Source organism: Bradyrhizobium daqingense (assembly GCF_021044685.1).
Lineage (GTDB): Bacteria > Pseudomonadota > Alphaproteobacteria > Rhizobiales > Xanthobacteraceae > Bradyrhizobium > Bradyrhizobium daqingense.
In genome coordinates this window covers 4172120-4228562 of the sequence record NZ_CP088014.1, presented here as the reverse complement: position 1 = coordinate 4228562, position 56443 = coordinate 4172120, and the positions used below count along the sequence as shown (strand labels likewise).

Below are 56443 nucleotides of genomic sequence, written 5' to 3'. Positions count from 1 at the left end.
ATCTGCTTATTCTTTTGCAGCCGTCTAAGCAGCATTCGTGCCAGACCTCGAAGACGCCTAACTATCGCGCACATGCCCTTAATTTTACTCAGGATTGTCGGTCAGCCGCCCGACGGCGCCGCCATGATCGGCCGGCATTCGTCTGAAGCTCCGGAAAACGGGCCACTGGTTCCGCCCGAAAGATCGGACCCGTTGAGCTGGCCGGCAAATGCGGGCGTTGCCGGTAGGAGCGGCCGCGAACGCGAGCCATGGGGCGGGACAGCAGCCGGCGCGTGCGTGCATGACGATTTGACTAACGCAGCACGAACAACGAATGTCTGCAGCCGGACAGTCTTTGCATTTTCGCGCACGTCAATTCGCCAGCGTTGAATCCTCCGCGCCTTTCTTGCGCAACACGAGGTTGCCCAAATGACCGTCGTACTCGATCTCCTCGACAAGGATCCGCGCGCGAAGCTGCGACCGGACGCGCCGCGCCATCCGGAGAAGGTGAACCGTCCGGAGACGCCCCTGCAGCGCAAGCCGGCGTGGATCCGCGTGAAGGCGCCGGGCTCAGACGCCTGGGCCGAGACCCGACGCATCGTGCGCGAGAACAAACTCGTAACCGTGTGCGAGGAAGCGTCCAGCCCGAATATCGGCGAGTGCTGGGCGAAGAAGCACGCGACCTTCATGATCATGGGGGACACCTGCACGCGCGCCTGCGCATTCTGCAACGTGCGGACCGGCCTGCCCGGCCCGCTCGACGCTGATGAACCCGCCAAGATCGCCGAAGCCGTTGCCAAGCTTGGGCTCGAGCATGTCGTCGTCACGTCGGTCGATCGCGACGATCTTGCCGATGGCGGGGCGGCACACTTCGCTGCGACCATCGCCGCGATCCGCGCGGCGAGCCCGGCAACCTCGATCGAGATTCTGACGCCGGACTTTCTGCGCAAGCAAGGCGCGCTCGAGACGGTCGTGGCGGCGAAACCGGACGTGTTCAATCACAATATGGAAACGGTGCCGTCAAAATATCTGGCGGTGCGCCCGGGGGCGCGCTACTTCCATTCGGTCCGACTGCTGCAACGCGTAAAGGAGCTCGATCCGCAGATCTTCACCAAGTCCGGCATCATGGTTGGCCTCGGCGAGATCAGGAGCGAGGTGCTGCAATTGATGGACGATTTGCGCTCCGCAGACGTCGACTTCCTGACCATCGGCCAGTATCTGCAGCCCACGCGAAAGCATCACCCCGTGGTCAGCTTCGTGACGCCCGACGAATTCGACGCTTATGAGAAGACCGCCTATGCCAAGGGCTTCTTGCTCGTATCTGCAACACCGTTGACGCGCTCTTCCCATCACGCCGGCGATGATTTCCGCAAACTGCGCGCCTCAAGTCGACATCAGCAAACGCCGACATAGTAAACATGGATTAGTGTTGCTTGATAATCGACAGACCCTGGCCTTCCGAGTCAAGACTTCGCCGACGATGCTCAAGCCGCAGAACAGGCTTAAACGTCTCAAGCCTTTCTAGGTCGTCGACGCCCTTCGCCGCGCGCTCGAGAATTCATCGCCGGACGAGGCTTGCTTGTCTCGACAGGTATCAGGTGTCCTAACGGCAACCGAGCGGTTTGCTTCAGGCAATCGAGAACGATGGATGAGCGCACGTGCGCGACGCTGTCGTGCGGCAGAAATACGTCGTTGAGGAGTCGCGAGAGCGCCTTGAGGTCGGTGATCGTGATCTTGATCAGATAGTCTGCTTCGCCGGTGAGCGCGTACGCCTCCTGCACCTCCTCCAGGCTCTCGATCAACTTGGAGAAGCGCCTCGAATTGTCCGGCGAGTGGGTCGCAAGCGTCACCTGCACGAAGACGACGATGCCGAGCCCGAGCGCCCCGCGGTCGAGGTGAGCGTGGTAGCTTGCGATCGTCCCAGCATCTTCGAGCGCGGCCCGGCGCCGCGAGCACTGGGAGGACGACAGGCCCACGACATCGGCCAGTTCAAAATTCGACAGGCGTCCATTGGACTGAAGCGCTTGTAGCAGTTTTACATCAAACTGATCCATGCATGATCCTTGCGAGAATTCGTCAATCTCCGCATGTTTCACGCATCAGCCGCGTCTGTCGAGCGGATTTTGCGGAGATCGTGCAGCGGATCGGCAGTATATTTCTTCCGATCACATTCCATGCCAGGAGCGCGACATTGGGTCCCTTCCCTCACGATGCCCCACCCGCCACGATTTCGGCTGCCAACCCGGCCGGTACCGACGGCTTCGAGTTCGTCGAGTTCGCCCATCCCGAGCCTCAGAAGCTCGCCAGGCTCTTCGAGCAAATGGGCTATACCGAGGTCGCCCGGCACAAGACCAAGGACATTTCCATCTGGCGCCAGGGCAAGATCAATTACGTCTTGAACCGCGAACCGAATTCCCATGCCGCCCGCTTCGTGGCCGAGCACGGCCCTTGCGCTCCGGCCATGGCCTGGCGCGTCGTCGATGCCAAACATGCCCTGAAGCGCGTCCTCGACCTCGGCGGCACCGAATACACCGGCAGTGACAAATCACTCGGCGTACCTGCCGTTGTCGGGATCGGTGGCTCCCTCCTGTATCTGGTCGAGACTTATGGCGCGAAGGGCTCACCCTATTCCGCCGAGTACGACTGGACCGGCGAGGTCGATCCCACGCCGAAAGGCGTCGGCTTCTATTATCTCGATCACCTCACGCACAACGTGATGCGCGGCAATATGGACACCTGGTACAAGTTCTACAGCCAGACGTTCAATTTCCGAGAGATCCGTTACTTCGACATCTCGGGCAAGCTTACGGGCTTGACGTCGCGCGCGCTGACCTCTCCCTGCGGCAAGATCCGCATCCCGATCAACGAGAGCGCCGACGACAAAAGCCAGATCGAGGAATATCTGCGCCAATACAAGGGCGAAGGCATCCAGCACATCGCCGTCGGCACGGACGACATCTATTCGGCAACCGATGCGATTGCCACTCGCGGGCTCGAGTTCATGCCGGGGCCGCCAGCGATCTACTACGACAAGTCGTTCGATCGCGTTAAGGGGCACACCGAGCCGCTCGAGCGCATGCGTAAGTACGGGATACTCATCGACGGCGAAGGTGTCGTCGATGGCGGACAGACTCGCATCCTGCTCCAGATCTTCTCGAAGACCGTGATCGGGCCAATCTTCTTCGAATTCATCCAGAGAAAGGGGGACGATGGCTTCGGCGAGGGCAACTTCAAGGCCCTGTTCGAGAGCATCGAGGCGGATCAGATCCAGCGCGGCGTGCTCAAGGCGTCTTGAGCTAATCGCAGGCAACAACGGGGACAATAGATTGGGTTCAGCTGGAAAGCGTCCGGCACGGGAAAGTGCGCCTTCAATCGCCAAGGGCAATGAAGGATATATATCGGGATTTGGCAATGGCTTCGAGAGGGAGGCGCTGGCCGGCGCGCTACCGGTCGGGCGCAAAGGCCCGTAAAAGTACCCGCACGGCCTCTCTGCCGAGCAACTCGGGAACGCCGAGCCTCATCTTCGTCATCGTTCACTCGGTGCTGTGGCCGGTAGCCCTCGCCTGCTATGGCGGCTTCCTCGCGGTGCCGCCGACTTTGCGGATGGCCGGCCGCAATCTCGGCCTCTCCGGCGGCCGGTTCGTCGCGGAGATCCTGGTGCCTGCGGCCTTTCCCCAGATCCTATCGGGCTTGCGGATCGGCTGGGCATTCGCCTGGCGCACGCTGATCGCGGCCGAGCTGGTGTTCGGGGTCAGTGCCCGCTCCGGCGGCATCGGCTGGTTCATCTGCACCAGCCGCGCGCAACTGGAGACCGCGAGCGTCTTCGCCGGGCTGCTCACGGTGATCCTGATCGGTCTGCTCGTGGAAGGCGTAATCTTTTCGGAGCCTGACACGGATCACTGTGCAACGCTGGGGCCAGGTTCAAACCTAGGTGTGGCTGGTCGTTCCGATCGGTCCTAACGGTGAAGATGCGGGAACGCAGAGCGGTCGGCCAGATACCGCAGTATCCGCTTCGACGAAGCGCCGGTCGTCGATCGCGTTACAGTGCGGGCAGACGAAGGACCGGGTACCCAGGGTCTTCAAATCCCGGCTTCAACAGGAACAGGCGGTCTCCACTCCTGGCGCGCTCCGCAAGACGACATGATCTTCAATGGCCGAACAGCCGGTAGCTGCGATCTGCATCGCGCAGGTGTCGGCTCTCGGCGGTCCAGCCCACCGCGCGCCGATAGCTGCCAAGCAGAGCCGCCTCCTTGACGGCTTCCACATCGACCGCTTGCGGGACGTCAGCAAACGGCGAGACGAACAGCGCGTCCTCCGGACAGTAGAGCTCGCACAGGAAGCAGGTCTGGCAATCGCCTTGGCGCGCGATCCTGGGAATGCCGTCGGTCTTGTCGAACACGTTGGTCGGGCACACGTTGACGCAGATGTCGCAAGCCGTGCACCGCTCAGTATCGATGATCTCGATCATTCGGCAGCCTCGGCGTAGTGGGCGGAAGGCAGCGGCTGCGCCGAGGTCCACACCTCGTCGAGACCTCCCGTCGTCACATAATGGCGATAGCGATTGTCCAGATCGGGATAATCATCGCGGCGATGCATTCCCCAGCTCTCCTGACGCGCCAGCGTGCTGCGATACATCCAGCGCGCGGTCGCAAGCATAGCGGCGGCCTGACGCGCGCGCAGCAGCTCCTGCTCGTCCGGCGCAAACGTCCGGCCTCGCGGAAGTAATTCAGCTCATAGGGAAACACCTCGCCCTGGACGCTTGGGGCGAGCGCACCGCCCTGCAACGGCCGCCCGTTACGGGAGCGCAAACCGACAGTGCCCCGTCGGAACACCTGACGCCCGGCCGTGGCGCCCAGCTGGCGCGCGAATTCGGCGGCGCCCTGCCCGGCCCAATACCCCGAAGACATCGCCCAGGCGGCATTGTGGCTACCGCCGCCGGTAAAGCCACCGCAGATCAGCTCGCGCGTCGCGGCATCGCCTGCGGCATAGAGGCCTGGAACCGTCGTCGCGCAACTGTCGTCAATGATCCGCAAGCCCCCGTGCCGCGAACCGTGCCTTCGAGACGCAGCGTGATCGGGAATCACTGCGTGAAGGGGTCGATGCCGGTCCGGTCGAACGGGAGGAAGAAATCCGGCTGCGATACCCGCATGTGTCGCTGCGTCTCGGCATCGGCCTCGTCGAGCTGAGCGTAGACCGCGCCCTTGCGCAGCGCCCGTGCAATCACCGAGCGTTCTTCCTGTTCGGGCCCCACGGCTGAAAACCCAACCCAAGCGGCGCCCCCCGAGCTTCCACTGACACAAAGGTAATCAGACAATGACCGACGCTGCGTTGCAGCTCGCCGAAACCGGCCGCCGTCTCGACGCCATCGACCGCAAGATCCTGACGGTGCTTCAGGAGGATGCCTCGCTCTCGGTGGCTGAAATCGGCGACCGCGTCGGCCTGTCGTCAACGCCGTGCTGGAAGCGCATCCAGCGGCTGGAAGCCGACGGCGTGATCCTGAAGTGCGTCGCCCTGGTCGACCAGAACAAGATCGGCCTCGGCCTTTCGATATTCGCCTCCGTGGAGAGCTCCGATCACTCCGATGCCTGGCTGAAGCGTTTTGCCGCGGCGGTCAGCGCCATGCCCGAGGTCATGGAATTCTACCGGATGGCCGGCGATGTCGACTACATGCTGCGTGTCGTCATTCCGGACATGCCGAGCTACGATGTGTTCTACAAGAAGCTGATCCACACCGTGCCACTGAAGAACGTCACCTCGCGCTTTGCGTTGGAGAAGATCAAGTCGATCACCGCGCTGCCGATTCCGCCGGTAGCGGTGGATTGAAACGGTTTTGCTTCCATGGCACCAACACGGGGCAGTCGAGAGTACGCTCGGCAGCACGTCGCGAGAGACGAGGATGCCTTCAGGGCCGCATCGGAGCGATTATGGTTGAGAATGCTCATTCGACAGGTCTGCCGCTCGATCCCCGCTCCGCATGGTCGGGGCTGTCCCGGGCAGAACGCGACGCCGCCTATGACAACAACGCGGCCGTCAAGAACAGCGCGGCCCTGATCGCCGAACGGAACGAGGCCTCCGGCCGGCTGCGAGGCACGCTGAAATCCCATCTCGATCTGGCCTACGGTCAGCGGGCGAACAACAAGATCGATCTCTACCCGGCTGCCAGGCCTGAGGCGCCATGCCTGGTGTTCCTGCATGGCGGCTATTGGCAGCGCAATTCGCGCGAATTGTTCGCCATGCTCGTCGAAGGCGTCGCCGCCCATGGCTGGTCGGTTGCGATTCCCGGCTATTCGCTGGCGCCGGAGGTGTCGCTCACCGACATCGTCGCCGAAGTCCCGCGCGCGCTCGACTGGCTCGCCGCCAATGGCCCGTCCTATGGCGTTGCCGGACCGGTCGTCTTGTCGGGATGGTCTGCCGGCGGCCATCTCGCAGCGATGGCGCTGGACCATCCGAGTGTCCATGCGGGACTGGCGATCTCAGGCGTGTACGAGCTCGCGCCCATCCGCGATACCGGCCTCAACAACGCGCTGAAGCTGACCGATGAGGAAATCGCCGCGCTGTCGCCGCTGCGCCTGCCCGTCACGCCGAAGCGGCTCGACATCGCCTATGGCAGCGACGAGCTGCCGGCGCTCGTGTGCGATTCCATCAATCTCCACGACAAACGCGTGGCGGCGAAGGCGCCCGGCAAGCTCATTCCGGTCGAGGGCGCCGACCATTTCACCATTCTCGAGGCCCTGCGGCGACCAGACGGGGTCCTCGTCGACGCCGTCCGCCGGTTGCTGGACTAGCTTACGAAAACAACCCCATGCACAGTAGGGATGCCTTTGTTTTCAAAGACGATTTTTACAGTCAGGTCGACACCATCGATCCTTTGACACGTCGGGCAAAACAGGAGCAGGATGCCATCATCGCGGCGCTTGCTGCTCCCGCGCGTCCACGCAGATTTGTCCGCCCGTGATCCGTATCGGGTAAAGCCGCAGCGGCGGGCTCGGCCATCCCCGATCGATCGCTCCGTCGCGCAAATCGAACGATGCCGCGTGACGCGGACAGAACAGCCGGCCGGCTCTCACCTCTCCGAGAGCCAGATCTGCCTGTTCATGCGGACAAGCGCGGTCGCATGCGACGACATTGCCGTCGTTCCAGATCACCAGCAGGTCGAGGCTTGCGACGTTCACGCGAATGATGGTGTCGGCTCTCAGCCGGTCGAGATTGCAGACCGGCGTCCAGCCGACACCGGCTGAAGCGGCGGCATCCTCATCCACCGAGGTAGGCCTTGCGCACATGCTCGTTCGCGATCAACTCGGCGCCGGCGCCGGACAGCACGATACGGCCACTCTCCAACAGGTAGGCATAGTCGCACATCTCCAGCGCGGCAAACGCATTCTGCTCCACCAGCAACACCGTGGTGCCGGCGTCGCGGATGCCGCGGATGATCGCGAAGGTGCGCTCGACGATGTTGGGCGCGAGCCCGAGCGACGGCTCGTCGAACATGATCAGCCGCGGCCGCGACATCAGCGCCCGGCCGATCGCGAGCATCTGCTGCTCGCCGCCCGACAGCGTGCCCGCGGCCTGCCGGCGCCGCTCGGCGAGTCGCGGAAACTCCGCGTAGATGCGGTCGCGGTCGGCTGCGATCTCGCCTGAACCACGACGGAGGTAGGCCCCCATGTCGAGATTTTCCTCGACGCTCATGTGCGGAAACACGCGCCGCCCCTCCGGACAATGCGCGATGCCGCTCGCCAGCACGCGCGGCGGCCTTGCCCCAGTGATGTCGATGCCCTCGAAGCGCATTTGTCCTGCGCGCGGCGGCACGAGGCCGGAAATCGCGCGCAGCGTCGTGCTCTTGCCGGCGCCGTTGGCGCCGATCAGGGCAACCAGCTGGCCGGCCTTCACGTCGAGCGAGATGCCGCGCAATGCGGTGACGCCGCCGTACCCACACACCATGTCCCGGATCTCAAGCACGTCCCGCTCCATGTCCGAGATAGGCTTCGATGACTGCCGGATCGTTGCGGATCACGTCGGGGGGCCCTTCCGCGATGATGCGGCCGTAGTTGAGCACCACGATACGGTCGGAGACGGTCATCACCATCGGCATGTCGTGCTCGACCAGGAGGATGGTGATGCCCCGGTCGCGGATGCTGCGGATCAGCTCGACGAAGCGGTGGGTTTCCGAGGCGTTCATGCCCGAGACGGGCTCGTCGAGCAGCAGCATCGATGGCTCTGCCGCCAGTGCCAGCGCGACGCCGACGAGGCGCTGCTCCCCATAGGACAGCGAGCCGGCCGCGTCATGGGCACGGCGTTCGAGCCCGACCCATTCGAGCAACTCGCCCGCGCGTTGCCGCAGTCTGCGCTCGGAGGCGCGCGCGCCCGGCAGACCGAGGATGGAGTCGAGCAGCCGAACCCGGCCTTGTCGATGCAGGCCAATCAGGATGTTGTCGTAGACGGTGTCATTCGGGAAGACGCTGGTGCGCTGGAAGGTGCGGATCAGGCCGAGATCCGCGATCTCATGCGGCTTCAGGCCGGCGAGCGCAGTGTTGCGATAGGTCACGCGGCCCGCGCTCGGCGTCAGAAAGCCGGTCATGACGTTGAAGGCGGTGGTCTTGCCAGCGCCGTTCGGCCCGATCAGACTGACGATCTCGCCCTCGCCCACGGTGAAGCTCATGTCGGAGATCGCGACCAGACCCCCGAAGCGGACCGCGACCTGGTCGATGGTCATGGCAACGCTGCGCGCCGTCATCACGCCGGCTCCTTGGCAGCGGTTTCCGACAGAGCGACCGGCGCCAGGGCTCCCCCTCGGCTCCGTCGCCGGCCAAGTCGCAGCGCCAGCGAGGGAACGATGCCGCGCGGCAACACGAACAGGATCGCGATGAGCACGCCACCATAGGCGATCCATTGCGCCTCCGGCGCCATGACGGGACGCAGTGCGACCGGCAGCAGCCCAAAGATAAGACCGCCGATGACAGGACCAGCGAGCGAACCCTTGCCGCCGCTGATGACCATGATCACCATGGTGACAGTGTTGATGAAGGCAAACACTTCAGGATCGATGATCCGGATGTAGTGCGCATAGAGGCTGCCGGCCGCACCCGCGATCGCCGCCGAGATGACCGCTGCAATCGTCAGCGTCCTGGTCACGTCGATGCCGACGGAAACGGCGAGCGTCTCGTTCTCCATCAGCCCGCGCATTGCACGGCCGAAATGGGAATGAACGAGGCGCGCGATCAGAAGATAGGCGATGAGTGCCACCACCAGCACGAGGTAGTAGTTGTGCATTTTGGTGCGAAGGGTCAATTCACCGAAGCCGGGCAAAGGCAACGCGATAGACGGGATGTTGGTCAGCGCCAGCGGCCCTTGCGTCAGCTCGACCCAATTCAGCGCAACCAAACGGACGACCTCTGCAAAGGAGATCGTCACAATGACGAAATAGGCGCCGCGGACGCGGAACGAGAGAAGGCCGACGAAATAGCCGCACAATCCGGCAATCAGGATCGCCAGCACGAAGCCCGCGATCGGAGGCCAGGGGGCGTGGACCAGACGGAAATCCCCGGGCAGGCCGATATCGAAGCCGAGCGATGTCAGCGCGCTGACATAGGCGCCGATGCCGAAGAAGGCGATGTGACCGAGGCTGAGCTGGCCGGTGAAGCCGAGCAGCAGATTAAGGCTCATCGCGCCGATGACGAAGATGCCGGTCGTGATCAGCGCGTTGAGGAGATAGGGATCGCGCAGCCAGAGCGGCACCGAGGCGAGCGCTGCGACCGCGAGGACGGTGACGGCTATCCTCATCCGACGCGCTCCGCGCGTGCGAACAGGCCGGTCGGCCGGAAGATCAGGACCGCAATGATGATCAGGAAGCCCATGGCATCGCGATAGCCTGATGAGACGTAGCCGGCGCCGAGCTCCTCGGCGAGCGCCAGGATGAAGCCGCCGATCACCGCGCCGGTAATGTTGCCGAGCCCCCCGAGTATGACGATGGCGAAGGCCTTGACGGCGGCGAGATCGCCCATCTGCGGGAAGATCACGTAGACCGGTCCGAGCAGCGCGCCCGCCGCCGCGGCAAGGCTGGAGCCGATCGCGAAGGTCGAGGTGTAGATCATGTCAACATTGACCCCCATCAGCGAGGCCGTGTCGTGGTCCTGGAACGTCGCCCGCATCGCCCGGCCGAGACTGGTCTTGTTGATCAGGAGATACGTCACGAGGATCAAGAGCGCCGCGGCGGCAAGAACGAACAGCCGCAACCAGGAAACCGACACTGGTCCGAGCACCAGCGGCGCCTCGGGAAATGGCGCCGTCACCGATTTGGCGACGCCACCCCAAATCCACAGCGTGCCCGATTGCATCGCGATCCAGGCGCCGATCATGACCAGCATCGTGGTGTCGATGTCGGAGCCACGCAGCGGCCGCAGCAAGGTCAGCTCGATCGCCGCTCCCAACAGCCACCCGGCCAGCACGGCCACGGGCAAGGCCAGGAAGAAATTCAGGCCGAGCTGCTGCACCACGATGAACATGATGTAGGCGCCGAACGTGTAGAGCATGCCATGCGTGAAGTTCACGACGTTCATGATGCCGAAGATCAAGGTCAGCCCGATGCCCAGCAGGGCATAGGTGCCGCCGAGCACGAGCATGTTGATCAGATGCTGGAGAAATTCGCTCAAAGCCGTTCCCGCATGATTGGCAATGCGGCGAGAGCGGCGAATGTGCCGCCCTCGCGCTGATGACTCAGAGGGTCTTCATTTCGATCTTGCCGTCGTTGATCTCGATGAGATAGACGTTCGGCTGGCTCTGCCCGCTCTCCTTGCCCGCAGGGCCGGACTTGCGGAACACGATGTCGCCGTTCAGCCCCTTGATGTTGATGTCCCAGAGCGCAGCCTTGATTGCCGCAGGCTCGGCCTTCCCCGCCTTCTCGATCGCGGCCGCCGCCGTGCGGATACCGTCATAGCCGCGGAAGCTTTCGGTGCAGCCGGCAAAGTCGAAGCCGCGCTTCTTCCATTCCGTAATGAAATAATTGGTGGCCTCGGGGTTCGGCGTCTTCTCCGGAAACCAGGGCAGGAAGGTGGTCAGGTGCATGGTGCCGTTGGCGGCAGCTCCGGCCTGGGCGATGATCTGGTCCGGATTCTGCGAGCCGCCGGTGGTGATGATGCGCTTCTTCAGGCCGAGCGCCGCAGCCTGCTTGAAGATCAGGGTGAGCTGATCGACCGCGCTGGTGACGATCACCGTTTCGGATTCGGAGCTCTTGATCTTGGAGAGCTGCGCGCTCATGTCCTGTGCGCCCTGGTCCATGGTCTCGACCAGGCCGACGGCGATTCCCTTCTCCTTCATCATCTTGCTGAAATCCTCGGCGGTGCCGCGACCCCAATCATTGTTGATGACGAGGAAGTCGACCTTCTTCAGCGCGAGCTTGTCGACGATGCCCTTGAACGCCGCAGCCTCGATCGCCGAGGGCGGCGAGATGCGGAAGATGAAGGGATTTCCCGTCGTCGTGATCTTGCCGGAGGACGAGGTCTCCACCACCATCGGCGTTTCGTATTCCATCAGCTTCGGCATCACGGCGAGCGTCAGGCTCGAGCCCCAGGCGCCCATCAGCACCGGCACCTTGTCGCTGGTGATGAGCTTTTCGGCGACGGCGGCCGCTTCCGTCGGGTTGCTCTTGTTGTCCTCGATCACCAATTCGATCTTCTTGCCGAGGATGCCGCCCTTGGCGTTGATCTCGTCGGCGGCGATCTTGGCGCCGTTGACGACGTAGGTGCCAGACGCTGCAAAAGCACCAGTGAGCGGCTCGTTGACGCCGATCTTGATGGTCTGCGCTCCTGCCGTTGCGCCGAACAAGGCCGTCGCCAGTGCGATGGCCGGAACCAGTCCGAGTGTTCGTGTCATATCATCTCTCCAAATCCAACGCTGTTGATCGTAATGGCAGTCCAGGCTTCGTCACTCCGCGGCGCCCGGGGGGCGCCGATCACTCCGGCCACTTTTTCCGGTGACACGGCTAACCATGCGCGCGAACCGGGCTTGCAAGACATCCGATGCAACCGACCAGAAGCTGAGCTCCGCCGGAGCTGTCCGTCCCGACGGCGCGCCGGACATGTGGCGGTCGAGATTTGCGGCGAACTCCGCAACCAGACGCTTGGCGAGATCCCGCACCAGGCCGGGTCGGCCGACCTGCGCCAGCATTCCCGTCAGCGTGTAACCGATCGACAGTTCGACTGCGGTCGCCACGCCGCCTTCGAGCGGAAGCAGGCGATAACGGATCTCGCCCTGCGTCGCCGATCGGCTACGCCGGTCGGCGCCGATGCCGATGATGCGGCCGGAGAGCGTCGCAGGATCACGTTCGACGCGTGCCGCCCCCTCGAACGCCGCTGCGATCGGGCCGAGCTTGACGCGGATCTCGCCTTCGACGCGCTCAGGGGTCGGTGCTCCCTTCAGCGACACACCGGGAAGACAGGCTGCAATGCCAGCGATGTCATCGAACACCGCGAACACCTCGGCCGGCGGATGCGCCAATGAGAAGCTCTGGTCGAGAACAGCCGAGGGGGTGAAATCGGGAATGCTGAGGTGGGCAGCGCTGGCAAATTGCCGATCCAGCGCCGTCCGCCCGAGCTGCAACGGCTCGCTTGGGCCAGATCCAGCCCGACCCGAGCCGGCGGGACCAAGAATGCTGCGGCCGCCGTCCGCCAACGGCGCGACGTTGCGCATGCGCCTCGCCTCGATCACGGACTGGACCGCCCGCACGATGCCGACATAGCCGGTGCAGCGGCAGAGATTACCACTGAGACCGACGCGAACCTGGCGCTCGTCGGCATCGGGCAGACGTAGCACCAGGTCGCGCGCAGAGATCAGCATCCCCGGGGTACAATAGCCACATTGCAGGGCATGTTCCCGGGTGAACGCCGCGCGCAGCTCGGCCGTGACCTCGTCCTCCTCGAGCCCTTCGATCGTGGTGACGTCCGCGCCTTCGCAGGCTGCCGCATAGGTGATGCAGGAGCGCGCCGGAACGCCGTCGAGCAGCACGGTGCAGGCGCCGCAGACGCCGTGCTCGCAGCCCAGATGCGTGCCGGTCAGGTCGAGCTTGTCGCGCACGAAATCTGCAAGGCTGGTGCGCGGCTCGGCTGATGCCGCCACCGCACGTCGATTGACCTGAAGCGCGATCGTATTCATGCCGCGGCCTCCAGAACCGCGCGCTTCAATACGCTGACATGGATGTGTCGCTGCGCAGCGTCATCGATGCCGGCCTTCGCAAGAAGCGCATCGGCCATGCGCACATCGAAGCGCCGCTTGTAGTCGGCGGCGATCCGGCCGCCGAATAGCTCCCGGGCGTCGGCGATGACGATGGGTGCCGTGTCGATCGCTCCGATTACGATGCGCGCCGACGTGGCTGTCGGATCGACCAGGACCGCCCCGATCGCATCGGCAAACTCGCCGGTCTTGCGGCAGCTCTTGGCGTAGCCCCAATGCGCCGAAGCCGGTCGCGCCGGCACATGGATCGCCTCGACGATTTCGCCGGCCTGAAGCGCCGATTCCAGGGCGCTGACGACGAAGGCTTCGACGGCCATCGTCCGCGCGCCGCCGAGGCTGCGCAGCGTGACGCGCGCGCCCAAAGCCGAGAGCGCCGAGATCCAATCCGCGGCGGGATCGGCATGGCTGAGCGAGCCGCCGATGGTCCCGCGGTTGCGTACGGCGCGATAGGCGATGTTGGCGGCGACACTGCGCATGGCGCCGCGCGTCACATCGGTGATGCGACCGTCCTCGACGTCGGAATGGGTGACCAGCGCGCCGAGTACGAGTTCGCTGCCGGTGACCTCCGCCCGCTTGAGCTCGGCAAGGCCGGAGATGTCGACGATCAGCTCCGGCTGCACCAGCCGCAAATTGAGCATGGGCCCGAGCGACTGGCCGCCGGCGATGATCTTCGCCGAGCCATGGCTGGATGCCAACATCGAGAGCGCCGCATCGATATCGCGCGGACGTTCATAGGCGAACGGTGCCGGTTTCATGCCGCGCTCCTTTCGGCCGCACGCGCAGCCAGCACGGCCTCGACGATCCGATGCGGCGTGATCGGCGACTGCATCAACTCGACGCCGAGCGGGCGCAGGGCGTCGTTGACGGCATTGGCGATCGCCGCGGGCGGCGCAATTGCTCCGCCCTCGCCGATGCCCTTGACGCCGAACTGCGTGTAAGGCGACGGCGTCTCCATGTGGTCGAGGCGCGCGGCCGGAACTTCCGTCGGCCCGGGCAGCAGATAGTCGGCAAGCGTCGTCGAGAGCGGCTGGCCGGAGGCATCGAAGGGCATTTCTTCGTAAAGCGCGGTGCCGATCCCTTGCGCGAGCCCGCCATAAATCTGGCCGTCGACGACGAGCGGATTGACCAGCACGCCGCCGTCCTCGACGATCACATAGTCGAGGATCTCGACTTCGCCGAGATCAGGATCGACCGCAACGACGGCTGCATGCGCAGCGTAACTGAAGGTGCCGCTGTCGCGCACGGGCTTGTAGCCTTGCGTGACTTCCAGCCCACCCGGATCGACATCGGCCGGCAAATCCTGCGGGCGGCGATACCAGGTGTAGGCGATCGCCTTCAGTCCGACGCTGCCATTGACGCCGCGTACCTCGCCATTTTGCAGGACCACAGAGGCCGGGTCGTGCTGCAGGAGTTTGGCGCCGATGCGCCGGGCGCGTTCGCCGAGCTCGCGGCAGGCGGTGGCCACGGCACCCCCCGCCATCACCATGGAGCGCGAGCCCCAGGTGCCGGTCGAATACGGGGTCATCGCGGTGTCGCCGAGGATGATACGGATCTTCGCGACGTCGATGCCGAGGATCTCATGGGCGACCTGAGCGAGCGTCGTCTCCATGCCCTGCCCGTGCGAATGCACGCCGACGCGCAGTTCGAGGCCGCCGTCCGGCGTGAGGCGCGCCGATGCCTGCTCGTGGCCCGGCACCATCGGGATACCCCAGCCGGAATAGACCGAGGTGCCGTGTGCCGCCTGTTCGCAATAGATCGAAACGCCGACACCGATGCGACGACCGTCGGCCTCATCCTGCCCCTGCCTGGCGCGAATGCCATCGATGTCGATCATAGTCAACGCGCGACGCAGTGCTTCCGGATAGTCGCCGCTGTCGAAATGCTTCCTGGTGATGTTGTCGAACGGCATCTGCTCAGGCCGCACCAGGTTACGCAACCGCACCTCGCCTGGTTCGAGCCCTGCTTCGGCCGCCACGAGGTCAAGCATCAGCTCCAGTGCAAAGCAAACGCCGGTGCGCGCCACGCCGCGGTACGGCAGGATCGGGCATTTGTTCGTCGCGACCGAAAAGGTGCGGCAGCGATAGGCCGGCATCTTGTAGGGACCAGGCAAGATGCTCGCGACCTGCGCGGCCTCGAGGCAGGCCGAGAACGGATAGGACGAGTAGGCGCCGGAATCGACCGTCGCCTCGCAATCGATACCGCGCAACGTGCCGTCGCTGTTAGCATAGACCGTGATCTTGTAGTGGTGCTCGCGGCAATTGGAGCTGGCGACGAGATGTTCGCGGCGATCCTCGATCCAGCGCACGGGATGGCCGCAGCGCATCGTCAGCCAGGACAGACAGACCTCTTCGGGCAGCAGGATGCCCTTGTGACCAAACCCCCCGCCGACGTCGGGCGAGATGACGCGGACCTGGCCTTCCTCCATGCCGAGACATTCGGCAAGACCGCTGCGGGTGATGTGCGGCATCTGGGCCGCCGAATGCAGCGTCAGCTGATCGGCCCGACGATCAAAGGTCGCGACGACCCCGCGGCCTTCGAGCGGTGACATGCACTGCCGCGCGGTCGATATCTCGCGCGTCACCTTGATCGGCGCATCCAGCGCGATGGAAATGTCGACCTCGTAATTGGTCTCCAGGAAGACGTTGTCGCCCCAATGCTCATGCACCAGGGCCGAGCCCGGCTCGCGCGCCTTCAGCATGTCGTAGACAGCCGGCAGCTCCTCCAGATCCAGCGTCACCGACGCCGCGATGTCCTCCGCCTCGGCGCGCGTCGGCGCGAGGCACATCGCGACGAGCTCGCCGACCTGACGCACCTTGCCGGTTGCGAGCACCGGCTGCTCGGAGATTTTGAAACCCGGAAGTCCCGACACCGCGCGGATCGGCTTGACGCCGACGAGATCGGCGGCCGTGAACACGCTGCCGCGATGACGTTCGGGCACGTGGATGCCGCGGATCCGCGCATGCGCCAGCGGGCTGCGTACGAAGGCAACATCCTGAAGGCCGGCGAGACGGATGTCGGCAACGTACTGGCCGCGGCCGCGCATCAGGCGGTCATCCTCCTTCCGCGGCAGCCGTGCGCCGACGCCCTGCCCGGGCTTACCAGAAGGAAACTCTCGCTCACTGCGCACGCCGCCGTTCTCCTTCACCACCTGGCCTAGGCCGCAACGGCATGCGGCAGGATCGGCGCGACCGCCTCGAAGCGCCTGCCGGCGCGCAAGCAGAAGGCCGGCTGCAGCAGGCGCTCGGCGATCACCTCGTTCTTCTCGTTGTCCTTGAGCACGAAACGGCCGTCCTGCTCCGTGAGCACGGAGACGTCAGCGTCCATGCCGACCTTGAGTGCGCCAATCTCCTCGCTGCGACCGAGCATCTTTGCGGGATTGGCGGTGACCATCGGCACCACCTGCTCCAGCGTCAGGCCGAGCGCCATCATCGAGCTCATCGCCTGGACCAGGCTGAACTTGGCCTGTCCGGCGAATGGATGGTTCTCCTCGTCCTCATGCTGGTCGGGCGTTCCGGCCGGCGCAGGCACATGGGTGTTGTAACCGTGGATGTCGGCGCCCAGCGTGGTCGGAATGATGCCGGCGGCGATCGCCTTCCTGGCAAGCCGATAGGAGAAATGGCTGCCGTGGCCGACGTCGACCTTCAAGCCACGGTCGAGCGCAGCCTGGATGACCGGATGAACCTCGCCCTCGCGGTTGACGAAACCGCCGGGATGCCGTGTGAAGGGATGAGCGAGGATGTCGCCCTCGCGCAGCAGTGGAATGACGCGCGTGAGGATCGTGTCGGCATCCTCGCCATTGGCACCGCTCTCGGGAAGACCCCAGAGCTGGCCGAAATGCACATAGACGGGCAGATCGGCTCGCTTGCCGATCTCCGCCGCCATCTCGATAACGCGAATGCCCCAGCGCGCGAAACCACCGATCTCGGCATGTGCCTTGATGCCGCGCACGATGTCGGGATTGGCCGTCGCCGATTTCACGGTCGCATCGATATCGACACCATCGGGACTGTAGAGCTGCGGATAGAAGTGTCCTTCGAGACCGCCGACGAGGTAGGCGGATAGAAAGGCATAAACCCGCGAGGCCGCGGACTCCGCGATGAAATGACGAAAGCCGGGCAACGTCATGCAGGACGGGCCGCCCTGGTCGACCAGCGTCGTCACGCCCGACTGCACGCCGACCATGTCCGGATTCATGCCGAAGCGGCCGGAGACGTATTGATAGACATGCGCATGGGTGTCGATCAGCCCGGGCAGCACCAGCTTGCCGCTGACATCGACGACCTCCCTGGCGCTGGTCGGCAGGATGTCGGACGCGACAGCTGCAATCCTGCCGTTACGAACGGCGACGTCCTTGATGCCATCGACGCCGGAGGCCGGACAGATCACGCGACCGCCTCGCAGCAGAAGGTCGAAGCTGGCAGTAACTGACATGGCGCGCTCTCCTCTCCTTGGACGAGCGATGGCTTCGCTCGAATTACGAAGCATGCTTCGTATTTTGACCTAAGCAAGCTCTGTGCCATGATCCGGAGGTGGCGAGCGGGTTCGAATCGAGCTAAGCGCGGCAGAGATCTGATTGGGAGAGTGTGCATTGCGGCAGGCGAAGACACGTCGCGGCGGGAGTAGGCACCGTCCCTGGCCCTTGTCGCAACGCCCCGGATATCTGATCCGCCGGCTGCACCAGATTCACGTCGCATTGTTTCAGGAAGCCTGCGGCGCATTCGAGGTGACGCCGCTGCAATACAGCCTCCTTTCGGCGCTGGCAGTGCGCGAAACCGCCGATCAGACCACTCTGGCGGCCGATATCGCCCTCGATCGCACCACCACGACCGGCGCATTGAAGCGTCTGGCGGCGCGACACCTGGTCGAGCGCGCGGTCAACAAGGACGACCGCCGGGCACGCCTGTGCCGATTGACGCCGGCCGGTGCAGCTTTGCTGGTCAAAATCGAGGGCGCGGCGCGACGGGCGCATCGTGCAACGCTGGGGGATCTCAGCGAGCGCGAGCAGGCGCAGTTCATCGAAATGATGCAGCGCATCGTGGCCGGCAACCCCAGCCGCGACAGTGCCTCTGCCCTATTTGACTAGATGCAGTTGCTGCGCTTTTGAGTTGGCCTGCTCAATTTATCATCGTATCCCTGCCGGCCCATGCAACATAGGCCGGCTCACGCCGGCGTCAGACGCGCCGGCTCGCAGGGCCTGCGTGCGCTCGAAAACGCAGCGGCAATCCGCCGCGAGGCATGCCGCGCGGCCTCCGCGCGCGCCCTCGCCGGTTCGCGCCGCAAACCATGGCACGATTTATGCTGCGATGATGCGAAGCGTGCTTCGCATTGGGGGATGTCATGACGGAATCCGAGCTTCGTACTGACCTTCACAGCATCGAGCCCATTCCCGATGCGGACCGGGATTCGAGCGGACCGCAGCAGATGTGGATCTGGGCCGGCGCCAACATCGCGCCCGTGAACTGGGCGCTCGGCGCACTCGGCATCATCCTCAAGCTTGGCCTGATGGAGACGATCGCGGTCATCGTGCTCGGCAACCTCGTCGGCTGCGCGATCTTCGCGACCTTCACGGTGATGGGGCACAAGACCGGCGTCAATCAGATGGTGCTGAGCCGATCCGCGTTCGGAGTCCGCGGCGCCTATCTGCCGAGCATCCTGATGTTCCTGATGACGCTGGGCTGGATCGGGGTCAACACCTACTTCCCGGTCAAAGTCTCGATGGGCATCCTCGGGCAGTTCGGCGTGCCCGACACCTGGCTGGTGGAGATGATCGTCATCACGATGGTGATGGCGGTGCAGGTGATGATCGGCGTCTACGGCTTCTACGCGATCCGCACCTTCGAAAAGTACACGGTGCCGCCGACCATCGCCATCATGGTGCTGATGAGCGTACTGGCCTGGACCCGGCCCGGCGTCGTCAACTGGGGCCTGACCACCTCGCTGTCGCCCGGCGCGCATCTGGCAACGCTGACGATGCTGATGACCGCAATAGGCGTCGGCTGGGGGATTTCCTGGGTCACCTGGGCCTCCGACTATTCGCGCTTCGTGCCGCGCTCCACGCCGTCGAAAGCCGTGTTCTGGTACAGCTATGTCGGCATGTTCGTGCCTACAGTCTGGCTCGGCATTCTCGGCGCGACCATTGCCTCAACGACGCTGGACACGGACCCGGCCAAGATGGTCAGCGCGGTGTTCGGCGGTCCCGTCAGCATTCTTGTCCTCCTGATGGTGCTGCACGGCCCGATCGCAACCAACATCCTCAACGTCTATTCGGCAGCGCTGGCAGCCCTGAGTGCGGGGCTGAAACTCTCGCGCTTGTGGCTCACCGTCATCGTCGGCGTCGCCGGCTATCTGGTTACCCTCTACTTCATCTTCGCGCCGTCGTTCGCGAAGGCGTTCGACCATTGGATGATCAGCCTGTTGCTGTGGATGAGCCCGTGGGCCGGAGTGGTGCTGGCCGACTTCTTCATCAAGCGGAAGGGCAAGATCGACGTCGCCGAGCTCTATCGCTCGCCGCAGACCAGCGCCTATGGCGACATCAACTGGGCCGGCATGATCGCGTTCTTCGCGGGCTTGGTTGCTGGATGGCTGGTGCAGGACGGCCTGGTCGGCGCGCTTCAGGGGCCGATCTCGATCCACCTGCTCGGCGGCGCCGATCTGAGTTGGCTGTTCGGCATCGGGGTTGCGGGCCTCGTCTACCTCGGGCTCGGCAAGCTCGTGACGTCGCCCTCCTCCGTCCTTGCGAGCGGCGCAGGCAGATAGCGGCAGCCTAGAGGGCCGCCGCGAGCACCTCGCCGGTCTCGATATGCGGGATCGCCTCGACCAGCTTGCGGGTGTAGTCGGTCTTCGGATTGTCGAATAGCGCCCGGCTCTCCCCCTGCTCCACGATGCCGCCATTGCGCAGCACGATGGTGCGGTCGCACAGCATGCGCACCACGTTGAGATCGTGGCTGACGAACAGCAGCGCAATGTCGTTTTCGCGCCTGAGGCGATCGAGCAGCTGCAGCACGACCGCCTGCACCGAGACGTCGAGCGCAGCGGTCGGCTCGTCCAGCACGAGGAGCCGCGGCCGGCAGGCAATGGCACGGGCAATGCCGACGCGGGCCTTCTGGCCGCCGGAGAGCTGATGCGGGAAGCGCGGCAAGAGATCCAGCGGCAACCCCACGCGCTCGGCGCATTCCTCGACGCGCTGGCGCAGCGCGTCGCCCGCCCGCATGCCATCCAGCCGCATCAAGGGATGGGCGATGCAGTCGAAGGCGGTGAAGCGCGGGTTGAGGCTCTCGTTCGGGTCCTGAAAGACCATCTGGATGTCCTTGCGCAAGGGCGACCGGTGGAAGTCACGCGATACCACATGGCCGATCGACTGCCCGTCGAACACGATGTCGCCCTCGCTCGGATCGATCAGGCGGCAGATCATGCGCGAGGTCGTGCTCTTGCCTGAACCGGATTCGCCGACGAGCCCGACACTCTCGCCGCCGGCCATCGTCATGGAGAAGTCGGCGACCGCAGCAGAGCCCTGGTCGAAACGCTTCGCGAGCTTGCGCACCTCGAGCAGCGGCGGCGTCCCGTGTGCCGGTTCCTGCCGGGGCTTGCCGACGACGGTCACGTGACGCTCCCGCTCCTCCTCGGTCACGAGATCCTCGATCCGGGACGTTGCGGTCGGCGATGCCGCGACGAGGCGTTTCGTATAGGCGTGCTTCGGCGCGCCGAAAAGCGTCCTCGGGCTCGCCTCCTCGACGATGCGGCCGCGCTCCATCACCGCGATGCGACGGCAATAGCGCGCCGCGAGCCCGAGATCGTGCGTGATCAGGATGGTCGCCATTCCGCGTGCGGCGGCGATGCCCGCCAGGAGATCCATCACCACCTTCTGCGTGGTGACGTCGAGACCGGTGGTCGGCTCGTCCGCAATCAGGAGCGCGGGATTGCAGGAGATCGCGATCGCGATCATGACGCGCTGGCACATGCCGCCCGAGAGCTCGTGCGGATAGGCATTCATCCGCGCCTCGGGATCGCGGATCTGGACCGCGCGCAGCAGATCGAGCGCTTGGGCCCGCGCGGCGTCCTTCGAGATCCGCTTGTGGGTGAGGATCGCATCCGCGATCTGCAGGCCGATCGTGCGGATGGGATTCAGCGCCGCCCGCGGGTTCTGAAAGATCATCGACATCGCGGCGCCCTGGAGATGACGGAGGTCGTCGCCCCGGAGCTTGGTCACGTCCTGGCCGCGAAACAGGATCTTGCCGCCGGTGACGCGCCCGGCGGCATCGAGCAGCCGTGTCGTTGCAAAGCCGGTCACCGACTTGCCCGAGCCGCTTTCTCCGACGAGACCGAGCATCTCGCCCTTCTCGACCGAGAGCGTCACCCCACGCACGGCCTCCACCACGCCGCGCCGCGTCGAGAAGGCGACGTGGAGGTCGTCGATCCTGAGCAGGTCCTCGCTCATGTGCGCATGCGGGGATCGAGAATATCCCGCATCCCATCCCCGAGGAGATTGAAGCACAGCACGGCCAGCATCAGTGCGAGGCCTGGAAAGGCCACCAGCCACCACCGTCCGGTCGAGATGAAGCGCGCGCCCTCCGCGACCATGATGCCCCATTCCGGCGTCGGCGGTTTGACGCCAAGGCCGATGAAGGACAGGCCAGCCGCGTTCAATATGGCCCAGCCGAGATTGAGCGAGATCTGCACCGCCATCGCCGGCAGGATGTTCGGCAGCAGGAAACGGAGCACCACCGAGAAATGGCTCTCGCCGCAGGCGCGCGCCGCTTCGACCCAGCCGACGTTGCGACGGACATTCACCTCGGCGCGCGCGAAGCGGATGTAGAAGGGAAGATTGATGATCGCGGTCGCGATCACGATGTTCTCGACGCGGTTGCCGAGGGCCGCGACCATCGCCATGGCGAGCACGAACAGCGGAAAGGCCATCATCACGTCGACGAAGCGGCCGACGGCGCGATCGAGCCGGCCGCCGGCATAGCCGCAGAACGAGCCGACGACGGCGCCGATCATGAAGGAGATGCCGACCGCCGACACCGCGATGGCGAGATCGAGCCGCGCGGCGATGATGAGACGGCTGAACACGTCGCGCCCAAGCTGGTCCGTGCCGGCGAGATGGGCTGCGCTCGGCGGCTGCAACGCCTCCGACACGTTGGAAACCACGGGATCATAGGGCACGATCCAGGGCCCGAAGATCGCAAGCAGGACGAACAGCGTCACCCCGGCCGCAGCCACCGCCGTGAGCGGATTGCCGCGCAAGATCCAGACTGAATGGCGGAGGGTTGCGCTGGTCATTCGATGGAGACCCTGGGATCGGCGATGCCGTAGCAGATATCGACCACGAGATTGACCAGCACGAACAGGCTCGCCATCAGCAGCACGAATCCTTGCACCGGTGCATAGTCGGACGACAAGAGCGCATCGAGCGCGTAGGAGGCGACGCCCGGCCAGGAGAACACCTTCTCGACCAGCACGTTTGCGCCGAGCATAGTGGAGAACACGATGCCGGCAATGGTGATGACGGGAAGGATCGCGTTCCGTAGCGCATAGGTGACGACGACCTTGCGCCAGGACAAACCGACGGAACGTGCAGTGCGCACGAAATCGCTGCCGAGCGACACCAGCATCGAGGCACGCGTGATCCGCGCCAGCGGCGCGATCACGAACAGCGCCATGCTCACCGCCGGCAGGATCAGCTGCTTGCAGGCCGCCCACCAGCCCTCGAAGTCGCCGGCAAGCAGGAAATCGATCGACAGGAAGCCCGTGCGCTGCGGCGGCAGCGAGGTGAAGACGTCGATTCGCCCGGTGGGATCAGGCGCAAGCCCGAGCAGATAATAGAAGACGTAGATCAAGAGCAGCCCCGAGACGAAGGTCGGCACGCAGACGCCGAGGGCGCAGAACAGCCGGACGCCGTGATCGACGATCGATCCCGGCCGCAGCGCCGCGACTACGCCGAGCGGCACCGCCGCAATCAGCGCGATCAGGAGCGCGGTGAAGGTGAGCTCCAGCGAAGCCGGCAGCCGCTCGCGCAGATCCTTCAGCACCGGCTGCCCGGTCATCATGGAGCGACCGAGATTGCCGCGGCCGATGTCGGAGAGATAGAACACGAGTTGCTCCGGCACCGACTTGTCGAGGCCCATCTGCTTGCGGATCTGCTCGATTTCCTCCTTGCCCGCATTGGGTCCCGAGGCGAAGAACACCGCGGGGTCCCCGGGCAGGACGCGCATCAGCAAGAAAGTGAAGACCAGGACGCCGAACAGCGCCGGCAGCGACGACAGCAGCCGCTTGCCCGCCCGCACCATCGTTGCGCCAAGACCGGTCATCACCAAGCAGCGCCCCCGTTGATCACGATGTCACTTGCGGCTGACATCGCGATAGTCGACCTGGCGATGGAACTCGTAGGTGTAGCCTTCGATCGATGGCGCCATGACGGCATCCTGGTTCGGCTGCCACAGCATGATCTGCGGCATCAGATCGAAGTGCATCGCATTGAGCTTGCGGCCGGCCTCCTCGTATTTGGCCTTATCCGGCTCGAAACGGGCTTCCTGCGCGATCGCGGCAAGGTCCGGATTGTTGATCGAAGAGTAGTTCCAGCGCTGATTGCCGGTGTAGAAGTTGCGGTAGAAGTAATCGGTCGACGGCAGCCAGGCGACGATGCCTTCGGTATAGAACGGAAGCTTCTTCTCGTTGATCTGCGTCGACATCTGCGCGTCCGGCAGCTTCTGGATGTCGACCTTGATTCCGATCTTGCCGAGCGATTCCTTCACCAGAGCCGCCATCGGCTCCGCGGTCGCGGCCTGGCCGACGTTGAAGCTGAAAGTGGTCGAGAAACCCTCCGGGAGGCCGGCGGCCTTCAGATATTCCCTGGCCTTGTCGAGGTCGAGCTTCACCGGCTGCTGGAACGGATAGATCCCGTTCGCCGGCTTGCCGTCCGCCCAGCTCGCGCCGAACAGCGGAGAACCGCGGCCGAACAGAGCGGCCTTGAACATGTCCTCATAGGGCAGCGCGTAAGCGATGGCGCGGCGGACATTGACGTTGTCGAAGGGCGGGATCTGGTTGTTCATCGAGACGTAGGTGATCGCATTGTATTGCGGTGTCGAGATCACTTTGAGCTTGCCCTTGCCCTCCAGCGATTGCACGTCGCTGGCTTGCAGATCGAGCACGAGATCGGCATCGCCGCGCTCGACGAGATTGGCACGGGTCGCGGGCTCCGGCACGGACTGCACGATGACGCGCTTGAAGAACGCGGGCTTGTTGGCCGAGCCGCGGTTCCAGCTCTCGTCGCGCTTGAGGATCACCTGCTCGCCAGGCTTGAAGCTCTCGACCACGTAGGCGCCGCTGCCGGCGGTGTGCTCCTTCAGCCATGCGGTGGCCCAGGGATCATCCGGCGTCGCATGTGCCCTGGCGACCTTGGAGTTGATGATCATGGGATAGACGGTGGCGAGATTCGGCAGCGCGAGCTTGTCGGGCTTTGGCAACGTCACCTCGATCGTCAGCGGATCGATCACCTTGAACTGATCGGCCGAGGTGAGCGAACCCGTCAGCAGCTGCGCCTTGCCAAGGATCGGCGCGGTGACGCAGCGATCGAGCGACCATTTGACGTCCTCGGCTGTCACGGGCGAGCCGTCCTGGAATTTCGCATCCTTGCGCAGGCGGAAGGTGAGCTTCAAGCCGTCGGAGCTGACCTCGTAGGATTCGGCGAGCTCGCCCGTGATCGTATCGAGATCGAACACCCACTTGCCGTTGAGCTGCTTGCGGCCGAACGCCACCAGGCGGTCATAAGTGCTCATGCTCAGCGCGAAGGACTCGCGGGTCGAGCCGGGGATGTTGGGATCGAGCGTGTTGACGGATGCGCCCGTCACATAGCGCAATGTCTCCGCCCTGGTTTGCGCCTGCGACGGCGCGGTGGCGATCAGCAACAACGCAGTGGTGACGAGAACCGAGGTCGTAGACCTGAAAGACACAAAACGCATTGGTTTTCCCTGAATTTCCAAAGAGGAAGGCCGGCTAGGCTGGTCAAGAAAGAAGCAAGTTGCGCGCCAATCCCATAGCCCGCGCGTGAGCATGCATCGTCGCGGCGTCGCATGGACGATCATCGCTGCTCCTCCATTGTTCGCGCTGGCCGCGTGACGACGGCCTGGGGCACGTCATAGGCGCCGAGCGAGCCCCAGTGCCGTTCGACATCGGCGCGGAACAGGCCGCGTGTCAGGCCGTCGACCAGCTTCGGCACAGCCGTCGTCATCGCGTTGATCGACGATCCTGATGGGCCAAAACTCATGGTGGAGGCGATGGCGAAGAGATGGATGTTGGAGATCCACGGTGTCTTGCCCGGCACGCGCTCGGTGAAGGCGTAGTCGTCGGCGAGATAGGGAAAGCGGCCGAGCCGTTCGTTTCGCTCGCCCTCGGGAGGCTGGTAGCGATCAGCCCAGGTCGCGATGTTGTCGGCGAACTTGGCGAGTTCGCCGCGGCCGGCAAAGTTCATGTCGATGCCGGTGCCGCAGATGACGAAGTCGGCGGTGATAGCCCCGCGCGGCGTCTCCAATTCGATGCCGCTGCCAGTCTCGCGCGTGGCCGCGACCGGCGCGCCCTCGTGCAATGTGAAATTGGCGTGACGCGCACAGCGGTCGTAGGTCGGTTGCGGAAATCCTTCCCGCATCTCGAGGATTTTGCGCATGAAGCGCCAGCGCCAGGCATCGTCGAGATCGCTGAGATGGCGCAGGAAGCCGCGGAAGGTCAGCCAGCGATAGGGCTGGATCACCTGGATCTGGGCACGGCGGCACAGCAGATGCACTTCGGCGGCACCCGCTTCCAGCGCGGTCGCCGCATTGTCGAAAGCGGATGCGCCGGCGCCGATCACGGCGACGCGCTTGCCGCGCAGGCGTTCGAAGTCGATATCGTCGGCGACGGTGGCGACCGAACGCGCCGGCAGATGCGCCAGCTGCTCCGGGACCATCCAATCGCCCATGCCCTCCTGCCCCGTCGCGAGCACGATCTTGCGGGCGTAGAGCGTCTCGATCTCGCCCGCCCGTTTCACGCGCGCGGCGAGCAGGCCGTCAGACGCAGGCGCGATCTCCAGCAACTCGCAGGCGTTGCGCACCGGCAGGCCGATCGTGCGTCGCAGCCACAGCAGATACTCCGCCCAATGGCCGCGTTCGATCAGGCCGAGCTGTTGCCAGCTTTCATTGCCAAAGCGGGCTTCGTGCCAGGATTGGTAGGTGAGGCTCGGGATATCGAGATCGGGACCGGTGTAGTCCTTCGGGCTGCGCAGCGTCGGCATTCTGGCATAGGTGAGCCACGGCCCCTCCTTGCCCTCCTCGGCCTTGTCGATCGCCAGGATGTTGCTCACGCGCGAGCGCATCAGGCCAAACCCGATGGCGATGCCGGACTGCCCGGCGCCGACGACGAGGACATCCAGCGCCGGCTTGCCGTCGGGTCCCGTCTTCGGTTCGAGCCAGGCGGCATGAGGATGCGCGATCTTCCCGAGATCCGCACGCACGTTCGTTTGGAGCGTCGTCAGCGCATCACTCATGCTGCGAGCCAGCCTCCGTCGACCACCATGACGGTGCCGGTCGTGAACGAAGAGGCATCGCTGGCGAGATGCAGCGCAGCCTGCGCGATCTCTTCCGCCCGGCCGAACCGCTTCATGGCGTGGCGGTTGCGGGAGGCTTCGCGCATCTCGTCCGAATTGGCGTGACGGGCAAAGCTGCGGCGAAGCATCGGCGTATCGATCGCGCCCGGCGCAATCGCGTTGACGCGAATGCCGTCGGTGGCGAAATCCACCGCCATCGTCCGCGTCAGGCTGACGATGGCGCCCTTGGCGGCGATATAGGCGCTGTTGCCCTTGCCGCCGGCCATCGCCAGCTGCGAGGCCAAGGTGATGATGGAGCCGCTGTTCTGCCGCTGCATGTGAGGCACGGCGGCCCGCGCCCACAGCCAAGTGCCGCCGACATTGGTGCGAAACACCGCGTCCCAGTCGTCCAGGCTCGTCGTCAGCACGGTGCCGCCGCAGGAGAAGCCGGCCGCCGTCATCAGGATGTCGAGGCGACCGTGGCGCGCGATGACCTCGCCGACGACAGTCTCGGCGAAACCGGCATCGCCGACGTCGCCAACATGAGTCGTGGCCTCGCCGACCAGGCTCACCGTCTCCTTTAGGCCGGCGGCATCGCGATCGACCAAGGCAAGGCACGCACCCTCCTCCGCGAACAGCTTTGCGCTGGCGCGGCCGATCCCCGAGCCCGCTCCCGTGATGATCGCCGTGCGCCCCTGCAGCCGCATCTCAGATCGTCTCCTTGTGCTGCATCCACCAAGCACTCATCGCGGCCGCCGACTCGGCGCAGCCGAACCGGGCGCGCCAGCCGAATTCATCGGCCATCCGCGCAACCGACATCGGCGCACGATCGCCGCCATGGAGCTTGATCTCGGTCTTCTCTCCCGGCCCCGCCAGCCGGCATTGCAAGCCCGGATGCAACGCCGCAAAGGCCTCGCCCCATTGCAGCGCAGACCAGGCCACGCCGCTGGAGATATTGTAGAGCCGATGGCGCGGCCGCTCGGCCTCTATCAGGACCGCCACGGCTTCGGCAGCGTCCTGCGCGTAGGTCCAATCCTTGATGCCTGACGCGGGGAGAAGCGCCGGTTTGCCGCGCGCGAACTCCGCGAGAATCTGGAACTGGAGGCTCGGCGTATCGCGCACCTTCCCGATCCGTTCCCACGGACCGAACATGGCGCTTAAGCGCACACTCAGAAAATCGCCTCCCCACAACTCGGCAAGGCGCGCCACGGATCGCTCTGACGTGAATTTGCTGATCGCGTAGAACGAGACGGGATCGCACGGCGTCTCCTCGTCCAATACCGGATAGCGTTGCCCCGCGGCTCCATAGGCAGACGCGGAGGACAGATTGATCACGCGCCGAACGCCACGGCGGTTCGCAGCGCTCAGGATAGGCATCTGAGCCATCACGTTGATCTCGAGGATGGTCGAGGTCGTTGACCGCTCGAGCTGGTCCCCAGCAGTAATAGCGACGCCAAGTACAATCGCATCGCAACCGTTCTTTATGAGCGCGTCAATCCTCTCGACGTCCGTGATCTCGCCCTGAACAATGGTAAGGCGCTCCCGATAGTCGGCAAAGGATCGCTCCGCGCCAACCGGAAGTTGCTTGCGATCATACAGCGTCACCTCGTGCCCGCGCGCGAGCAGCACCTCGGCGAGATTGAGGCCGACAAAGCCGGTGCCGCCGAAGATGATGACCTTCATCGCGAACAATCCATCATCACAGCAGCTTTGCTCCGAAATTCCGTTCCGGATCCATGTCCGCGACCAACCGGCCGGTGGGCTTTGCCGCCTCTCCGCCGCTGCGCGCCAGGAACCTTCCGCTCCCCGCGCTTGCGAGACACTTGTTGCCGTCGATGATCACCCGGCCGCGCGAGAGCACCGAAACCGGCCAGCCCTTGAGCTTACGGCCTGCGAAGGGCGTGTAGCCGGCGAGATCGTGCATCATCTCGTCGGCGATCGTGACCTCGCGCTGGGGATCCCAGATCGCAATATCGGCGTCCGCCCCGACTGCGATCGAGCCCTTGCGCGGATGCAGATTGTAGATCTTGGCCGGCGCGGTCGCGGTGAGCTCGACGAATTTTTCCAGGCCCACCCGTCCCTTCGACACCATCGCGTCGAACAGCAGCGGCAACCGCAGCTCCAGTCCCGGCAGGCCGTTGGCGACCTGCTTGAAATTGGGGTTGGGGCCGGCGCGCAGCTTGCCGGTCTCGTCAAACCGATACGGGGCATGATCCGACGAGATGGTCTGGAGATCGCCGAGCGACAGTGCCTGCCACAGCGCCTCCTGGTCCGAATGCGTGCGCGGCGGCGGGCTGCACATCCACTTGGCGCCCTCCGCACCCGGCTTGTCGAGATCGGCGGCGGTCAGGAACAGATATTGCGGACAGGTCTCGGCGAAGACCTTCAGGCCCTGTCCGCGCGCGTCGCGGATCACCTTGGCGCCTTCGGCGGTGGAGACATGGAAGATCATGATCGGCTGATCGATCAGTGCAGCCATGCCGATCAGCCGGGTGAAGGCTTCGGCTTCCGACACACGGGCGTGGCTGACGGCATGATATTTCGGCATCGTGTAACCACGCGCGAGCAGACGCTTCACCATCCACGCGATGATGCCGTGGTTCTCGGCATGGGCGCACAGCATCGCGCCGGTCTGGCGGGCGGCGAGGAGGATGTCGAGTAGCGGCTCGTCATCGACCTTGAGCCTGTCATAGGTCATGAAGATCTTGATCGAGGCATGGCCCTGCTTCACCAGCGCCGGGATATGCTCCTCGACGGTTTCCTTGGTGGCATCCGCGATGATCATGTGAAAGGCGTAGTCGATCACTGCGCCCTTCTTCGCCAGTGCGTGATAGTCCTCCACCACCTGTGGCAGCTTCATGCCGACATGCTGGGCCGCGAACGGGATCACCGTGGTGGTGCCGCCGAACGCCGCCGAGACGGTCGCGCTCTCGAACGTGTCGGCGTTCATGATGCCGGCCGCGGAGAGCTGCTCGATATGGGCGTGGCTGTCGACGCCGCCGGGCAGCACCAGCTTGCCGCGCGCGTCGATCTCACGTCTGGCTGCGGGCAGGCCCTTTCCGATGGCCGCGATGGTCTCGCCGGAAATTGCGACATCGGCCTCAAACACGTCGGTCGTCGTAGCGACGCGCCCGCCGCGAATGATTAGGTCGTAAACTGGTTCAGTCATGAGGCGCTCCATGATATGCCTGAAACGAGTGATCGCCATTTTGCAGGAAGACCATCATGTCCCGGCCGCGCATTCTCGTCATCAACCCGAATTCCAATCACAACGTCACGCAAGGGCTGGAGGACGCGTTGAAGCCGCTCGGTTTCGAGGGCGGGCCGGAGGTTGTCTGCCAGACGCTGGCCGAGGGTCCGTTCGGAATCGAAAGCCAGGCGGACGTCGACAGCGTCGCAATGCCGCTGCGCCGCCTGGTCGAAAGCGACAATAGCTCGGCCGCCTTCGTCATCGCCTGCTACAGCGATCCCGGGCTTCAGGTCTGCCGCGAAGGTACCGACCGTCCCGTGTTCGGCATTGCCGAGTGCGGCGTGCTGACGGCGCTCTCGCGCGCCGAGACCTTCGGCGTGATTGCGATTGCCCAGCGTTCGATCCCGCGGCACATGCGCTATCTCAGGCAGATGGGGCTGACCGACCGCCTCGCCGGCGAGCAGCCGCTGAACATGAGCGTTGCGGAGACGGCGTCCGGCGAAGGGACGCTCGCCAAGATGATCGAGGTCGGCCGCGCACTGCGCGACGAGGACGGCGCCCGCGCCATTGTGATGGGCTGCGCCGGCATGGCGCGCCACCGCCGGCCGCTGGAGGACGCGCTGCGCATTCCCGTGATCGACCCGACACAGGCGGCCGTCACCATGGCTCTGGGCACGGTTCAATTCTCGGCTCACTAGGCGTCCTTCAGCTCTTTCTTGTCCTGACGCGCGAGCCATTGCGCATGGCTCTCGCGCGTCAGGGCAAACCTATCCCGCTGCGTGGTGTAGAGATCGCCGAACATGCGGCCGATCGGCTGATAAGCGTCGAGATCGACATACATCCTGCCCTCGTCGACGAGGCCCTCGCGGGCGTGCACCCTGAGCACTTCGCCGACCAGAATCTCGCGATCCGGTGAGAAATTCAGCACGACATGGCGCCGGCATTCCAACGCGAACGGCGCCGCGGCGAGGCGCGGCACTCTCACGTCGACGCAGGGAAGCGTCGCCAGCCCGGTCGCACTGACCTCGCTGTCGCCGGAGGGAAAATCGACCGCGCAGTCGTTCATCGCCACCGATAGCGCTTCGTCCACCATGTGCACCACGAACTCGCCGTCGCGATGGATGTTACGGGTGGTATCCTTCGGTGAGTGATCCGGCTTGTGCTGAAGGCCGAGCACGATCAGGGCGGGGCTTTCCGAAAACACGTTGAAGAAGCTGAAGGGCGCGGCATTGACCGCGCCGTTCGCATCCAGCGTCGTCACCAGGGCGATCGGCCGCGGCACCACCACGCCGCAGAGCAGCTTGTAGCGATCGCGCGGATCCAGCTCTCGCAGCGATATGCCGTCGTCTGGCATCGGCGTCACTTCTCCGGCGGCGGCACCGCGCCGGTCCGGCTGGTGATCAGGCCATAATGCTCGATGCGGCGATGCCGGGCGAAATCGAAGATCGTGGTCTTGCCGAAGGTGGTGGCATCGAGGTCGCATGGATGAACCAGGAGTTCGTCCTCCTCCGTCCTGGCCTCGGCGACGATCTCGCCATTGGGGTCGACGATCAGGCTGCCCGCGAACAAGTGATGTCCGTCCTCGACACCGGCCTTGGCAACCGCGACCACCCAGGTCGCATTCTGATAGGCGCCGGCCTGCACCGAGAGACGATTGTGGAACAGGCGCTTCTCGACGCCCTCCTCGCTCTTCTCCGCGTTGACCGACGGCGTGTTGTAGCCGATCAGCACCATCTCGACGCCCTGCAAGCCCATGACGCGGTAGGTCTCCGGCCAGCGGCGATCGTTGCAGATCGCCATGCCGATGACGCCGCCGAGCTCGCGCCAGACGTTGAAGCCGAGATCGCCCGGCTCGAAATAGCGCTTCTCCAGGTGCTGATGCGTGCGCTTGGCGTCGTATTCCACATAGCCAGGCAGATGGACCTTTCGGTATTTGCCGACGATCCTGCCGGACTTGTCCGTAAGAATGGCGGTGTTGAAATGATGACCGTCCGGCGTCAGCTCGGCATAGCCGAAGTTCATCGCCATCCGGTGCTGCGCTGCGCGCTCGAACAGCGGCTTGGTCGCCGCGTTCGGCATTTCACGCTCGAACCAGATGTCGAACTCGGAGCGGTCCTCGACGTACCAGCGCGGGAAGAACGTCGTCAGCGCCAGCTCGGGATAGACGATCAGGTCAGCGCCCTTGCTCTTGGCCTCGTCCATCAGCGCGATCATGCGCTTGACCACGGCCTCACGGCTGTCGGCTTTCTGGATCGGGCCCATCTGGGCGGCGGCGACATTGACGATGCGCATCAGCGATTTCCTGGTGATCTCTCGGGGGAAGCGGCGGCTTCAAGGATGTTCCGGCACGTGCAGCATATCGCAGCCTCGCACTGCTTTTCCAGCCAAGCAGTTTTCATGCCGTCGGCCCCCATTCGGTGTCCTGCAACAGCCGCCAGTTGACCTTGTTGCTGGCCGTGCGCGGCAGGGACTCGACGAAGACGACCGCGCGCGGCGCCTTGTAGCTCGCCATCGCGCCGCGTGCCCAGGCGACGATGTCGGCGGCGGACGTCGACGCGCGCGCGGCGTCATCGAGCACCACCAGGGCCTTGACGGTCTCGCCGCGATATTCGTCCGGCGCCGAAACGATGCAGCACTCCCGGATAGCCCGGTTCTGGTACATCGCCGCCTCGACCTCGGCGGGCCACACCTTGAAGCCGCTGACATTGATCATCCGCTTCAGGCGGTCGACGGCGAAGAAATAGCCTTCGACGTCGCGGTAACCGAGATCGCCTGTGCGCAGGAACCGCTTGCCGTCGAGCTGAATGAAGGCATCAACGTCCGCCTGGGGCCTGTTCCAGTAACCTTGCAGCACTTGCGGTCCGTGCACGACGATCTCGCCAACGACGTTGTCGCCAAGTTCGATCAGGCTCTCGGGATCGACCACCCGCGCATCGGTCTCATGCACGGCGATGCCAAGGCACTGCCGCTTCGGCGCGCCCATCGGGTTGAGATGCGTCGGCGACATCGTCTCCGTCATGCCGTAGCCCTCGACGAAATCGAGGCCGAAACGACCCTTCAGCCGTTCGGCGACCGCCATGGGCATCGCCGCACCGCCGCCGGTCAGCATCTTGAGTTTCGCAAAGCATGCGTCGCGGAAGCCGGCGCTGGCGAGCACATCCACGACATGGTCGGCGCGGCGTTCCAGAACGTCACGCCGTAGGTCTCGAACAGGTCCGGGAGCAGATCCTTGTCCCAACGCGCCATCAGCAGCAGCGTGGCGCCGGTGACGATGGCGGCATTCATCGAACCCTGCATGCCCGCGACGTGGAACAGCGGCATGAAGCCGGTCATCACGTCGCTGCCGTCGAGCCGGTACCAGCGGGCCTGCAAGACGGCGGTGAACAGCGCGCTGCGATGCGTATGCATGCAGGCCTTGGGCTTGCCTGTGGTCCCCGAGGTGTAGGGCAGAATCATGAGATCCTCCGGCCCTGCCTCCATCGCAGCCGGCTGCAAGCCTTGCGCGATCGCCTCCGACCAGGAATGCCAGTCCGGCGACGACGGCACCTGCGACGGCGCTTCGGTGACGCATGACGGCAGCGTGTAGGGCGTCGCGGCTGGAACCTCGTCGCGATACTGCGCGACGATCGTGTGAGTGATCGCCTCGCCCGCGAGCGGAGCAAATACATCGCTCAGCTCGGAGCCGATGATCGCGACCCTGGCGCCGCTATCCGCAGCGAGATAGGCGATCTCCGCCGTCTTGTTCATGGGATTGACCGGTACGATCACGGCGTCCGCCCGCATCACTGCATAGTACGCGATGACATATTGCGGCGAGTTCTGCAGCGCGATCATCACGCGGTCGCCGCGCTTCACGTCGCAAACACGTTGCAGGAAGCCAGCCATGGCATCGACACGGGCGCGCAGTTCGGCGTAGCTCAGGCTCGCGCCGTAAAACACCGTCGCCGGATGAGAGGGCCTTGCCTGTGCAGCCCGCGCCAGTGCGTCGTACAGCGTCCCCTCCGGCATCGCGAGATGCCAGGGCTCGTTCGCCGGCCAAGCCGGCGAGCCACGAGGTGCTGCGTCGCCGGCGGTCACCCGTGTTCCCCGTCGGCGATGTCGAGGCCATGGTCGAGTGCATCGAGCAGTAGCGTAGCCTCGCGTTCGGAGATCACCAGCGGCGGCGCCAGGAACAGCGAGGTTTGCTCGCCGCTGGTGCCGATCACCGCGCCGGCCTCCAGCGCGCGATCCGCGACGCGGGAAGCGATCGGCACCTCGGTCGTATCGGCGTGCCAGGTGCGCCAGTCCGGGCCATGCAGTTCCACCGTCCAGTGCAGCCCCTGTCCGGCCACGCGTCGCACGCTCGGATGCTTTTGCGCGATCGCGAGCAAGCGGCGGGCAAACAGCCCCTCCAGATTCTGCACATGCTGCAGAATCTTCTCGCCGGTGACGACCTTCAGGTAGGCGCGGACGGCGGCCATGCTGATCGGATGGCCGCGCAACGTGCCGTAGTTCTGCCAGCTCGTGCCCTCGAGCCGCTCGACGATGTCCTTGGACACCACGACCGCGGCGACCGCCGCTGCGCCGCCGCCCAGCGACTTGCCGAGCGTCACGATGTCCGGCCGGCTCTCTGCACCCTGAAACGCGAACCAGCGGCCCGCGCGGCCCGCGCCGGTCACGACCTCGTCCGCAATCCAGTACGAGCCCGCCTGCCGCGCACAACGCGCCACCTCGTCCTGATAGGCGCCGTCGTAGTAGATGCCGCCCTGGGTGTAGTCGATGATCGTCGCAGCGGCGTCCGACAGCAGGCGCGTGGCATCGGCGAGATATTCGCTGGGCGGCCTATTGTGCGCCGGCGCGCCATAGATCGCGCCATCCGGCGCAGGCAAGATCCGCACCGGCGCCATCGGCGCCGGCAGTTTCGAGCCGCCGGCATGCACGGCCAGACCGCCATGCCATTGCGGCTGCACTGTCATGCTACGCGACAGGCCGGTGATGCCGTGATAGGCGCGCTCGCGCGTCGCCAGCGCCGAGCGCTGCGTCAGTGCCTGGCAGAGTGACAGCGCCATATCGTTGGCTTCGCTGCCGCTGATGCAGAAGCGCACCGCGCCGACCCAGTCCTCCTCGCCTTTGAATGCGGTGGCCATCAGATCGTCGGCCGCCTGCTCGCGATCGATCCAGGTCCAGCCCTCGTTGACGACGGGCGTATCCGCCGCACGGCGGATCGCCTCCACCATTGCGGGATGGCGATGGCCGAGACCGCCGCCGGTGTTGCTGCCGTCGATGAGCTTGCGGCCATCGGACAGGTGAAAATAAACGCCTTCGCCGCCGACCACGACCATCGGCGCGGCCTCGCCCGCATTCAGTCCGGTTCGCAACAATCTGCTCATCGCAATGCCCTCACCTTGCGGCCGCGGCGCCGTAGCCGCCGCCGCCGCACATTTCGATCGTGACGAGATCGTCTTGCTGCAACACCAGGTTCGACTTGCCGTCGATCGCGACGTTTGCGCCCTGCCTGACCAGCGAGATGCGGCAGGCCTTGCCGGACTGGCCGCCCTGCATGCCCCAGGGCCCAATCACCATCCGCTCGATGCAGGTGGTCAGGTGCATCGACGGCGCCAGAATACGATAAGTGCGAACCGAGCCGTCACCACCGCGATGGGCGCCCGCGCCGCCGGAATTCCGGCGAATGGCCTGCTGCTCGAGGCGGATCGCGTAATTCGCCTCGATCACCTCGACCGGCGTGTTCGACGTGTTGGAGAGATGCACGCGGGTTGCGGAAGCTCCGGCCCGATCGTGACGCGCGCCTTCGCCGCCGCCATGGACCTCGTAAAGCATCTTCCAGGACCCGTTCGGCCGCGGCTCGGCGAAGAACAGAACGCCCGCTGTGGTGGCGCCGCCGGCCGACAGACGCTCGGGGATGATGTCCTGCATCGCACGGAAGATTGCATCGACGATACGCATGGACGTCTCGTGATTGCCGGCGGCAACCGATGCGGTCCAGCCCGGCTCCAGGATCGAGCCGGGGCGCGTGATGATGGTCAGAGGCCGCAGCGCGCCGGCGTTCTGCTGCATGTCGCGTCCGCTCATGATGCGCGCGGCATAGGCCACCGCAGAGCGCGCCATGAACGGCGTCGTGTTGCAGAAATTGGACACCCGGTCGCAGCTTCCGGAGAGGTCGAAGGTCGCTTCGTCGCCGCGGATGGTGATCTTCACATGGATGCGCGCCGGTGCATTGTCTTCGCTGCCGTCGTCGAGGTGGTCCTCGCCCTCATAGACGCCGTCCGGAAGGCCGCGCAGAGCCTCGCGCATCTCGATTTCGGAGAGATCGTGCAGGCGCGACTGCGCCGCCATGAAGATCGCCTTGCCGTGTTCGCGGCAGAGCTCGGCGATGCGCTTCTCGCCGGCCTTGGTCGCCGCGATCTGCGCCAGAAGATCACCCTCGCAGGACTCGGCATCGCGAACGTTGGCCTTGAGCAGTTGCACGATCGGCGCGTTGAGGCCCGCTGCAGTCGCGATCAGCACAGGCGGAATGCGCAGCGCCTCCTGGAACGTGTCGATGGCCTTGGCGAAATAGCTGCCCGGCCAGGTGCCGCCGATATCGGGCCAGTGGGCGAGGCTGACCGCGAAGGCTACGATCTCGCCGTCGACGAAGACGGGACGCACGACCTTGACGTCGTTGAGATGATTGCCGCCGAGCGCGCCGACATTGTAGATCACGACGTCGCCGTCGTTCAGGTGGTCGCGCGGCATCACCTTCAGCAACTCGGGGATAGTATAGGCCATCGCGCCGAGATGGATCGGAATGTCGCGGCCCTGCCCGACCAGGCCGCCGTGGCCGTCCGTGATCGCGGACGACAGGTCGCCCGCTTCGCGCAAGAGCGGCGAGCGTGCCGAGCGCGTCATCACGAGGCTCATCTCCTCGGCTGCGGCGGAAAGCCCGTGCCGGATGACCTCGACGACGAACGGATCGAGCTTCATGCGGCCCTCCGCGTCAGGAACAGGTTTCCGGCCTGGTCCGGCTTCGCCCGCCAGCCGGGCGGCACCACGACGGTCGACCACGCGTCCTCGATGATGGCGGGTCCGTTGACCGTCTCCGTGAGTGCGGCACGGTCGATGATCGCGGTTGCGATGTCGTGGCAGCCGTCGAACGAACAGATACGCGTCCCTGAGGACCCGGCCCTCACCGCGGTCGCCGGTCGACTGACGACGGTTGTCGACGGGCGGCGAGCCTGGACACGCACGGATTCGATGACGCAGGGCTCGCCGGTCGCATAGCCGAACAGCTCGTGATGCCGCGTCAGGAACTCCTGCTTCAGCCTGGCTGCGTCGAGCGGCAGCGCGAAGGATACCGGGACCGCATCGTTCTGGGCCTCGTAGCGCATCAAGGCCACCAGCTCGACCTGGATCTCCGCCTTCGCAACGCCATTGGCGATCAGCGGAGCAGACGCCTCGACAATCAACGCCTCGATCCGCTCCGCGACGCGAGCAAGATCGAGCCCGTCGAGCGCCGCGCGAAACGTCTGCTGCTGGAGGAAGCTGAAATCGGCGGTGAGGCAGCCCAGCGCCGAGAATGCGCTCGATGCGCCGGGCACGACGACCTCAGTGATTCCATAGAGATCGGCGAGACCGGCAGCATGCATCGGGCCACCGCCGCCGAAGGCAAGCAGCGTGCAGTCGCGCCCGTCGATGCCCCGCTCGACCGTGACGCGGCGGAGCGCGCGGGCCATGGTCGCATTCGCAACCTTGATGATGCCTAGCGCCGTTTCGGTGAGGCTCAGTTCGAGCACGCGCGCGACCGGTTCGATCAAGCGCTTCGCAGCCTCGATGTCGATGCCGATACGGTCGCCGAGTTTCGTCTCGGGATTGAGATAGCCGAGCACGGCATTGGCATCGGTTATCGTCGGCTCACGACCGCCGCGGCCATAGCAGGCAGGCCCCGGCTCGGAGCCGGCACTCTCGGGGCCGACCGTGAGACCGCCGGGGCCGCTGCGGACGATTGATCCGCCGCCTGCGCCGATCGAATGCACCGCGAGCATCGGCTGGCGCAACGGCTTGTCGTCCAGCATGCGGCCGTCCGTCATCTCGGCCTGGCCATCCACGATCAGGCAAACATCCGTCGTGGTGCCACCCATGTCGAAGGTCAGCATGCGCGAGGCGCCGAGCTGGCGCGCGATGGTGACGGAAGCGGAGACGCCGGCGGCAGGTCCCGACATCGCCATCACCAGCGGCCGCCGTTTCACCGCCGAAATCGGGATCATGGCGCCCGCGGAATGAAACACCTGCAGGCCGGGGCCGATCGGCAGCCGCCGCTCCAGCTCGCTGAGATATTCCACCGCGATCGGCATTGCGGCCGCGTTGAACACGGTTGCCGAGGCCCGCTCATATTCGCGCGCCTCGGGATTGACCTCGTGCGACAGCGAGACATGAGCGACGACTTCCTTGAGTCGCTCGCCGAGCATTTTTTCGTGTACGGGATTGGCATAGGCGTGAAGCAAGGCCACGGCAACGCTCTGCACGCCGGAATGCTCGAGCCAGGCCACCAGACGCGCGATCTCCGCTTCCTCCAGCGCCTTCAGCACCCGGCCCTCGTGATCGAGCCGTTCGGCGAGCCCAAAGCATCGTTCCGGTGGCACCAAAGGCGGCGATTTAGGCAGGATATCAAGACGATAGAGATCGCGGCGGCGGTAGCGCGCGATTTCCAGCACGTCGGCAAAGCCTTCAGTCGCGACCAGCGCCACCTTCGGCAACCGGCCCTCGACGAGGGCGTTGGTGACGCGCGTGGTGCCGTGGACGAAGCGTTTGACGTCGCTCTTGCGCAGACCAACCGCCTCGATGGCCTCCAGCATCGCCTGAACGGGTGCGTCGGGGCGCGACGGCACCTTGGCGATCCGCGCTTCCGCGGTATCGCGCCGGATCGCGACGATGTCGGTGAAGGTGCCACCGATATCGGTGCCAACCTCCCAGTGACTGTCGGAATCGCTCATCTGCACAGTCAGCTTCGCGCGACGCCCAGACCACTCGCCGGATGCTTCCGCCCCATCGGAACGTCCAATGCCAAACCGAGAGTGATCATCATGCATCCCCTGTCATGCCGCCGACCGGAAGCGTGCGACAGAGCGACGGGCACAGGATAGAGCCAGAGTTGTCGCAATCCGCTAGACCAGCGCGCGAACCTAGCCGTGCGTCGCGCCAGCTGCTGCACGTTTTGATGCAGCGCTGCCCGCGTTGACAGCACGCGAATGCGGACTACTCCACGCGGGAAAAGTGCAGCGAGCCACGGATTCTCCGCACGAATCGCGATATCCGCCACAGTGCGATCCGAAGGCTTCAGATCGTCTGTCTAATTTGCAGGCGGCCGATCTGCACTGTGGGACGTCCGCTTGCCTCTGAGCTATGCATAGCGATCGGCTCAGCCTCTCTTTATTGTACGAGCAGTAAGGGAGGAGCTCGCCGATTTGGATGGTGCGTTGCGGGAACCGCTGCCGATGCAAGCTGCGATTCTTGCAAGCAACGGCGAGGCATCCTCGACGCACAGACGTCCGTAGCCGAACACGAGGCCCTGTCGCGTCGGTTGCTCCAGAAAATTCTGCGACAACGGCTGGACGTGGATGCCGGCCTGTTTCAGGGCAGCCGCCGCTGCGCGATCACTCATCCGCGCTTGCATCGCCTCGGTGAACAGCGCGACGAGATGCAGCCCGGTGACGGCGGAGGACACGATCAGATCATCCGGCATCTGCGCTGCGATCGCCTCGATCAGCGCCCTTCGCCTGCTCGTATAGACCCGGCGCATCGCGCGGAGATGTCGCAGCAGGTGCCCTTCCCGCATGAACTCGGCCAAAGCGAGCTGTCCGATGCCGGAGGTGTGCACGTCGATCCGCGCGCGGCCCTTGGAAAATCCTGCGATGAAATGCCTGTTGGCGACCATGTAGCCGAGCCGCAGGTTCGGCATCATGATCTTGGAGAAGGTGCCGAAATAGATCACCCGTCCCTCGCGGTCGAGCGAACGCAAGGAGGCGATCATGCTGTCCTGATGCCTGAACTCCGAATTGTAATCGTCCTCGATCACCCAGACGTCGTTCCTGTTGGCCCAGTCGAGCAGCTCGAGACGCCGCTCCAGGCCCATGCTGACGCCGAGCGGATATTGATGCGACGGCGTAACCACGATCAGCTTCGCGCGGGGCGCACGCCTGATGCCTTCCGAAACGACGAGGCCCTTGTCATCGACGGGAATTGGAACGAGCTTCGCGCCGGCCGCCGTCAGCGCCCATCGGGCCTCGACGAAGCCGGGCTCCTCGACCCAGACCTCGTCTCCGGGATCGAGGATCATCCGGCTGCAGAAATCCAGCGCACCCGATGTACCGGGCGTGACGACGACCTCTTCCGGCGAGCAGACCAGCCCGCGCACCGAACCGAGAAAGTTGGCGATCTCGCTCCGCAGCCGCGGGTGGCCTTCGGCGGGAAGGTCGAGGCACTCCTGCTCCCTCGGGTTTTGCCAGGTCTGGCGCAGCAGGCGTGACCATTCCTTGAAGGGAAATGTCGAGATGTCGGGCGCGCCGGGCGCGAACATGGATGGCCAATTGGTCTCGTAATCCAGACCAAGCAGCGATCGCCAGCGGTTCGACATATGGGCGGGCGCAGCGCCGGGCGACGCAGCAGGCGACGCTTCCGCATGCGACGTCGCGACGGACGCCACCTGCACGCTGCCGCGTGGCGTCGATTCCAGATAGCCCTCGGCGTAGAGCAGATCCCACGCGGTCAGCACCACCGTACGCGAGCAGCCCAATTCTCGCGCGATCTCCCGCGAGCCCAGGAATTGCGTGCCGGCCGGAAAGGCGCCGCGCAGGATGCAGCCGCGGATGTGGGCCGCAATCTGCAAATGCAGCGGCACGGCCGACGTCCGGTCGATATGCATTCCCGCAAGGGATACGCGCTTGCTCGGGTGATGATCTCGGTCCATTGCGTGGAGGCTGCGGTTGGAACGGCCGGCGATGCCGCCAGCGTCCCCTCAAGATGGGCCAGAAGCGGATTCGGGTCCAGCCTCGGCAGGATCGTCACGCCGGACGTGTGACAGGCGCGGCGCGGCGCCGTCGTTCCTGTCAGGCTCTCAAAATGCCGCGTGACGTTTCAGTCGGGTCCGCTGTGGCGGCTTCGACGACATCGGAACCGGCGACTGTGAGGTGGCCCACATCGCGCGCGCCAATCTCCGTGTATCCATCGTGTCGGGTGGACATGGCAAACGGAGATGCGCATGAAACGCCTCACGCTCTCGCTCATTGCAGCCGTGCTTCTCGCCGGTGCGGCCACCAGCGTGCTCAGATCACACGTCCTGTTCCATTACGGTCGGAGCGGCATGCCATCCATTCAGGAGCTGCAGACAGGTCAGGCCAGCAAGCTTCCTGAACAGGAGATGCAGGACCGCTCGGTGTTGTTTGCAAAAGAGACGGCACGCTAGAGCAGGCCGTCTCCCTTTTAGGCTCTTCGCGCTACTCGGCCGCCGCGGTCGCAGGTTGAGGCTGACTGTCGTTTGGACCCGTTCGCGCCTTCTGCTGCTCGAGCCAGAGGCTATGGTGCTCGCGGGCCCAGTTGACGTCGACTTCGCCGGAGCCCATGGCCTCGAATGCACCTTCCATTCCGATGGTGCCGATATAGATGTGCCCGATCATCGCCGCGACGAACAGGACCGCGACGATGGAGTGGACGATCTGGGCCAGTTGCATGCCTTCGATGCCCGTGCCGTAGAACGGGAACATCAGCGCATAGCCGCTCGCGGCGACGAGCCCACCGCCGATCACGACGATCCAGTAGATCATCTTCTGGCCGCCATTGAAGCGGTAGGCCGGTGGATGGTCGTGCCCGATCATGCCGCCGCCGCGCTTGGCCCATTCGATATCCACCTTGCTGGGAATGTTGCCGCCGATCCACATCAGGAAGATCAGCACGACCCCAAGCGTGAACGGGAAGCTCAGATAATTGTGGCCGTATTTCGCCCATTGCGACCATTCGGCGAAGGCCTCGAAGCCGATCAGCGGCAAGAGCAGCTGCCGGCCAAAGGTGACGTTGAGGCCGGAGATCGCCAGGATGATGAAGCAGGTTGCCGTCATCCAGTGCACGAAACGCTCGAAGCCGTTGAAGCGCACGATGGTGCGGCCCGAGCGGCCGCTTTCCAGCCGAACCATGCCGCGAGTGAGATAGAAGATCATGATCAGCGCGATCATTCCGATGATGGCAATGCCGCCGATCCAGGGCAGCGTCACCATGCGGAATTCCCGCCATTCCCGTCCCTGCGGCTGCTCGAGGACGCCCGACCGCTGATCCGGAATGCTGACACGCCCTTGAATCCGGTTCAGCTCCTGCAGAAGTTGCTGTTCCCTAACCGAGCTTGCAGTCGGATTGACCTGTTGGGCGCTCGCGGGCGCCGCCATCACCAAGAGAAGTAGCGTGCAAACGCCGAAAGCCAGGCGAATGAACCTTCCAAATGACGCCATCACGTCCTCCCCGGTCTTGCGCGCCCTTAGCTGCCTATCTCAAGATTCGATCGTCTCGCGATAGGCGGTCTTCCAACCCCATGCGCCCGAGCCATAGCCGCGCTTCATGACGCGCTCCTTGTAGATCTGGGCGATGATCTCGCCGTCGCCCGCAAGCAACGACTTGGTCGAGCACATTTCAGCGCAGAGCGGCAGCTTGCCTTCGGCCAGCCGGTTCGCGCCGTATTTCTCGTATTCCTCCTTGCTGCCGTCGGCTTCGGGGCCGCCGGCGCAATAGGTGCACTTGTCCATCTTGCCGCGCGAGCCGAAGTTGCCGACCTTCGGGTATTGCGGCGCGCCGAACGGACAGGCGTAGAAGCAATAACCGCAGCCGATGCAGAGGTCCTTGGAGTGCAGCACCACGGCATCCGCGGTGGTGTAGAAGCAATTGACCGGGCAAACCGCCGCGCAAGGCGCGTCGGTGCAATGCATGCAAGCCATCGAGATCGATCGTTCGCCCGGCTTGCCGTCGTTGATGGTGACGACGCGGCGCCGGTTGATGCCCCAGGGCACCTCGTGCTCGTTTTTGCAGGCGGTGACGCAGGCGTTGCACTCGATGCAGCGGTCAGCGTCGCAGAGAAACTTCATTCGAGCCATGTTCGTTGCTCCTTCAAGCCGCGACGATCTGACAAAGCGTGACCTTCGGCTCCTGCATGCCCGTCGCGGGATCGTAGCCGTAGCTCGTGATCGTGTTGGCGCTCTCGCCCAGCACGATCGGATCGGTACCGGCGGGATAGTTCTTGCGCAAATCGACACCACCGAGCCAACCGCCGAAATGGAACGGCATCCAGGCGACGCCCTTGCCGACGCGTTCGGTCACCAGCGCCTTCATTCTGGCCCGAGAGTTGTTCTCGGCGCCGCTCACCCAGACCCAGCCGCCGTCCTTGATGCCGCGATCGGCGGCATCGGCCGGGCTGATCTCGATGAACATGTCCTGCTGCAACTCGGCGAGCCACGGGTTGGTGCGCGTCTCCTCGCCGCCGCCCTCATACTCGACGAGACGACCCGAGGAGAGGATGAGCGGAAACTGCTTCGCGATCCCCTTCTCGACCGCCGCCTTCTGAACCGAGAAGCCGATATTGGGCAGACGGAACTGCCTTGCGTCGGGCAGAGTCGGATACTTTTCGACCAGATCGACGCGCGGCGTGTAGATCGGTTCGCGGTGCACCGGGATCGGATCCGGCAGACCGAACGCATTCATGCGCGCCTTGCCGTTTCCGAAGGGCACGCAGCCGTGCTTCAGCGCGACGCGCTGGATGCCGCCCGAGAGGTCCGTCGCCCAGGACACCGCATCCGGATTGGCCGGGTTGACCCTCTGGATGGTGGCCATCTCGGCTTCGGTGAGATCCGTGTCCCAACCGAGCTTCTTCAGGCTGGCCAGCGTGAACTCGGGGTAACCGTCCTCGATCTCCGAGCCCCTGGAGAACGACTTGTCGGCAAGCAGGCTCACTTTCCGCGTCGTCCCATCCGGCAGCTTTTCCTCGCGCTCGATACCGAACCGGGGCCGGAACGCACCGCCGCCGTCCATCACATGCAGATTGTTGTTGTACAGCAGCGGCGATCCCGGATGCCTGACCTCGGGCGAGCCCCAGCACGGCCACGGCAGGCCGTAATAGTCGCCGCCGACTTCCGGATCGTCCTTCGGCGCGCGCATCGTCACCAGATCGAACTTGTTCTGGTTCTTCATGTGCGCCTTGATGCGCTCCGGCGACTGGCCGCAATAGCCGGTCGACCAGCTTCCGCGGTTGATCTCGCGCAGCACGTCCTCGGCGGCGGGAAGATTGTTCTCGACCTTGATGTTCTTGAACATCTTGTCGGCGAAGCCGAACTTCTTCGCCAGCAGATAAATGATCTCGAGGTCGTCCTTGGACTCGAAGATCGGCTTGACGATCTGCTCACCCCACTGCATCGACCGATTGGAGGCGACGCGCGATCCCGCGCATTCGAACTGCGTTGCCACCGGCAGGATGTAGACCCCGTCTTTTCGTCCCGCCTCCACGGCCAGGGACGCCCATGTCGTCGGGTGCGGATCCGCGATCACCAGCAGGTCCAGCGCCTTCAGACCTTTCATTGACTCCGGAATGCGGGTGATGCTGTTGCTGGCGTGGCCTTGGACGAAGACGGCCTTGACGTTGTCCTTCTGTGCGACATCCGCCTTCGGCAACAGCGCAGCGTCGAACCAGCGTGTCAGGGGGATGCCTGGGGTCTCCATCTGCTTCTTCTCGTCGAAGCGGGAGACCAGATATTCGTAGTCGACCTCCCAGACGCGCGACCAGTGCTTCCAGGCGCCCTCCGCGAGGCCGTAGTAGAACGGCAGAGTCACGATATCGAGACCGACATCGGTCGCGCCCTGCACGTTGTCATGGCCGCGCAAGATGTTGGCGCCGGCGCCGGACTTGCCGATATTCCCCGTCATCAGCAGTGAAATGCAGCTTGCCCGCACGTTGGCCGTGCCGACCGTGTGCTGAGTCTGGCCCATGCACCAAATGATGGTCGCAGGCTTTTGCGTGGCAAACATCTTGGCGACACGCTCGAGCTGGGCTGCGGGCACGCCGGTGACGCGCTCGACTTCCTGCGGATTCCATTTCTCGACTTCCTTGCGCAGATCGTCGAAGCCGTAAACGCGCTGGGCGATAAACTCCTTGTCTTCCCAGCCATTCTTCAGGATGTGCCACATCATGCCGTAGAGCACGGGAATGTCGGTGCCCGGACGGATGCGGACATATTCGGTGGCGTGCGCCGCGGTGCGGGTCAGGCGCGGATCGAAGACGATGAAGTTCGCCTTGTTGAGCTCTTTGCCTTCGAGCAGGTGCTGCATACTGACGGGGTGCGCTTCCGCCGCGTTGCTGCCGATGAACAGCATCGTCTTGGAGTTGCGCATATCGTTGATGCTGTTCGTCATCGCGCCATAGCCCCAGGTATTGGCGACGCCGGTGACGGTGGTGGAGTGGCAGATACGGGCCTGATGGTCGGTGTTGTTGGTGCCCCAGAACGCACCCAGCTTCCGGAACAGGTAGGAGCCTTCGTTCGTCATCTTGGCCGAGCCGAGCCAGTAGACGGAATCGCTGCCCGACTTCTCGCGGACCTGGAGCAGCTTGTCGCCGATCTCGTTCACTGCCGTATCCCACGACACGCGCGTCCATTGCCCGTTCACGAGCTTCATCGGATAGCGCAGACGGCGATCGCTGTGCACGAGCTCGCGCACCGAGGCGCCCTTGGCGCAATGCGAGCCGCGGTTGATCGGCGAATCCCAGCTCGGCTCCTGCCCGACCCAGACCCCGTTGAGCACTTCCGCCGTGACGGTGCAGCCCACCGCGCAGTGCGTGCAGATGCTTTTCTTGACGACGGCGCCGGCCGCGAGCGGGCCGGCCGCGGCCGCTTCAGCCTTGCGCACGCTGCCGACCGGCAAGGTCCCCAACGCGGCAAGAGCGCCGCCGGCGAGGCCCGACCTGCGCAGGAACGTACGGCGATCAAGTCCTCCGCCCTGGCCCGCAAGGGACTCGGCAACGGAGCCTCGGCGATCGGAACGCTGATGTGTTCGCTTGATAAGCACGGCAGCCTCCCTCTCAGGCCGGATAACGGTTGACGCGGTAGAACGTCTTCACGTGATCGGATTCCTTGTAACGCGCCTTGCGCTTCTCATCGTTGTTTTCGCTGTCCGCCTGCGCCGACCCGACCAGCGGCGTCGCGAGCGTCGCGCCGGCGCCGACCGTGCCGATGCCGACCTGGCGAAGGAAGTCGCGGCGTCCGACCTTTGCTTTCGTCTCGTCACTCATCGCATCTCTCCCAGGACCGACGCGCGTCGATCAATTGGCGAATGTGAATGCTTCCGTCTCGATCTCGATGAACGTCCGTCCGAGCGCTCCGACCGCGCGATAGAATCGCGCATTGCCGGTACCCTCCATGTCTGCGAAGAGCCGCCCCATCCAGGGCGACACGTGGTTGTTGAAGAAGGCGCGCTGAGCGTCGGGCGAAGCATCCAGGCCGCCATCGGCAAGGCCCGACATGATCTCGCACAGGATCGCGACGTGATCCTCGGGCTCGGAATTGTTGGCAATCCGCTCGATGCCGAGTTTCGTCAGGTCGGCGCGCAGACGCGACAGCGGCCGTTCGTTGAGAAATCCGGTGAGGTAGTACGAGGCGTAGGGCAGCAATTCGCCGCGACCGAGCCCCACGAACAGATCGAAATATTCGCGCTCGACCTGACTTGGGACCGCACGCGCGGCGGCGTCGGCGAGCGCAGCGTGCGCGCGTCCGAGCGGTGTTGCGTCACCGCCCAAGGCTGCAAGCTGGTCGAGCAATCGTTTCGACGGTGGCGCGGACAGCAAAGTCGCCAGCAGGGCATATTCCTGCCCCCGCGCGGCATCGACGGGATCGACGGGTTCTGCGGGCATCGCCTGTTCGTAGAGATCGGGCCGCAGATCGTTGCGAGGAACACCGGTGGCGGTTTCGACTGCAACCACCCGTTGTGCGGGCACGCGGGTCCAGGTCGAGACGGACGGCTGACTGATGCCTATTTTGCGCGCAAGCTGAGCGATGCCGCCTGCGGCATCGATCGCGCGTTCAAGCCCGTCATCACGCACGTGGACCTCCCATCCAAGAGTCCCGTCTGCTGAATATTGTCATTTTTTACAAAGCACTAGAGCAAGCGTAATCCTGGTTCCCCGAGCCGTCAATTGCTCGACCATAGACACAGCCTATAGCCTTTGGTCTACGGCTCACCGGACTGCTGTTTAACGCGGCAGTGCACCACCGTGGGTACGTGGCCTGACAGGTTCGGCAAGCTCCGCCAATGTGTCCGCCACCGTTGGCTGCACTGCAACAGGGATCGTCGCGCGTTCCGTCTCACCCAGCGGCTCCGTGACATCCGGCGGGTCGGGAGCATCCGCCTGATGAAATTGTGCGGAAGAATCCGCTGTTTCAATCGACGCTTCGGCAAGGGACTGCGCCGCCTCACGAACGCCGCCGACAATCCGATCGACGAGTGCGGCCAGTTCCTCCGAGGAACAATCCAATGGCCCAAACCCCGGCATCGCAGTCGGATCGTTGAAGTCCCAGGCGTTCTCCGCGAGACCGACGAAATCGCGAATGGCGGGATCGGCGGCCCAAGCGCGGCGAAGAGCCGCACGACCCAACTCCTGTGGAATACCCTTGCGCAGGAACGCGGTGATGTCGGTCGCAGCATCGATCTCGTCGATCGACGGCAGGCTGGAGAGATCGATCTTGCTCGCGTCGTCAGCGACGTCGGACGGTGGCGCGGGCTCAACCGCAGCAGGCTTCGCCGGCTCCGCTCGCGCCTCGCGCTTGCGGCGGGACCAACGGGCAAGGAACTCCTCCTCACTCATTCCTGTCCGCCCTCGTGTTCGCGCCGCGCCAGCGCCTCCGGGTCGGCGCGGCGCCGCTTGCGCTTGACGAATTCCCGCTCGACATGGTGCTCGGCCACGAAGCTTTCAATTGCCTCGCGCAGCACCTCCGGCATCGGCACGGCCTCGACCAGATTGTCGGCAGCTTCGGTGAAGCTTTCGCCCTCCGCCGGATCGACAGTCACCGCAGCAACGGCATAGGGCCAGGCGCCTTCCGAAGGCGACAGCACGGTCCATATGCTCGGATGACCAGAGGCGAGATTGTCGCGATAGCGCGCCGTCTCGGACGGATAGAGATCCACGGTCGCGCGCCCGGCGTAGAATAGCGTCGTGTCGTCCTGCTCGCGAAGTACGGTCCAGGGGTGTGTGGCAGGCTCGTCCGGCAGCACCGCGATCCCACGCCAGACGAAATCGACCCAGGGCGAATCCGCCTTGCGCCGCTCGACCACGACACCGACGGCAATGGACAACAAGGGGCGCGCCGCAGGGCTCATGTCGCCATCTCCAGGCCCTTCACGGGTAGCCCGGTCAGCAGATTCTGCGGCTTCAACCTCAACTTCTGGTCCGCCGTCATCGACAAGATCAAGTAGACGGGCTCGCCCCTGACATCGTCAAGCGCGCGGCTTGAATCGGTAAAGGTCAGCCGGAACAGTGCGAGCACCCGATCGGCGCTGCGCTCGTCGAGCTCCTCGCCGTGCCAGAGGCGGTCGCCCAGCCGGGTGGAGTCGGCATCGAGCCCGACATACCAGGTGAGCTTTTCGTCCTGAAGCGCGCGCAGCGGTTCGATCATGACGCCGACGGCAAGGAGATGGGAGATCCAACGCGTCATCACTTGCGCCAGCGCAGCTGGTCCGCGTCCGCCGGCCGTGAGGTCGAGGGCCATGTCGAACTGGTCGCTGCGCTGCCAATAGGCTGCGGCGCTCTCTTCGCTCAACACATCAACAACGGCGTCGGTGGTGGCCCCCAGCATCGACATCAGGGACAGCACCGGCGTCGGAGTCCGGCCGCCGACGATTTCCTCGTCGCCGAGCAGCACGGCCTGTTCATGCGGCAGGACCCGCTGGATCCGGAAGAACAACTCGGCCGCGCGCAGCACGAACGGATCGTCACAGCCATCGAGCGCATTGCGCAGGATGACGTGCACGAGCTGGTTGACGAAGAGCGGCGGCAGGTCACTCGCACCCGAACGCACCGATGCGAGATAGGCGGCTTCAAGCGTCGGATGGCGCAACAGCAGGTCGCGAAAGGCCAGCACGAACTGCCAGTTCTCCCGGGCGTCGGGATCGGCAAGGGATGCAATCTCGTCCGCGCCGACCGCCTGGCGCGGGTCGGCGAGCAGCTCGCGGTGCAGCCGGCGTTCGACTTGGCACGCATCTTCCGGCGGCATCAGCTCGGGGCGGGCAAAATAGGCCTTGAGGAAGTCGTCGGTGACGCGCAGTCCACCGCCCTCGTCCCGATCGAGCAGATGATGGCCGCAGGCGATCCAGAAATCGTTCATCTGACTGACGGTCCTCGGCCGAGATCCGCAAGCCTGAGATTGCCATCAGGCTCGACGTCTTCCTCCATTTCCATGAACGAGAACGCCTTGCTGTGCCCTTGCCCCTCACGAAGTTGCAGTCGGCGGAAGGACTCCCGGACCTCACCGCCGCTCACCGCCCGGTGCACCGCAACAAGCGAGCTAATCGGATGGCTGCAGAGCGACTGGGAGAACGCCACCTCCTCTTCGGCGGCCGCCTTCGCGGTCGTCACGTCCGGTGCACCGAAACGATCGACGAGTTGCCTCGCCAGGAGATCAACCATGCCGTGGTAATCCTCCTCGGTCGCCGGAACGATCTGCGCCAGCGTCGACCAGCCCCAGGATTGCACCCCGAGGAAACCGCCGCGAAACGCCGCGCGCGCCTTGCCCTCGAGCGTCGCTGCGTCGCAATCCCAGAAGCGGAAGGCACCGGAGACGGCCCATTCGCCTGGCTCTGCGGCCACGTCAAACACGAATGTGTCGGAGGGATCGAGCGCGATGGTCCGCAGGAGCTTCACAGCCGTGGTCCCCCGAGTGCCGGATCGAGCCAGGATGGGGTCGCGAGCGCCTGCATGAGGTCGCGACGTTCGATCGCGCCCGCGCCAATCCGGCGCGTGAGGAGATCGCCGTCATCGTCGATGCGCTGGATGCTCTGCCGTTCGCGCGGCATCCGAGAGAGGTATTCACGCGCGACCCCGTCAAAACCGTCCGCCCGCCAACTGTCGAATGCCAGCATCAGGTGCCGGGCAAAGCTTTCGGTGATCTGCGCCGCGCCGGCCTCGCCAAAGCCCTCCTGGTCGAGCGCCGAGGCAAGCGGATGGACACCCGGCTCGTCGTCATCCATGGCGACCGTCCGGATCATCGCGCCGAACACCAGCCATGGCGGCACCTCCTCCTCATTGGCCGCGAGAGGCCATCCCAGGCGACCGCCGCCAATCAAGCCTCCGTCGATCCTGACGGCGTCCGGCCAGCCGATCGTGATGGGCTTGCTCGGTGGCGCGTAGGCGCGCAGGGCGTCGGTGAGCGCGACCATGCCGGCGTAGAACGCGCGCCGCGCGCTGCGTAACGGCTCGGCGGGCTCAAGCACCACCGCGAACTCCGCCAGATCGAAGCGGCCGACATAGACGAGCGTACCGGCGCCGCTCTCCGGTGCAATGCGGCATGCATGGGCAAAAGCGTCACCGCTCTCGCGTAGCCGCACCAATGTGAACGGCGGCGGCAGCTGGATCGGTTCCGCCAGGGACACTTGGCTGATGGGGGTCGACGGCAGGCCGTCCTCCGCTTTCCTTTTCTTCCCGATCGATAATGTCTATACGAGGCGAAGGGCCGGCGCGAGTCCGTCGTCGTCGTCCAAATGGCGGAGGGTTTAACCTGGAGCAGCCATCGAAGACCGTCTTGATCTGCTCGTGCGAAGACACGATGCGTCTCGACATGGCCGCGATCAAGCGCGGATGTTCCAACAGCGAGATCAGAGGTTTCCGCCATCTCTGCGGTACCGAGCTCGATCACTTCCGCAAATTCGCTGCGACAGACGCCGCGCTGACGGTCGCCTGCACGCAACAGGCGACGCAGTTCTCGGAGGAGGCCGGCGAACGGCCTGATCCGATCAGCTTCGTCAACATCCGCGAAACCGCGGGATGGTCGAGCGACGGCCCCCGGGCTGGTCCCAAAATGGCTGCCCTGCTCGCATCCGCCTCCATCCCGGCGCCGGACTATCCGCTCGTCACCTTGTCGAGCGAGGGCGTGGTCCTGATCTACGGGCGCGATGAGGCCGCGATCGAGGCCGGCCGCCTGCTTGCCGATCACCTCGACGTCACGGTGATGCTGAAGCAGCTCGGCGAGACGATTCCGCCCGCTGCAACGGTCTTCCCGATCGTCAAGGGCACGATCCGCTCCGCCAAGGGACATTTTGGCGCCTTCGAGCTTGCGATTGACGATTATGCGCGTCCCCGCCCCTCCTCGCGCGATCGCTTCGTGCTGGGCGCGCCACGAAACGGGGTCAACTCCCGCTGCGACATCGTGCTCGATCTTTCCGGGGGAATGCCGCTCTTTCCCGCCCACGAGCTGCGCGACGGCTATCTGCGCGCCGATCCGAACGATCCGGCGGCGGTGCTGCGCGCCGTGCTGACCGCGCGTGACCTCGTCGGCAGCTTCGACAAGCCGAAATATGTCGACGTGACGCCGAGTCTCTGCGCTCATTCGCGCTCGAAGCGCACGGGATGCCATCGCTGCCTCGACCTCTGCCCGAACGGGGCGATCACGCCTGCCGGCGATCATATCGCAATCGATCCGAACATCTGTGCGGGCTGCGGCCAATGCGCTGCCGCCTGCCCGACCGGCGCGGCGTCCTATACGCTGCCGCCGGCCGATACGCAGCTGCATCGAATTCGCGCCATGCTGCTCGCCTACCACGCGGCCGGCGGCGCAGATGCGGTGCTGCTTTTTCATGACAGCCCGCACGGCACGCCGTTGATCGACGCCCTGGCGCGACATGGCGACGGCCTGCCCGCGAACGTGCTTCCCTTTGCCGTCAACGAGCTCACGCAAGTCGGACTGGAGGCGATCATCGGCGCCTTCGCCTATGGCGTCTCGGCGGTGCGGTTCCTGCTGCGGGCAAAGCCGCGCCACGATGTCACGGGATTGTTGCAGACGATCGGCATGGCTGACGCGATCCTTGGCGGTCTCGGATTTGCGGGCCGCCGTCTCGCCACTATCGAAACCGACGATCCCGATGCGCTCAGCGCGCATCTGACGGAGATCGGCACGCTTGCCGCCGTCGCAACGCCGGCGACCTTCAGGACCGTCGGCACACGGCGCGACCTTTTGCGATTTGGACTGAGCGAGCTGCACCGCCTGGCGCCACAGCAGGTCGACGTGATCGCCCTGCCGCCGGGAGCGCCGATCGGCGCGATCACGGTCGACACGGACGGCTGCACGCTGTGCCTCGCCTGCGTCTCGGTCTGCCCGACCGGCGCGCTGCGTGACGATCCCGACCGCCCCGTGCTGAAATTCATCGAGGATGCCTGCGTGCAATGTGGCTTGTGCCAGAGCACTTGTCCGGAGAAAGTCATCAGCCTCAAGCCGCAGATCGATTTCCGCGCGGCCCGCGCGTCCGCCGTGGTCATCAAGGAAGAGGAGCCCGCGCTCTGCGTCCGCTGCGGTACGGCCTTCGGCGTCAAGAGCACGATCGACCGCATCGCAGCCAAGCTCGAAGGTCGGCACTGGATGTATCCGGCCGGCGACAAACGGGTCGCGGCACTCAGGATGTGTGCGGACTGCCGCGTCATCGTCATGAGCGAGCAGCAATTCGATCCGTTCAAAGGCGTTCCCGAACGAACGCCGCCGCGCACCACGGACGACTATCTGCGCCAGCGCGAGGTCAAGGACAATAACGGATAATTTCGCAGGGTCGGGAACCAAGGAAGCATCACCATGTCTCGTTTCATCGCAGCTCTGTCGACGTGCATGATCGCGTTTGCTGTCGCCGGCGGATCGGCCGAAGCCGCCGCGCCTCCCCTCACCAAGGCGCAGAAGGTCGCCGTGAAGCAGGCGATCGTCGCCTGCAAGGCCGAAGCCAAGGGCCAGAAGATCGCGTGGCTGTCGCGCCGGAAATACGTCAACCGCTGCGTTGCGGACGCGCTGAAGGAGCATCCCACCATCGACGTCATTCAGATCCTCAAGCAGCATCCGGAGATGAGAGATCTTCCGATGGACAATTGGGACTCGATCTGAGAGGCAGCTATCGCGACGTCGCGCGGCCGAGGAAGTCGGTCAATGCGCGGCGGTCCTCGGCTGAACCGATGCGTTGCTCCGGCATCTTGGTGCCGGGCGTGTAGCTGTTCGGTCCGACTTCGAACAATTTTGCGACGGTCTCGGGCGTCCAGACGATGTCCATGGTCTTCAGCGCCTCGGAAAAGCGATAGCCCGGGAGCGATGCGATCTTGCGGCCATACAGTCCCGCAAGCGTCGGGCCCGCGCGCTGAACCTCCTTGTCCGACAGCGTGTGACAGGCAACGCACGCGCGAAACACCTCTGCACCGTGGTCGCCGGCATAGACCGCCAGCGGATCAGCCGACTTTCCGGATAGAACAGAGCTGATCGGATCGCCCGTTCGCGCATTCCAGCGACGGATCTTGCCGTCCGCACCGCCCGTGATCAGCGTCTCGCGATCTGAAAGGAAAGCGACCGACCAGACCGGCAGCCCCGGGCCGATCAACGTGCGGAGCAAGCTGCGGGACTTGCGGTCGATGATGGCCACCGTGCCGCCGATGCCGGCCGCCGCGATCAACGCGCCGTCTGCCGAGATCGTCACGGCCACCACCGGTGTCGGGCCAGCGGCAACCTCGCCGCTGACCTTGCCGTCTGCGGTCAGCATGCGCAGCATGCCATCGACAGCGCCCACGACGATTTCACCATCCGGCGCCACGCTCACGGCGTTGAGCGGCGCCGGCAAGGTCACGATCTCGGGCTGGCCGTCCGGCAGGCGCCAGATGCGCAACGTCAGATCATAGCCGACGCTGACCAGCGACTTGCCGTCCGGCGGGAACGCGACGCCGTTGACGTTCTGCGTATGCCCTTCCAGCACGCGCGAGGCACCGTCCGACAGCGACCACAGCCGCACTGTCCGATCCCATGAAGCCGATGCGAGAAAGGCGCCGTCGGGAGAGACTGCGAGCGCGACGATGGGAGCGAGGTGTCCCTCGAGCAAACGCTCCGGCTGCTGCCGGCCCGCGGTCCACACCGCAATCCGTGCGTCGACACCGGCCGTCACCATGCGGCCATCCTTCAGGAAGACGACCGCGTTGACGGCATCGGCATGGTACCGCAGCACTTGCTCCGCGGTATCCGTCTCCAGAGACCAGCGAATGGCGGCCGTATCGAAGCTGCCGGACAAGAGGCCGTTCCCACCGGGGGAAACGGCAAGCGCCCGTATGGGGCCGCCATGTCCCACCATGTCGGCGCGCACGGCTGATGCTGCGACGATGGCCCACAGGGCTGCGGCGCCAACTGCGCAGAAAGGTAACCTCATCGCCCCTCACCGGCCCTGGTCACGTTCACCCCCTCGAGATTGCCAGAACAACCGGCGGAGATGAATATCCGATCTATTTCGCCGGTGCCGTCGTGACCTTGGATGATCCCTCAGGCGCGGGCTGCATTCCCGGCGGACTCTGCCCCTGAGGGCTTTCGGCGGGCGCACCGCCTGAACCGGTGTTGATGGGTCCCGTCCAGCCTTGCGGCTGGGGTTGGCCCTTCTCCTCCGGAGGTGTCTGCGCGGCAGACGAGTTGGGTTGCGCGGTCTGGGCGGCGGCGCTCTCGAAAAGGCCAAGTGCTGCAAAGCACAAAATCGTCATTAGCAGTTTCACGTCAGATCCTCCGATGCACGTACCAAACGAGTTGCCCCCGTTCTACGTTCCGACAGGTGCGCCGCGACAGACTGACCTTGCATCCGGCTTGAACGGCGGGGGTCGGGGCACTACGCTTGGGCTAGTCTGGTGGTCAAGGATGACGGCGTGCAGGGGCGAGCGCGGCCATTTCTGCAGATGCTGGCGCGACTGCGCGCTTTGCGCGCGCTCGACAGCTCGGAGGATTCCGAGCCCCGGCGCGCCTCGCCCTTCCTGATTGTCGTTGCCGTCGTGCTTGCGCTCCTTTTGGCGATCCTGGTGATCGACCTGAATCATGCCGCGCTTCAGTCTCTTGGCCTGATGGGCACTGCGTTCTCCGCCGACCCCATCTTCAAGAGCCCGTAGAACCGCTGGCGCCCTGATCAATCAACGCGTTGGCGCGCGGCCAGCCATATCGTATAAACAGCTTGATGTTTGGTGCGGGAGGCTGCGGATGAAAGCGTTTCTTCTTGGCTGCGTCGCGTCGCTGGTGATCGCGGCTGCGGGAATGGTGCTCTTGAATCGGGTCCAGGAGCCCGTCGCTCACGCGTTTGCGACGACCGGGGTACGTCTCTAAGGCGACCAGACCTTGATGGCGTGAGATCCCGTTGGTCGGCGCCATCTTCCACGCCTCTCCCGGGACGGGACAAGACGCGCGACAGACACGGCTTCGCATTCTCGCGGCGCATTTCGCCCGAGCTTTGCTTGATCGCTCCACCCTCATAGCCAAGAGGGTGCAGGGAAGGCCGGGTGCCGGCGGCACCCGCGGTCCGCTGCGCATAGAGCACACGCAGGAAGAACCGCACAGCAGCATACAGGTGAAGCCCAACACACGGCCTTCCCTGCGCGATGGTCGGACGGCTTATGCCGTGCTCTCCCGGGAGCCGAGTTCCTTCTGGCCTCCCTCGCCCTCACGGAATTCACCGGCCCCGCGCCGGTTGACGCAGATGCCGCCTCCGCAAGAGCTTGACCGTAGCAACGACGGCCAGGACCACACGGTTTTGCCGTACGCACGGTTCGTTGGCGCCACAGGGTCCGACGGCGTTGTGCACCTTGCCACCGGAATATGACGCGACGAACCTGACAGCGCCGCTCGTCCGCGCGATGCGAAGGGTTCACGGAGAGCAATCCGCCCTGCCCTTGGCTCTCGCGCACGACGCTGCTGCGTCCACCGCAAGCCCGGCTCTGCGATCATACGACAACATGACCGCCCCTCAAGGGTGAGCCGGGATGCGCATCACATACGACGAATCCGAATTTCGGTAAAGTGGAATATTTCTGTGGCAGCGCATTGACATCGGAGCGAAACAGGCCGAGACCGCATCTGATATGCGTCAGGACGAATGCAGATTTTTCGGCGCCGAGCAGCTGCGGAGCATCAGGCCGATTCCGACTTCAGACGCTTCCGGAAGAATGCGATGATCTCGTCCCGGGCTGCGAGCGTGGGCTGACCGGCCTCGTCGACGAGATCGACCGTGACGACGCTGTGGGGCGTTTTGACGAACTGCGCAAAGAACGGCGGTCTGGGTCCGGTATTCGCGGCCGTGTCAGGCAGGACGCGACCGATGAAGCGATCGCCCAGCGCGGCCTGATAGGCGGCAAACCGTTCGGCGCGGCAGAATGAATCACCTGCAAACCGATAGGCAAGGACGGAGAGGTCTTCTCGTTCGAGCCGTGAGCGGATTTGCGAAAGTTCGTCGGCAGAGCTCTCGATGCCGCCGGGATTGTCGAGCGG

At 64.8% G+C, this 56443-nt stretch carries 54 protein-coding genes and 1 pseudogene (1 of these 55 only partly in view); 12 read left to right on the top strand and 43 right to left on the bottom strand.

Translation table 11 applies throughout. The features are described from left to right. Nucleotides 1-408 precede the first annotated feature (408 nt). Entirely contained in the window at nucleotides 409-1392 is a 984-nt protein-coding gene (gene lipA, locus LPJ38_RS19830; protein WP_145639828.1) for a lipoyl synthase, read from the top strand. Between the two features lie 98 nt (nucleotides 1393-1490). Here lipA and LPJ38_RS19825 read toward each other — a convergent pair whose 3' ends face one another. Beyond that, nucleotides 1491-2033, bottom strand: coding sequence for an Lrp/AsnC family transcriptional regulator (locus tag LPJ38_RS19825; RefSeq protein WP_145639830.1), 543 nt, complete (start codon nucleotides 2031-2033; stop codon nucleotides 1491-1493). Between the two features lie 137 nt (nucleotides 2034-2170). Here LPJ38_RS19825 and hppD point away from each other — a divergent pair, with 137 nt between their 5' ends. Both hppD and LPJ38_RS19815 read left to right on the top strand, forming a co-directional pair. Next, nucleotides 2171-3274 (top strand): 4-hydroxyphenylpyruvate dioxygenase, encoded by a 1104-nt coding sequence (gene hppD / locus LPJ38_RS19820; RefSeq protein WP_145639832.1) that lies wholly within the window; start codon nucleotides 2171-2173, stop codon nucleotides 3272-3274. A gap of 209 nt (nucleotides 3275-3483) precedes the next feature. After that, nucleotides 3484-3910 (top strand): annotated as a pseudogene (locus tag LPJ38_RS19815) (ABC transporter permease); the annotation flags it as partial. A gap of 216 nt (nucleotides 3911-4126) precedes the next feature. On the opposite strand, the gene LPJ38_RS19810 reads toward LPJ38_RS19815, so the two are convergent. From LPJ38_RS19810 to LPJ38_RS19800, 3 genes are all read right to left on the bottom strand, one after another. Beyond that, entirely contained in the window at nucleotides 4127-4447 is a 321-nt protein-coding gene (locus tag LPJ38_RS19810) for a 4Fe-4S dicluster domain-containing protein (RefSeq protein ID WP_145639834.1), read from the bottom strand. Further along, nucleotides 4444-4635 carry a hypothetical protein gene (locus LPJ38_RS19805; RefSeq protein WP_231088345.1) on the bottom strand — a complete coding sequence of 64 codons (192 nt, stop codon included), beginning with the start codon at nucleotides 4633-4635 and terminating at the stop codon, nucleotides 4444-4446. Before LPJ38_RS19805 ends, LPJ38_RS19810 begins: the two co-directional genes overlap by 4 nt. A 424-nt stretch (nucleotides 4636-5059) precedes the next feature. Continuing rightward, a complete protein-coding gene (locus tag LPJ38_RS19800) occupies nucleotides 5060-5230 on the bottom strand; it encodes a hypothetical protein (protein WP_231088344.1) in 171 nt (56 codons plus the stop codon). Between the two features lie 62 nt (nucleotides 5231-5292). Between LPJ38_RS19800 and LPJ38_RS19795 the strand changes: the two genes are divergently transcribed. Both LPJ38_RS19795 and LPJ38_RS19790 read left to right on the top strand, forming a co-directional pair. Further along, the gene (locus tag LPJ38_RS19795; RefSeq protein WP_145639836.1) at nucleotides 5293-5802 is read left to right on the top strand and encodes an Lrp/AsnC family transcriptional regulator; all 510 of its coding nucleotides are present in this window, start codon (nucleotides 5293-5295) and stop codon (nucleotides 5800-5802) included. A gap of 101 nt (nucleotides 5803-5903) precedes the next feature. Then, on the top strand, nucleotides 5904-6764 hold the full coding sequence (locus LPJ38_RS19790) for an alpha/beta hydrolase (RefSeq protein WP_145639838.1): 861 nt from the start codon (nucleotides 5904-5906) through the stop codon (nucleotides 6762-6764). Nucleotides 6765-6881: 117 nt separating this feature from the next. Here the strand turns inward: LPJ38_RS19790 and LPJ38_RS19785 are convergent, their stop codons facing one another. The 10 genes from LPJ38_RS19785 to LPJ38_RS19740 form a co-directional block, all read right to left on the bottom strand. Further along, nucleotides 6882-7238, bottom strand: a complete 357-nt coding sequence (locus tag LPJ38_RS19785) for a Rieske (2Fe-2S) protein (RefSeq protein ID WP_231088343.1) — start codon at nucleotides 7236-7238, stop codon at nucleotides 6882-6884. Continuing rightward, nucleotides 7231-7935 carry an ABC transporter ATP-binding protein gene (locus tag LPJ38_RS19780; protein WP_167520669.1) on the bottom strand — a complete coding sequence of 235 codons (705 nt, stop codon included), beginning with the start codon at nucleotides 7933-7935 and terminating at the stop codon, nucleotides 7231-7233. The genes LPJ38_RS19785 and LPJ38_RS19780 overlap by 8 nt, the downstream gene beginning before the upstream one ends. Further along, entirely contained in the window at nucleotides 7928-8710 is a 783-nt protein-coding gene (locus LPJ38_RS19775) for an ABC transporter ATP-binding protein (RefSeq protein WP_167520670.1), read from the bottom strand. The genes LPJ38_RS19780 and LPJ38_RS19775 overlap by 8 nt, the downstream gene beginning before the upstream one ends. Further along, on the bottom strand, nucleotides 8710-9756 hold the full coding sequence (locus LPJ38_RS19770; protein WP_145639846.1) for a branched-chain amino acid ABC transporter permease: 1047 nt from the start codon (nucleotides 9754-9756) through the stop codon (nucleotides 8710-8712). The genes LPJ38_RS19775 and LPJ38_RS19770 overlap by 1 nt, the downstream gene beginning before the upstream one ends. Further along, complete coding sequence (locus tag LPJ38_RS19765; RefSeq protein ID WP_167520671.1) at nucleotides 9753-10625, bottom strand: branched-chain amino acid ABC transporter permease; 873 nt, start codon at nucleotides 10623-10625, stop codon at nucleotides 9753-9755. The genes LPJ38_RS19770 and LPJ38_RS19765 overlap by 4 nt, the downstream gene beginning before the upstream one ends. A 64-nt stretch (nucleotides 10626-10689) precedes the next feature. After that, nucleotides 10690-11844, bottom strand: a complete 1155-nt coding sequence (locus tag LPJ38_RS19760; RefSeq protein ID WP_145639848.1) for an ABC transporter substrate-binding protein — start codon at nucleotides 11842-11844, stop codon at nucleotides 10690-10692. A gap of 51 nt (nucleotides 11845-11895) precedes the next feature. Further along, nucleotides 11896-13122, bottom strand: a complete 1227-nt coding sequence (locus LPJ38_RS19755; RefSeq protein WP_145639850.1) for a xanthine dehydrogenase family Fe-S subunit — start codon at nucleotides 13120-13122, stop codon at nucleotides 11896-11898. Next, entirely contained in the window at nucleotides 13119-13955 is an 837-nt protein-coding gene (locus LPJ38_RS19750; RefSeq protein ID WP_145639852.1) for an FAD binding domain-containing protein, read from the bottom strand. Before LPJ38_RS19750 ends, LPJ38_RS19755 begins: the two co-directional genes overlap by 4 nt. Beyond that, a complete protein-coding gene (locus LPJ38_RS19745; protein WP_145639854.1) occupies nucleotides 13952-16345 on the bottom strand; it encodes a xanthine dehydrogenase family protein molybdopterin-binding subunit in 2394 nt (797 codons plus the stop codon). Before LPJ38_RS19745 ends, LPJ38_RS19750 begins: the two co-directional genes overlap by 4 nt. Nucleotides 16346-16353: 8 nt before the next feature. Continuing rightward, a complete protein-coding gene (locus tag LPJ38_RS19740; RefSeq protein ID WP_145639856.1) occupies nucleotides 16354-17631 on the bottom strand; it encodes an amidohydrolase/deacetylase family metallohydrolase in 1278 nt (425 codons plus the stop codon). 157 nt (nucleotides 17632-17788) lie between these two features. Between LPJ38_RS19740 and LPJ38_RS19735 the strand changes: the two genes are divergently transcribed. Then, nucleotides 17789-18283, top strand: coding sequence for a MarR family winged helix-turn-helix transcriptional regulator (locus tag LPJ38_RS19735; RefSeq protein WP_231088342.1), 495 nt, complete (start codon nucleotides 17789-17791; stop codon nucleotides 18281-18283). 254 nt (nucleotides 18284-18537) lie between these two features. Continuing rightward, nucleotides 18538-19956, top strand: a complete 1419-nt coding sequence (locus LPJ38_RS19730) for a cytosine permease (protein ID WP_167520673.1) — start codon at nucleotides 18538-18540, stop codon at nucleotides 19954-19956. A gap of 7 nt (nucleotides 19957-19963) precedes the next feature. Here LPJ38_RS19730 and nikE read toward each other — a convergent pair whose 3' ends face one another. The 8 genes from nikE to hydA form a co-directional block, all read right to left on the bottom strand. Further along, the gene (gene nikE / locus LPJ38_RS19725) at nucleotides 19964-21634 is read right to left on the bottom strand and encodes a nickel ABC transporter ATP-binding protein NikE (RefSeq protein WP_145639858.1); all 1671 of its coding nucleotides are present in this window, start codon (nucleotides 21632-21634) and stop codon (nucleotides 19964-19966) included. Beyond that, nucleotides 21631-22479 carry an ABC transporter permease gene (locus tag LPJ38_RS19720; protein WP_145639860.1) on the bottom strand — a complete coding sequence of 283 codons (849 nt, stop codon included), beginning with the start codon at nucleotides 22477-22479 and terminating at the stop codon, nucleotides 21631-21633. Before LPJ38_RS19720 ends, nikE begins: the two co-directional genes overlap by 4 nt. Next, nucleotides 22476-23510 (bottom strand): ABC transporter permease, encoded by a 1035-nt coding sequence (locus LPJ38_RS19715; protein WP_145639863.1) that lies wholly within the window; start codon nucleotides 23508-23510, stop codon nucleotides 22476-22478. Before LPJ38_RS19715 ends, LPJ38_RS19720 begins: the two co-directional genes overlap by 4 nt. A 27-nt stretch (nucleotides 23511-23537) precedes the next feature. Then, on the bottom strand, nucleotides 23538-25157 hold the full coding sequence (locus LPJ38_RS19710; protein ID WP_145639866.1) for an ABC transporter substrate-binding protein: 1620 nt from the start codon (nucleotides 25155-25157) through the stop codon (nucleotides 23538-23540). Nucleotides 25158-25276: 119 nt separating this feature from the next. Further along, nucleotides 25277-26713 (bottom strand): NAD(P)-binding domain-containing protein, encoded by a 1437-nt coding sequence (locus tag LPJ38_RS19705; protein WP_145639868.1) that lies wholly within the window; start codon nucleotides 26711-26713, stop codon nucleotides 25277-25279. Then, the gene (locus tag LPJ38_RS19700; protein ID WP_145639870.1) at nucleotides 26710-27459 is read right to left on the bottom strand and encodes an SDR family oxidoreductase; all 750 of its coding nucleotides are present in this window, start codon (nucleotides 27457-27459) and stop codon (nucleotides 26710-26712) included. Before LPJ38_RS19700 ends, LPJ38_RS19705 begins: the two co-directional genes overlap by 4 nt. A 1-nt stretch (nucleotide 27460) precedes the next feature. Next, on the bottom strand, nucleotides 27461-28435 hold the full coding sequence (locus LPJ38_RS19695) for an NAD-dependent epimerase/dehydratase family protein (protein WP_145639874.1): 975 nt from the start codon (nucleotides 28433-28435) through the stop codon (nucleotides 27461-27463). 16 nt (nucleotides 28436-28451) lie between these two features. Beyond that, complete coding sequence (gene hydA, locus LPJ38_RS19690) at nucleotides 28452-29921, bottom strand: dihydropyrimidinase (RefSeq protein ID WP_145639879.1); 1470 nt, start codon at nucleotides 29919-29921, stop codon at nucleotides 28452-28454. Between the two features lie 56 nt (nucleotides 29922-29977). Here hydA and LPJ38_RS19685 point away from each other — a divergent pair, with 56 nt between their 5' ends. After that, nucleotides 29978-30640, top strand: coding sequence for an aspartate/glutamate racemase family protein (locus LPJ38_RS19685; RefSeq protein ID WP_145639882.1), 663 nt, complete (start codon nucleotides 29978-29980; stop codon nucleotides 30638-30640). On the opposite strand, the gene LPJ38_RS19680 is transcribed toward LPJ38_RS19685, so the two are convergent. The 8 genes from LPJ38_RS19680 to pdxR form a co-directional block, all read right to left on the bottom strand. Next, entirely contained in the window at nucleotides 30637-31296 is a 660-nt protein-coding gene (locus tag LPJ38_RS19680) for a flavin reductase family protein (protein WP_208750610.1), read from the bottom strand. The genes LPJ38_RS19685 and LPJ38_RS19680 overlap by 4 nt on opposite strands. A 5-nt stretch (nucleotides 31297-31301) precedes the next feature. Next, nucleotides 31302-32234, bottom strand: coding sequence for an N-carbamoyl-D-amino-acid hydrolase (locus LPJ38_RS19675; protein WP_145639888.1), 933 nt, complete (start codon nucleotides 32232-32234; stop codon nucleotides 31302-31304). 103 nt (nucleotides 32235-32337) lie between these two features. Continuing rightward, the gene (locus LPJ38_RS37965; protein ID WP_283811486.1) at nucleotides 32338-33051 is read right to left on the bottom strand and encodes an AMP-binding protein; all 714 of its coding nucleotides are present in this window, start codon (nucleotides 33049-33051) and stop codon (nucleotides 32338-32340) included. After that, nucleotides 33045-34019, bottom strand: a complete 975-nt coding sequence (locus LPJ38_RS19665) for an AMP-binding protein (RefSeq protein WP_283811487.1) — start codon at nucleotides 34017-34019, stop codon at nucleotides 33045-33047. The genes LPJ38_RS37965 and LPJ38_RS19665 overlap by 7 nt, the downstream gene beginning before the upstream one ends. Then, a complete protein-coding gene (locus LPJ38_RS19660) occupies nucleotides 34016-35311 on the bottom strand; it encodes an aminotransferase class III-fold pyridoxal phosphate-dependent enzyme (protein WP_145639893.1) in 1296 nt (431 codons plus the stop codon). The genes LPJ38_RS19665 and LPJ38_RS19660 overlap by 4 nt, the downstream gene beginning before the upstream one ends. 10 nt (nucleotides 35312-35321) lie before the next feature. Beyond that, the gene (locus tag LPJ38_RS19655) at nucleotides 35322-36902 is read right to left on the bottom strand and encodes a hydantoinase B/oxoprolinase family protein (protein ID WP_167520674.1); all 1581 of its coding nucleotides are present in this window, start codon (nucleotides 36900-36902) and stop codon (nucleotides 35322-35324) included. Continuing rightward, a complete protein-coding gene (locus tag LPJ38_RS19650; RefSeq protein ID WP_145639900.1) occupies nucleotides 36899-38908 on the bottom strand; it encodes a hydantoinase/oxoprolinase family protein in 2010 nt (669 codons plus the stop codon). Before LPJ38_RS19650 ends, LPJ38_RS19655 begins: the two co-directional genes overlap by 4 nt. A gap of 425 nt (nucleotides 38909-39333) precedes the next feature. Beyond that, nucleotides 39334-40812, bottom strand: coding sequence for a MocR-like pyridoxine biosynthesis transcription factor PdxR (pdxR, locus tag LPJ38_RS19645; protein ID WP_231088341.1), 1479 nt, complete (start codon nucleotides 40810-40812; stop codon nucleotides 39334-39336). A 360-nt stretch (nucleotides 40813-41172) separates the two neighbouring features. Between pdxR and LPJ38_RS19640 the strand changes: the two genes are divergently transcribed. Then, on the top strand, nucleotides 41173-41376 hold the full coding sequence (locus LPJ38_RS19640; protein WP_231088340.1) for a hypothetical protein: 204 nt from the start codon (nucleotides 41173-41175) through the stop codon (nucleotides 41374-41376). Between the two features lie 31 nt (nucleotides 41377-41407). On the opposite strand, the gene LPJ38_RS19635 is transcribed toward LPJ38_RS19640, so the two are convergent. The 10 genes from LPJ38_RS19635 to LPJ38_RS19590 all read right to left on the bottom strand — a co-directional run bounded on the left by LPJ38_RS19635 (nucleotide 41408) and on the right by LPJ38_RS19590 (nucleotide 50573). After that, complete coding sequence (locus LPJ38_RS19635; RefSeq protein ID WP_145639910.1) at nucleotides 41408-42409, bottom strand: formate dehydrogenase subunit gamma; 1002 nt, start codon at nucleotides 42407-42409, stop codon at nucleotides 41408-41410. A 39-nt stretch (nucleotides 42410-42448) separates the two neighbouring features. Further along, nucleotides 42449-43045 carry a formate dehydrogenase FDH3 subunit beta gene (fdh3B, locus tag LPJ38_RS19630; protein ID WP_027571966.1) on the bottom strand — a complete coding sequence of 199 codons (597 nt, stop codon included), beginning with the start codon at nucleotides 43043-43045 and terminating at the stop codon, nucleotides 42449-42451. A gap of 13 nt (nucleotides 43046-43058) precedes the next feature. Beyond that, nucleotides 43059-46001, bottom strand: a complete 2943-nt coding sequence (locus LPJ38_RS19625) for a formate dehydrogenase subunit alpha (RefSeq protein ID WP_158644791.1) — start codon at nucleotides 45999-46001, stop codon at nucleotides 43059-43061. A gap of 13 nt (nucleotides 46002-46014) precedes the next feature. After that, nucleotides 46015-46224, bottom strand: coding sequence for a twin-arginine translocation signal domain-containing protein (locus LPJ38_RS19620; RefSeq protein ID WP_061848651.1), 210 nt, complete (start codon nucleotides 46222-46224; stop codon nucleotides 46015-46017). 30 nt (nucleotides 46225-46254) lie between these two features. Next, nucleotides 46255-47031, bottom strand: a complete 777-nt coding sequence (locus LPJ38_RS19615; protein ID WP_145639913.1) for a molecular chaperone TorD family protein — start codon at nucleotides 47029-47031, stop codon at nucleotides 46255-46257. Nucleotides 47032-47181: 150 nt separating this feature from the next. Then, nucleotides 47182-47793: a DUF3306 domain-containing protein gene (locus LPJ38_RS19610; RefSeq protein WP_145639915.1), complete on the bottom strand. Its 612-nt coding sequence runs from the start codon at nucleotides 47791-47793 to the stop codon at nucleotides 47182-47184. Continuing rightward, nucleotides 47790-48305: a DUF3305 domain-containing protein gene (locus tag LPJ38_RS19605; protein WP_145639917.1), complete on the bottom strand. Its 516-nt coding sequence runs from the start codon at nucleotides 48303-48305 to the stop codon at nucleotides 47790-47792. Before LPJ38_RS19605 ends, LPJ38_RS19610 begins: the two co-directional genes overlap by 4 nt. Next, nucleotides 48302-49309 (bottom strand): DUF6352 family protein, encoded by a 1008-nt coding sequence (locus LPJ38_RS19600; protein ID WP_145639919.1) that lies wholly within the window; start codon nucleotides 49307-49309, stop codon nucleotides 48302-48304. Before LPJ38_RS19600 ends, LPJ38_RS19605 begins: the two co-directional genes overlap by 4 nt. Continuing rightward, nucleotides 49306-49845, bottom strand: a complete 540-nt coding sequence (locus LPJ38_RS19595; RefSeq protein ID WP_145639921.1) for a DUF6505 family protein — start codon at nucleotides 49843-49845, stop codon at nucleotides 49306-49308. Before LPJ38_RS19595 ends, LPJ38_RS19600 begins: the two co-directional genes overlap by 4 nt. Continuing rightward, nucleotides 49842-50573, bottom strand: coding sequence for a biotin/lipoate--protein ligase family protein (locus LPJ38_RS19590; protein WP_231088339.1), 732 nt, complete (start codon nucleotides 50571-50573; stop codon nucleotides 49842-49844). Before LPJ38_RS19590 ends, LPJ38_RS19595 begins: the two co-directional genes overlap by 4 nt. Before the next feature lie 173 nt (nucleotides 50574-50746). Here LPJ38_RS19590 and LPJ38_RS19585 point away from each other — a divergent pair, with 173 nt between their 5' ends. After that, nucleotides 50747-52726 (top strand): 4Fe-4S binding protein, encoded by a 1980-nt coding sequence (locus tag LPJ38_RS19585; RefSeq protein ID WP_145639923.1) that lies wholly within the window; start codon nucleotides 50747-50749, stop codon nucleotides 52724-52726. A gap of 33 nt (nucleotides 52727-52759) precedes the next feature. Next, nucleotides 52760-53059 (top strand): hypothetical protein, encoded by a 300-nt coding sequence (locus LPJ38_RS19580; protein ID WP_231088337.1) that lies wholly within the window; start codon nucleotides 52760-52762, stop codon nucleotides 53057-53059. A 7-nt stretch (nucleotides 53060-53066) separates the two neighbouring features. On the opposite strand, the gene LPJ38_RS19575 is transcribed toward LPJ38_RS19580, so the two are convergent. Further along, complete coding sequence (locus LPJ38_RS19575) at nucleotides 53067-54356, bottom strand: c-type cytochrome (protein ID WP_145639925.1); 1290 nt, start codon at nucleotides 54354-54356, stop codon at nucleotides 53067-53069. 463 nt (nucleotides 54357-54819) lie between these two features. On the opposite strand from LPJ38_RS19575, the gene LPJ38_RS19570 reads away from it, so the two are divergent. Next, nucleotides 54820-55074, top strand: a complete 255-nt coding sequence (locus tag LPJ38_RS19570; RefSeq protein WP_231088335.1) for a hypothetical protein — start codon at nucleotides 54820-54822, stop codon at nucleotides 55072-55074. On the opposite strand, the gene LPJ38_RS19565 is transcribed toward LPJ38_RS19570, so the two are convergent. Together LPJ38_RS19565 and LPJ38_RS19560 are read right to left on the bottom strand one after the other, a co-directional pair. Further along, complete coding sequence (locus LPJ38_RS19565; protein WP_167520675.1) at nucleotides 55061-55330, bottom strand: hypothetical protein; 270 nt, start codon at nucleotides 55328-55330, stop codon at nucleotides 55061-55063. The genes LPJ38_RS19570 and LPJ38_RS19565 overlap by 14 nt on opposite strands. Before the next feature lie 756 nt (nucleotides 55331-56086). Continuing rightward, on the bottom strand, nucleotides 56087-56443 hold the 3' portion of the coding sequence (locus LPJ38_RS19560) for a dienelactone hydrolase family protein (RefSeq protein ID WP_145627003.1). 471 nt of this gene lie beyond the right edge of the window; the window shows 357 of its 828 coding nt (coding positions 472-828); the start codon falls outside the window, past its right edge; it ends in the stop codon at nucleotides 56087-56089.

What these genes read in the sequence shown, in the direction of transcription:
- lipA (WP_145639828.1), top strand. Translation starts at nt 409, where the DNA reads ATGACCGTCGTACTCGATCTCCTCGACAAGGATCCGCGCGCGAAGCTG.
- LPJ38_RS19825 (WP_145639830.1), bottom strand. Translation starts at nt 2,033, where the DNA reads ATGGATCAGTTTGATGTAAAACTGCTACAAGCGCTTCAGTCCAATGGA.
- LPJ38_RS19810 (WP_145639834.1), bottom strand. Translation starts at nt 4,447, where the DNA reads ATGATCGAGATCATCGATACTGAGCGGTGCACGGCTTGCGACATCTGC.
- LPJ38_RS19805 (WP_231088345.1), bottom strand. Translation starts at nt 4,635, where the DNA reads ATGCTTGCGACCGCGCGCTGGATGTATCGCAGCACGCTGGCGCGTCAG.
- LPJ38_RS19795 (WP_145639836.1), top strand. Translation starts at nt 5,293, where the DNA reads ATGACCGACGCTGCGTTGCAGCTCGCCGAAACCGGCCGCCGTCTCGAC.
- LPJ38_RS19790 (WP_145639838.1), top strand. Translation starts at nt 5,904, where the DNA reads ATGGTTGAGAATGCTCATTCGACAGGTCTGCCGCTCGATCCCCGCTCC.
- LPJ38_RS19775 (WP_167520670.1), bottom strand. Translation starts at nt 8,710, where the DNA reads ATGACGGCGCGCAGCGTTGCCATGACCATCGACCAGGTCGCGGTCCGC.
- LPJ38_RS19770 (WP_145639846.1), bottom strand. Translation starts at nt 9,756, where the DNA reads ATGAGGATAGCCGTCACCGTCCTCGCGGTCGCAGCGCTCGCCTCGGTG.
- LPJ38_RS19760 (WP_145639848.1), bottom strand. Translation starts at nt 11,844, where the DNA reads ATGACACGAACACTCGGACTGGTTCCGGCCATCGCACTGGCGACGGCC.
- LPJ38_RS19755 (WP_145639850.1), bottom strand. Translation starts at nt 13,122, where the DNA reads ATGAATACGATCGCGCTTCAGGTCAATCGACGTGCGGTGGCGGCATCA.
- LPJ38_RS19750 (WP_145639852.1), bottom strand. Translation starts at nt 13,955, where the DNA reads ATGAAACCGGCACCGTTCGCCTATGAACGTCCGCGCGATATCGATGCG.
- LPJ38_RS19740 (WP_145639856.1), bottom strand. Translation starts at nt 17,631, where the DNA reads ATGTCAGTTACTGCCAGCTTCGACCTTCTGCTGCGAGGCGGTCGCGTG.
- LPJ38_RS19730 (WP_167520673.1), top strand. Translation starts at nt 18,538, where the DNA reads ATGACGGAATCCGAGCTTCGTACTGACCTTCACAGCATCGAGCCCATT.
- nikE (WP_145639858.1), bottom strand. Translation starts at nt 21,634, where the DNA reads ATGAGCGAGGACCTGCTCAGGATCGACGACCTCCACGTCGCCTTCTCG.
- LPJ38_RS19720 (WP_145639860.1), bottom strand. Translation starts at nt 22,479, where the DNA reads ATGACCAGCGCAACCCTCCGCCATTCAGTCTGGATCTTGCGCGGCAAT.
- LPJ38_RS19710 (WP_145639866.1), bottom strand. Translation starts at nt 25,157, where the DNA reads ATGCGTTTTGTGTCTTTCAGGTCTACGACCTCGGTTCTCGTCACCACT.
- LPJ38_RS19705 (WP_145639868.1), bottom strand. Translation starts at nt 26,713, where the DNA reads ATGAGTGATGCGCTGACGACGCTCCAAACGAACGTGCGTGCGGATCTC.
- LPJ38_RS19700 (WP_145639870.1), bottom strand. Translation starts at nt 27,459, where the DNA reads ATGCGGCTGCAGGGGCGCACGGCGATCATCACGGGAGCGGGCTCGGGG.
- LPJ38_RS19695 (WP_145639874.1), bottom strand. Translation starts at nt 28,435, where the DNA reads ATGAAGGTCATCATCTTCGGCGGCACCGGCTTTGTCGGCCTCAATCTC.
- hydA (WP_145639879.1), bottom strand. Translation starts at nt 29,921, where the DNA reads ATGACTGAACCAGTTTACGACCTAATCATTCGCGGCGGGCGCGTCGCT.
- LPJ38_RS19685 (WP_145639882.1), top strand. Translation starts at nt 29,978, where the DNA reads ATGTCCCGGCCGCGCATTCTCGTCATCAACCCGAATTCCAATCACAAC.
- LPJ38_RS19680 (WP_208750610.1), bottom strand. Translation starts at nt 31,296, where the DNA reads ATGCCAGACGACGGCATATCGCTGCGAGAGCTGGATCCGCGCGATCGC.
- LPJ38_RS19675 (WP_145639888.1), bottom strand. Translation starts at nt 32,234, where the DNA reads ATGCGCATCGTCAATGTCGCCGCCGCCCAGATGGGCCCGATCCAGAAA.
- LPJ38_RS37965 (WP_283811486.1), bottom strand. Translation starts at nt 33,051, where the DNA reads ATGCTGACCGGCGGCGGTGCGGCGATGCCCATGGCGGTCGCCGAACGG.
- LPJ38_RS19660 (WP_145639893.1), bottom strand. Translation starts at nt 35,311, where the DNA reads ATGAGCAGATTGTTGCGAACCGGACTGAATGCGGGCGAGGCCGCGCCG.
- LPJ38_RS19655 (WP_167520674.1), bottom strand. Translation starts at nt 36,902, where the DNA reads ATGAAGCTCGATCCGTTCGTCGTCGAGGTCATCCGGCACGGGCTTTCC.
- LPJ38_RS19650 (WP_145639900.1), bottom strand. Translation starts at nt 38,908, where the DNA reads ATGAGCGATTCCGACAGTCACTGGGAGGTTGGCACCGATATCGGTGGC.
- LPJ38_RS19640 (WP_231088340.1), top strand. Translation starts at nt 41,173, where the DNA reads ATGAAACGCCTCACGCTCTCGCTCATTGCAGCCGTGCTTCTCGCCGGT.
- LPJ38_RS19635 (WP_145639910.1), bottom strand. Translation starts at nt 42,409, where the DNA reads ATGGCGTCATTTGGAAGGTTCATTCGCCTGGCTTTCGGCGTTTGCACG.
- fdh3B (WP_027571966.1), bottom strand. Translation starts at nt 43,045, where the DNA reads ATGGCTCGAATGAAGTTTCTCTGCGACGCTGACCGCTGCATCGAGTGC.
- LPJ38_RS19620 (WP_061848651.1), bottom strand. Translation starts at nt 46,224, where the DNA reads ATGAGTGACGAGACGAAAGCAAAGGTCGGACGCCGCGACTTCCTTCGC.
- LPJ38_RS19610 (WP_145639915.1), bottom strand. Translation starts at nt 47,793, where the DNA reads ATGAGTGAGGAGGAGTTCCTTGCCCGTTGGTCCCGCCGCAAGCGCGAG.
- LPJ38_RS19605 (WP_145639917.1), bottom strand. Translation starts at nt 48,305, where the DNA reads ATGAGCCCTGCGGCGCGCCCCTTGTTGTCCATTGCCGTCGGTGTCGTG.
- LPJ38_RS19600 (WP_145639919.1), bottom strand. Translation starts at nt 49,309, where the DNA reads ATGAACGATTTCTGGATCGCCTGCGGCCATCATCTGCTCGATCGGGAC.
- LPJ38_RS19585 (WP_145639923.1), top strand. Translation starts at nt 50,747, where the DNA reads ATGCGTCTCGACATGGCCGCGATCAAGCGCGGATGTTCCAACAGCGAG.
- LPJ38_RS19580 (WP_231088337.1), top strand. Translation starts at nt 52,760, where the DNA reads ATGTCTCGTTTCATCGCAGCTCTGTCGACGTGCATGATCGCGTTTGCT.
- LPJ38_RS19575 (WP_145639925.1), bottom strand. Translation starts at nt 54,356, where the DNA reads ATGAGGTTACCTTTCTGCGCAGTTGGCGCCGCAGCCCTGTGGGCCATC.
- LPJ38_RS19565 (WP_167520675.1), bottom strand. Translation starts at nt 55,330, where the DNA reads ATGGCGCCGACCAACGGGATCTCACGCCATCAAGGTCTGGTCGCCTTA.